Here is a 54,116-nt window from a genome sequence, read left to right on the forward strand (position 1 = left end):
AACAGGATCCCCAAAAGCTCTTATCGGTAGTATCATCTTAATCTTTGTTCTAAAAAATTCTGCAATATAATAGTTGCACTTACTTTATCTATTAATCCTTTTTCCTGTCTCTTTTTCTTATTTTTCCCACTTTGGGAGATAAAAAATGAGGCCATTTTGGAAGTAAATCTTTCATCAAAACGATGGACTGCAATATCCGAAAATTCTTTTTTAAATTCTTCAATGAATTTCAAAATATCAGTTTCCACTTCTGAAATATTTCCTTTCAAATCTGTGGGAAGCCCAATCACTACTTCATCCACCTTATTTTCGCTAAAATATTTTTTCAAAAATTCTATTAAAAAACGGGTCTCAACAGTCTCCAGCGCACTGGCTATAATCTGCATATCATCCGTCACAGCGATGCCACAACGGGCTTTTCCGTAGTCTATTGCAAGGATTTGTCCCATAAGTCTGCAAATTTAGTAAAATTTACTGATTTTATTCATAACGCAGTTTTTTTATATAAATCATGTTTTATTCCATTATTTTTTTTATAATTTTAATCTTCCAAAAAACAGATATATGAAGAGACTCATCCTCGTAAGACATGCAAAAAGCGACTGGCCGGAAGAAACGGACGACTTTGACAGACCCTTGGCAGACAAAGGTTTGGAGGATGCTATGAACATGTCCAGATTCTTAAAAAACAATAATATTTCCATCGATCATTTCGTATCGAGCCCGGCAGTACGTGCCCTGAATACCTGTAAAATTTTTAATCAGGCCTATCAGCTGAACTGTTCTACGGATCAAAAACTGTATAATCCGTCGGAAAGAAGTTTTGAATCTGTAATCTATGACCTGGATGACAATCTGAGTTCGGTTGCTTTCTTCTCACACAATAATGGAATCTCCAATTTTGCCAATTCTATTTCTGAAGATATTTTTCATTTCCCAACCTGCGGAGTCGCCGGTTTTGAAGTAGACTGCGAATCCTGGTCTGAATTTGACGGTGCCAAAAAGAAACTCCTATTCTTTTATGAGCCGGGGAAAATATAATTTTGGACCTTTATTTTTTTGCTTCACAATTTTCATATTTCTTTTTTCATGCCAGAAGAAAGAGAAAACTTATTTTGAAACCATTGCCTTAAATGACATCAAACTGTCCTCTCCCAAACCTGGAAGCTGGCGGTATAATCATGATGAACATTTCCAGACGTTTGAAGATTTTCAAAAAACAAAAAAGATAACACCTGCACCCGGAAAAAATACGATCTACCTGCAGCCCATCGGACAGTTTGATGAGCTTCAGAAAAAAGAAATAGCCCTTACAAAAGAATATTTAAAAATATATTTCCAGCTGGAAACAAAAATACTTCCTACTCTACCCAATAGTATTTTTCCTAAAAACGTAAAAAGAATTTTTAAAGATGGACAGGAGCAGATTCTGGCGAGCTATGTATTGGACAGTATTTTAATCAAACGAAAACCTCAGGATGCAGTAGCTCTGATGGGAATCACAGAAAGAGATCTTTTTCCCAGACCTGACTGGAACTATGTATTCGGACTTGCTTCCTACGAAAATGGTGTGGGAGTAAGCTCAATATACAGGTTTGCTGACGGGCATCTGACAACGTCTAATTTTAACGAGAGCCTTCTAAGATTGATGAAGATCAGTTCTCATGAAATCGGACATATGTTTGGAATTACCCATTGTCTGAATGCCAACTGCGTCATGAACGGAACCAATAGCCTCACGGAAACGGATTATCATGTTGCAAGAGCCTGCTCACTCTGCCAGCAAAAACTGAATGCAAACATTCACTATGACAATAGAAAACGTCTGCTTGAATTAAAAAACTTCTTTGAAAAACAACACCTGAATACTGAATTTTCTTTATCACAACAAGATCTAAATCTTCTCAAGTAAACCCTTTATCTTTTACATACCATACATTCCCCTCCTCCGGAGGGGTGGCAAAAAATTTATTTTTTGACGGGGTGGTTAATTGCGTATATAAAAAGAACGAGCCTAAGCCCCTTCCTATTGAATTATATTATAAAAAATATCATTACTCATAAAATCTGCGTTATCAGATAAATCTACGAGAAAACAATTGTGTTAGAAACAAAAAAACGAGCCTAAGCCCGTTCATGTTGAATATATTTTACGATTTCGCCTTTTTACCTTTTAGCCTTTTCGCTCTTACTTCCTCTTCAAATCCAGATCATCAAAATCAAAACTGAAATCCGTCACATCAGAAATTGCTTTCAGTCTTGCTGATTGTGCTCTCCCTGTTTCATCATAATCAAAAATCATATAAGCGTCTGCATCATAACTTCTGTCGTCCCATTTTATAATGAAAGAATTGTTGGAGTACGGAAGAAGTTCTCCTTTTAGTCTTGGAGAATTTTTACAGGTAATTCTGTAAGTATTTCCTTGCTGGGCAATCTCTACATCTCCGAACCAGACATCATTGTAAGTTCCGGTAAACTGATCTGCTTTGGGTTGAAGTGATTTTTCTTTTTTAAATGCTTCTGATTTGGCAAAAGCCTCTTTCTTTTGTTTATTATATTCAGCTTCTACTTTAGACATTCTATCTCCATATGTTTTCAGCCAGTTTCTGTCTGCCACTCCAAGATAAGAATCTTTCACCGTATTGGTAATGGTATTGAATGCTGCTCCGGACTGCTGATTCGTCAATACAACGATTCCCAGTTTAAGATCAGGGATCAGGGTAAACTGGGTAACAGTTCCGATCAGACCTCCTGTATGCTGTACTTGTTTGTGCCCTTTAACGTCACTTAAAAACCAGCCTAAGCCATATCCATAAAAACTGGTATCATATGGATTTTTTGCGGCTACTCTATCAGGAATCTGTAAACTCCAAAGCTGCTGTACATTTTTATCTGACACTAATTTTTTACCATCCTTAGTCGTGAAGTTATTCAATAAACATTCTGCCCAGGTCGTCATGTCTTTAACATTACTCATGATTCCGCCTGCTGCATTACCCGTTTCGTTCCAATCGTGAGGAACAGCAATGGCTTTTCCATCTACAGGAGCGTGAGCATCAATTTTATTAGTTGCTGCTTTTGCTCTGTTGTAGCTTCCAAAGCTGGAAGTCATTCCCACAGGTTTCATAATTCTCTGTTCGATAAACTCGGCCCAGCTCAATCCGGAAATTCTGTGAATCACTTCTCCTGCTACAATGAACATGATGTTGTTATAATCCAGTTTTGTTCTGAAAGGGTTTTCCGGTTTCAGGTATCTTACATTGTGTATAATATCGTTCACCGTTAGGCTTCCTCCTTCCGGAAAAAACATCAGATCTCCCTGTCCGAGACCTAATCCTGCTCTATGTGTAATCAGATCTTTCACCGTCACATTTTGGGAAACATAAGGATCATACATCTGAAATTCAGGGATATATTTTGAAACTTTATCATCCCAGTTCAATTTTCCTTCATCAGCTAAAATGGCTAATGCCACACATGTAAAACCTTTAGAATTGGAAGCAATCCCTACCAATGTATTGTCATCCATAGGCTGCTTCGTGGTAAGAGAACGAACTCCAAAGCCTTTGGAATAGGTTACTTTACCATCTTTTACAATTCCTACCGACATTCCCGGAACATCAAAGGTCTTCAGCGTATTTTGGATCAGTTCGTCCAGCTTTTTTTCTTCAACCTGTGCATTCGCCAATCCTACGGTCAAAAGAAAAATGAAAAAAGAAAGTTTCTGTTTCATTGTTTTTTTTAATTTTCCCAAATTTAGTAAATATGATGCTAACTTTGCAGCGTTAAAATTTTTGTTATTCCCATTAATCAGCCATCATCCTATGAGAAAATTCGTCTGTACCTTTTTTGTCTCTTTTTTTGCCGTTTGTCGTATTAAAAGTCAGGATAGGACTTCCGATCCACAGCTTCTTCAAACATGGAATCTGAAAAGTATGGATACTTATATTTATACTTATGAAAATCAAAAAGCTTTTGAGAAAAAAAGACAGGGGCTCAGGTTTCAGAAAAGCGGAAAAATTACTGGAAATCTGGAAAGTTCTCCTTACAGATACAATACACAGGAAGATATTATCCCTAAAAATATAAGATTTGATCTTTATATAGGAACATGGAAAAAAGCATCTGACACCACAGTCACCCTTTTATTTCCCTCCAATGCCAATATGAATGGTACTTTTGTCATTTCAAAGCTTACAGAACATGAACTGAAACTGAGAAAGGTTTTTGATGCAGCAACAGAAAAGAAACTAGACTCTATACGCAGGACAAAAGATATTTCTTATCAATAACAGAGCGTGGACAATTTTTTATATTTGCAGTCTTAAAACTATTAAAAATGGCAGTCAAAAGATTATTAACGTTCTTCATCGTAATGATAAGCTGTAATGTATACTTTTCTCAGGAAGTCACCATCAAAGACGATAAAGTTTTGCTGGATGGAAAACAGATCCTGAAAGCAGAAAAGATCAATGTAGCTCAATATTCATTTTTCTCGATGAAAGATGATGAGGAAGTTCTTCTTTACCGATATATGGATAATGAAACACCAAGATATGTAAATGATGATTATTTTATCCTGAATTTCCTGACTGAGAAAACAAAAGTGGAATCTACGGATATGACTAAAATCTCCAACTTCATGAATTCTAAAAAAGGTATGGAAAAACTGATAAAATGGCTGCTGAAGGAAAGAGTAATCAATCATGACGGAGAACTGAATGCTGACCGTGTAGCGGTTTTTAAAGATAAATACCACGAAAATATTACAGAAAGAACCCTTAGATAATGACAAAGATCCTACTCCTTTCCGATTCCCATTCTTATATTGATGACCGAATCTTAGAATATGCTTCTCAGGCGGATGAAGTATGGCATTGCGGAGATTTCGGAAGTCTGGAGGTGATTGAGCAGCTTGAAAAAATAAAGCCTCTGAAGGGAGTGTACGGAAATATTGACAATGCTAAAATTCAGGCTGAGTTTCCGGAAGTCAATCGTTTCTTTTGTGAAAAACTGGAGGTACTGATGATCCATATCGGTGGCTATCCCGGAAAATATACTCCCTTAACTAAAAAGGAAATTGCAGAAAAGGCTCCGAAGTTATTTATTTCCGGCCATTCACATATTTTAAAAGCCATGTATGATGAAAAAAACAACCTGCTGCATCTGAATCCCGGTGCCTGCGGAAAACAGGGCTGGCACAAGGTGAGAACAATGATGCGCTTTGTAGTGGATGGTGAGGAGATCAAAGATCTGGAAGTGATTGAACTGGGACCGCGAGTGTAGTGAGTGAGAGGGTTTGAGGGTTTGAGAATAAAGGAGTTTGCCTTCTATACATTTTACTTTTTACCTTTGCACAAATAATGGGTTCAGACAATTCTAAAAAAATATGAAGATCGGCGATAAGGTTTCGGTAGTAGATGAAGATTTAAGCGGGGTAATTACTTCCGTGAAGGGAAATATTGTGGTTTTCAAAGATGAATATGGTTTTACCCACCAATATCCAAAAGAAAAGTTAGTCCCCAAAAATGCTGATCTGTACGAAAATATAAAAGTGGTAAGAAAGGCAGAACCCAGGAAGATTATTTCTAAAAAACATCAGAAAAGCCATTTGGTTTTAGACCTGCATTTTCATAACTTGGTAAAGAATCCCAGTGACTATGACAGCTTTGAAAGATTGTTTATCCAAAAGGAAAAACTCATAGAAGTGATTGAGTTTTGCAGAAAGAATAATCTCAAGAGACTGGAAATCGTTCACGGCATTGGTGACGGAACTTTGCAAAGGATGGTTCGGGATGTATTGGAAAGCCTCGTGAATGTTGATTTTTATAATAAGGAAATACTTCACCATCAATCAGGTGCGGTAATGGTAGAATTTCACTAAATTTGCAGGAATTGAAATATGAACGTACTTAATTTACTTTTTACCAAAGACGGATTGATTTACCAGATTGTGAAAAACAAAAGCATTCTGGAAGAAAAGTCTTATTTCGTTACAGAAGAGACTCCAGCCAATCTTATTGAAGAAAAACTTGATGAAGTTCTTATCAAACAGCGTTTTGATGAAATTCAGGTAATTTCAGCATTGAATCATTTTACTCTGATGCCTGAAGGTTTTTCCCAGCATGAAGTAGGCTTTGATCTGATTGCCTTCAATGCGCCTGCTGATAGAGAAAAAGAAGAGTTGATGCTTTCTATCAACAAAAAATACGGACTTCAGTTTTATTACACCTTCCCGAAGAATTATTATAAAAAAATAAAGGAGCTGGCAGTACCGGTTCATTTCAATTTTTCCGGTGAAAGGTTTCTGAGCGCTATCCAAAATAAAAACAATAAGGAGATCCACATCAATCTTTACCACAATCAGTGCGAGTTTTTCGCCATTGACAATAAAAAGATCATTCTTTACAACAACCTGGATGTAAACTCAGAAGTTGATTTCCTTTATTTCGTAATGTTTACTTTAAGCAAAATAGGATTTGGCATCAATGAAACCAGCTTCTACGCTTACGGTGAAACTACAGAGAACGAAACGTTTATTTCCGAGCTTCAGAAATTTGTCAAAAACCTGAAAATCGTGTTTGACAATATTCCTAATAAGAATTTTATACTTAACTAGGTTGCAGGCCGCAGGGATTAGGGATTAGTTCCCAGACACAGTCACCTGCTACCTATAATCTACCACCTAAACCCTAACAAAAAACATGTTCAGAATAATATCAGGCAAATGGAAAGCCAAAAAAATTGCCGCTCCCAAAAACTTTGAAGTCAGACCTACCACTGATTTCGCCAAAGAAGCTCTATTCAGTATTCTGGAAAACAAATATGATATGCAGTCTATTGCTGTCCTTGATCTGTTTGCCGGAATTGGCTCTATTACCCTGGAATTCGCTTCCAGAGGTTGCCAGAATATCACTTCTGTAGAGATGAATCCGAAACATACCGCTTTTATCAACTCTACCGCATCGGAACTTGATATGGCTCTGCAAATCAACGTGCAGAGAGGAGATGTTTTCGACTGGCTGAAAAAGTTCAGAAATAAAAAAGATTTTGAGATTGTTTTCTCGGATGCTCCTTTTGAAATGGAAGAGAAAAAATACTACGAGCTGATCTCTCTGGTTCTGAACAATAAATATTTAAAAGAAAACGGAGTTCTGATCGTAGAGCACCAAAGCCGTATGAAGCTTGAACATCCTAATCTGATCGATACCAGAAAATACGGAAACGTAAGTTTCAGTTTTTTTGAACCTAATAAAGAAGATAATCAGGAACTTTAATTCCTGATTATTTTTTTTGATTTTTCCGGGGCTGTTTTCCCCCAATTTGTAATTACTTCTAATACCGGAAGCAGGGTTTTCCCAAACTCAGTCAATTCGTATTCCACCACCAAAGGAGGTTTCTCTGTAAAAACTTTTCGGTCCACAATCCCATCATCTTCCAGTTGTTTAAGCTGTAAACTTAAAGTTCTTTCCGTAATGGTAGGAATCGATTTTCTTATTTCATTATATCTTTTGGCCCCTTCAATCAGGTGATATAAAATCACAGCCTTCCATTTTCCTCCTATAAACCGCATTGTCACGCTGGTACAGCAAGGGTATTTTTTATTATCAATCGTATACATTTTTATACTATCCTTTTTAACCGTTATTGCAAAGTTATTAAACTTAAATTAATTTTGTAACTATAAAAATGATAGTATAAAATTATGAACTTTTTAACCCAAATGAAAAACAGGTATACTGTGAAAAAGTATAACCCGGCAGCAAAAATCAGTGAAGAGCAAATTTCAGAATTAAAAGAAATTTTAAACCTTAGCCCTTCTTCCATCAACAGCCAGCCATGGAACTTTATTTTTGTCCATGATCAGGAGCTTAAAAAACAATTGGCAGAAGTTTCATTCATCAACAAAGAAAAAGTATTGGACTGCAGCCACCTGATCATCTTCCAGGTGCTGAAAAATACGGAAGATTTTGAGCAACAAATTGAAGAGCATCTTCCTGAAGGGAATGTAAATTACTACAAAACCAGAGTAAAAACTAAAGGTGAAGAAGCGGTAAAATCATGGTTGGGCCATCAGGTTTATTTATCATTAGGAGTGCTGCTTTCTGCATGTGCTTCAATGGGAATCGATTCTACTCCAATGGAAGGTATAGAGCCGGATCTGTACGATGGTATCCTTAACAATGAAAGATATGAAACCCTTTTTGCCGTAGCAATTGGCGAAAAGGATGAAGCAGATACCAATCAGCCAAAATTCAATCCGAAAACAAGGCTGAAAGTGGAAAAAGTAATTGTAGAAGCATAATTTTTAAACCGTTTCCTATGGAAAAAAGAAAAGCTGTTTCATCTGAAACAGCTTTTTGTGTTATAAAACTTTCAATTCCAAATCGATCGTTTTACCAAAGAACTTCTTGGAGATTTTCTCAAAATTCTTGGTAAGATCCGAAAGGTAGAAGTGATAATTCGGTTTTGGATTATGTTCGTTCAGAAGATTATACTTATCCAGAATAATCTTCAGATGATTGGCAACAATATTAGGGGAATCGATGACACGAACTCTGTTTCCATAATACTGTTTGATCTCATCAATCAGAAGAGGATAATGGGTACAGCCCAAAATCAGCGTTTCAATATTCTTCAGCTTACTATTGCTCAGATAATTGTAAATAATTGCATGGGTAATAGGATGATTCTTGAATCCTTCCTCAATCGCAGGAACCAGTAGCGGAGTCGCCAATTCGTCCACTTTAATCCATTTGTTATGCTTTCTGATACTTTTTTTGTACAATCCTGAATTCACGGTTGCTTTGGTAGCAATCACTCCTACATTGTTATGTATTTCGTAAGATACTTTTTCAGCAACGGGATTGATCACATCTATTACAGGAACTTTACCTCCTACAGACTGCATGACTTCATTCAACGCATTGGCTGTTGCCGTATTACAGGCAATGACAATCGCTTTACAGTTCTGCTCCAGCAGAAAATTGGTAATCTTAGTAGAATATTCAATAATGGCTTCCTTGGATTTTTCACCATAAGGAAGGTGCTTCGTATCTCCGAAATAAATAAGATCTTCGTTAGGAAGAAGTCTCTTGATTTCTTTGGCAACGGTAAGTCCTCCTACCCCGCTATCGAAAATACCAATAGGCTGACTGGGTGAAAGGTGTGAATAATCTTGTTTCTTTGTTTTCAAATGAAGTGAAATTTTATACAAAAATAGTGAATTTTATGCACCATTGTATGATATGCAACGTCTAAACAATAAACAAATCCGAAGCAATTCCGTCTGCCATGAACCAATGTTTCTCAGGGATCTTTAAATGTTCATTTTCAATGATTAAAATTCCCTCTTCTATTTTAGGTTTAATTTCCGACTGAAAATGTTCTAAAAACCGATCATTAAACTTGTTTTTCAGACTTGTAAGATCTACGCCCCAAATGGTCCGAAGCCCAATCATAATCATTTCATTGAACTGATCTTCTTGGGAAAGGATTTCTTCTTCTTTCGCCAGAAGTTTGTCATTCAGTTTTTTGATGTACTGCTGGTTGTTGGCTATATTCCAGCTTCTCACATCGAATCCGTTATAAGAATGTGCTGAAGGTCCTATTCCAAGGTATTCATGGTATTTCCAATAGGCAGAATTGTGGCGGGAGTAAAAGCCTGGTTTAGCAAAGTTTGAGACTTCGTAATGTTCAAAGCCATTGTCCTTCAAAAAGTCTGACAGGTAATAGAATTCTCTGTTCTGTTCTTCTTCTTTCGGGCTTTTTACCTTCCCTTTTGAGATCCAGTTTTCCAGAGCGGTTTTAGGTTCTACGGTCAGAGCATAGGACGAAATATGAGGAACTTCCAATGCGATTGTTTTATTCAGGTTTTCTTTCCATATCTCAAGATTGGAGGTAGGAGAACCGTAAATTAAATCAATACTCAGGTTCTCAAATCCGAAATCCTGGGCACGTTTGATAGAACCTTCTGCCTCAGACGCCGTGTGGGCACGGTTCATCAGTTTTAAATCTTCTTCAAAAAAGCTTTGTGTCCCAATAGAAAGTCTGTTCACAGGTGTTCCGTCCAGCTGCTTCAAAAAGTTTTTATCCAAATCATCCGGATTGGCTTCCAGAGTAATCTCAATATCTTTTTCAAAACTGAAATATCTTAAAACTTCGTCTATTAAAGAATTGATCTCGCCCACCGAAAGAATTGAAGGCGTTCCCCCTCCGAAGTAGAGTGATTTCAAAGCTTTATTCTGTAATTCATCTTTCCGCAACATGATTTCAGTTTTCATGGCACGCAGCATTTCATCCTTAAAATTCAGAGATGTTGAAAAATGGAAATTGCAGTAACTGCACTTTTGTTTACAGAAAGGAATGTGAATATATATCATAAAAAAAGCTCTGAAAAAATCAGAGCTCAAATTTATTTAAATTAAATTGATTAATATCTAAATCCTCTAACATTAATAAAGTTATCGAAGTTATAACCAAGACCGATCATGAAGCTGTTTCCTCCATAAGTCTGAATATCAGAGATTCCAAGGTTATAAGTAGCTCCGATCATAAATTTGTTGAATCTTACTTTTACAATTGGAGAAATACTCAGGTTCTGGTTATCGAATCTGTTCTGAACGGTTCTGTAACTTACCCCGAAAGAGAATGCGTTAATATCATTAGAGAATGTTGCCATAAGGTTCCAGTCGATCATTCTCGTTGAGTTTGTATTCAGGTTGATCAAAGCAGAAGGTGCTAAAGTAATATTATCAGCAATATTCCAGTTGTACCCTAAGTTTAAGAAGAATTTAATTGGTGAAGGCTCGTAGTTGTTTACGATAGATGCATCGTTACTTAATGCAATATCATTCACGGAAACACCCCCGAATAAACCTCTGTAGGTAGCAGCCAAACCGAAGTTGGCATACACCATAAAGATGTTACTTTCTTCTCCTCTCAAAAGTGGATCACCTCCTTCTTCAGTATTGATTTTTGAATAGTCAAAATTCATGTTATAAAAGTTAACACTTGTACCGAAAGAGAACTGGTCTTTTCTGTCTCCTTCACTGCTTAAAGGAATAAAGTAAGAAGCACCAGCTGTAATACCTCCGGCAGAAATAGGCCCATTGCTGTCTCTGAATACAGAAATACCGGCACCTACTCTATCAAAAATATTCGCATTCATCCCGATTGACTGTACATTCGGAGAATTGCTGAATTTGGAAAATTGTTGTTGATAATTGGCGTTGAGCTGTACGTAATCTGTTTTTCCGTATTGAGCTGGGTTGAACAGGAACTCACCATCCAAAAGATATTGCTGATAGTATGGTAGTGATTCTTGTGCTTTGTATGCATTTGACAAAAGAGCTAAACATACGATAGCATATAGTTTTCTCATAACAAATCTTGATTTCAATTCAACAAATATAAAAAAATTCTCAATATATTTTTAGTTTTCCAAATAATTTCTCCATTTTTTTACAGCATCCGCCATATCTTTGGGCATTGGGCTCTCAAAATATAATTCCTTTTTCGTAGTTGGGTGTATAAATCCCAGGGTGTGCGCATGGAGAGCATGTCTTGGCAGAATCTCGAAAACATTTTTGATGAATTGTTTATATTTAGGAAGATTGACTCCTCTCAAAGGCGTGTGGCCTTCGTATCTTTCGTCATTAAACAGAGTATGGCCTATGTGCTTGAAATGCGCTCTGATCTGATGCGTTCTTCCGGTTTCAAGTTTACATTCTACCCATGTCATATATTTGAAACGTTCCAGGACTTTATAATGCGTCACAGCGTGTTTTCCCTGGCTGCCATCCTCATAAACAGACATCTGCATTCTGTTTTTAGGATGCCTTCCGATATGCCCTCTGATGGTACCTTCTTCATCCTGAAGATTTCCCCATACAAAAGCCCAATACAATCTTTTTGTAGTTCTGTTAAAGAATTGTTTTGCCAGAAAGCTTAAAGCGTACTCATTCTTGGCAATAACCAAAAGCCCTGAAGTATCTTTATCAATTCTATGTACAAGACCTACCCTGTCCAGATCAGCCTTTTGACCATTCTTTTCAAAATGATAGGCCAGCGCGTTCACCAGTGTGCCATCCCAGTTTCCATGTCCCGGATGCACTACCATTCCGGCTTCTTTATCCACAACAACAAGATCATCATCTTCGTATACGATATTGACAGGAATATCCTGCGGAATAATAACGTTTTCCCTTGGCGGATGGGTAAGCAATACCGAAATCTGATCTCCCGGCTTCACGCGGTAATTCTGCTTTACGGCAGTACCATTCACAATAACGTTTCCAGCCCTGCAGGTCTGCGAAATTTTGTTTCTCGAAGAATTCTGTCTGTAGATCAAAAGGAATTTATCGATTCTTAAAGGTTCCTGCTTAGGGTCAACAGTGATATTAAGATGCTCATATAATCCTTTATTTTCCTCGTCAATATCGATGTTCTCAATACTGTTGGAATCTAATAATTCTTCATCTAAAAAATCTTCGTTATCTTCTGACATTGTTTTATATTTTTTACACAAAAGGCTTCAACATTTTGCAGTTGAAGCCAGTATTTTTTGATATTAATCTGATTTTATTCTACGACTACTTTCTTAGCTTTTGGCTTTTGAGCAGGCGGTTGTGTTGTTCCTGTAGCAGCAGCCGGTTTAGCTGTACTTCCTGTAGCAGGGCTGCTGGTAGAAGTCTTAGGCTTCTCTGATCCTGAAACTGCCGGTTTAGGAGTTGTCGCCTGAACTTTAGGTGTTTCAGTTTTTGGTGCTTCAGCTTTAGGAGTTTCTTTCTTAGGAGCTGGTGCAGGTACAACCGGTGCTTCATAGGTTGGCTCATGATGAACTTCCTCATATCGTACCGGTGGCAGAGACGTATCTACTTTCATACGGTAGATAGAATTCAACTGCTCTACTTTAGCCCTGAGTTCTGCCGGAGTTTTTTTACTGGCCCAAAGGTCAATCTGCATTCCTTGGTCACGGACATCTCCTGAAGCTGGGTCCTGATAGTAAATAATATCAGATTCATCTTTTCCACCATCTTCAAATTCGATCAATCCCACTTCAAACATACTCTTGGTAATAACCGCTCTTGCTTCTTTTACCGAAAGTCCTACCACATTAGGGATAGAGATATTTCTCATAGGTCCTGAACCCACCACTACATCAATAATGGAGAATCTAGGGATCTTGGTACCCGGATTCACTGCATTTCCTTTATATAAAATTCTTAAAAGGGCATCTTTCTGAATACTCGGTTCATAGATGGTATCTCCGATTTTAAGACCTACCTGATCCAATCTCTGGAACGCCAGCCCTGAATATTTGTTGATCACATCCGGAACTACAATAGGAGCCCATGTTCTAGGATTTACTCTAAGACGTACTGTTCTTCCGTCCTTTACACGGGAACCCGGTGCAGGATAGATCTGAAGAACCTGAAATGGTCTGTATTTAGGATCATAATTGGCACTGTCTACTTCATACTCCAATCCGGTATCATCTAAAATTTTAACAGCGTCATGTACGGATTTATTAACAACATTGGGAACAGGAATTTCCTGTCCATGGTTCGTATGGTATTCCAACCAGCGAAATGTGAGCCATACCAACCCCACAAAAACACCGATGGCTATTACTAAATTCAGTAAAACTTTCCAATTGAAAAGTGATTTAAGCATACTTAAAAATACTTTAATTATAACCGCAAATATAGCTAATAATTTTAGAATGGACTTTTTATTTAACACAATTCATTTTTGATTTTAAAATTTCCCGATTTCCCGTATTGCATTACATAAAATCATTAAATTTGCCTTAATTGATACTATATGGTTATGAACAAAAAAAGTGTTGCCGTAGTAATGGGAGGCTATTCTGATGAATATGTGGTTTCTTTAAAAAGCGGACAGCTGATCTATGATTCTTTAGACAGAAATCTGTATGATGTATATAAGGTAGTAGTCCTTAAAGACGAATGGTATTTTTTAAGTGAAAATGATAAGAAATACGAGATCAACAGAGGAGATTTTTCTGTGACTTTAGATAATGGTGAAAAATTGAAATTTGATGCATGCTTCAATATCATCCACGGAACTCCGGGTGAAAACGGTATTCTGCAGGCGTACTGGGATGCCATCGGCCAGAAATATACCGGCTGTGATTTTTACCAGAGTGCCCTTACTTTCAATAAAAAGGATACCCTTGCCGTATTATCAAAATATGGAATCCCTTCTGCTAAAAGTATTTATTTAAGAAAAGGAGAAGCCATCAACGTAGATGAAATCGTTGCCGAACTGAACCTTCCTCTTTTTGTAAAGCCTAACCAATCCGGATCTTCACTGGGAATTTCAAAAGTAAAAGAAAAATCTGAACTGATTGCCGCTACTGAAATTGCGTTCAAAGAAGATGACGAAATCCTTATTGAAAGTTTCTTAGACGGAATGGAAGTTTCCGTAGGTGTTATCGATTTCAAAGGAGAAACTATTGTGTTGGGAATTACAGAAATTGTTCCTACCAATGAATTTTTCGATTATGAGGCTAAATATGAAGGCGCTTCTGAAGAGATTACCCCTGCAAGAATTGACGAAGAAACGACAAAAAGAGTGGAAGAAATTGCCAAAAAAGCTTACAATTCATTAGGTATGAGCGGCTTTTCAAGAAGTGAATATATCCTGATGAACGGAATTCCTTATATGCTTGAAATGAATACCAATCCTGGATTCTCTCCAGCCAGTATCCTTCCTCAACAGGCAAGACACTATGGAATTTCCATTATGGATCTTTGTGGAAATGAAGTTGAAAAAGCACTTAATAAATAAAATAGAAGTTAGAAACTATAGGTTAGAAGTTAGAGATAAAATAAACAGATAGCTTTTAACAGATAATTTATAATTCAAAATCATAACTCGTACAACATGAAAATTGCTGTTTTCCCGGGATCTTTTGATCCTATTACTCTGGGACATTACGATATTATAGAAAGGGCAGCTCCGCTATTTGATAAATTAATTATTGCCATCGGACAGAATTCCCAAAAAAAATACATGTTCCCTCTTGAAAAAAGAATGGAATTTATTCAAAACTCAGTAGCAGAATTCCCCAATGTAGAGGTGGACTCATTTGAAGGCTTAACGGTAGACTACTGTTTTGAAAAGAATGCTCAGTACATCATCAGAGGGCTCAGAAATCCTGCCGATTTCGAATTCGAAAAAGCGATCGCCCATACCAACAGAACATTAGCCCACAAAAAACTCGAAACCGTATTCTTACTGACCTCTTCAGGAAAATCATTCATCAGCAGCAGCATCGTAAGGGAAATTATTACCCACGGTGGCGAATATGAACTGATGGTACCGGACTCGGTGAGAGTAGAGAGGTAGCGATATGATTAATGAGTAATGAGTAATTTTGATAGGCATGGATTTTAATCAAATTTTTCGGGAGAGAATTAAAAAACTCTATAAAAATGTGCATAGTCGTCGAAGAAATTGATGAAACACAATTTTGGCTCGAAATTGTTGAAGAATTAGAATATTTAAGTCCGGAAAAAATTTTACATTTAAAAACAGAATGTGAAGAACTTGTAAAAGTTATGACTACTTATAAATTTAAATTGTCTCAAATTTAAATGGCATAATTTTTATTACTGATTGCTCATTACTCATTACCTATATAATATATGCACGAACAGTTCAATTTTGCCATAGAAGTCCTCGGAACCATTGCGTTTTCCATGTCCGGAAGTTTTGCAGCGATGCAGAAACGTCTTGATCCGTTTGGGGTACTTATTATTGCCTTTGTAACTTCTGTGGGTGGAGGAACTGTAAGAGATCTTCTTCTCGATATTCCTGTTTTCTGGATGCATGATCTGCTCATGTGCGGTCTTATCCTGGCAACCAGTATTTTTTCGATGGTTTTTAAATCTCTTGAAAAAAACTTTAAAGTAACTCTGTTTATTTTCGATAGCTTCGGACTTGGTCTGTTTACCATCATCGGTGTTCAGAAAGGCTTGAATGCAGGAATCCATCCTATGATCTGTATTGCATTAGGAACCATTACGGGGTGCTTTGGGGGAATTATCCGGGATATATTACTCAACAGAATTCCACTGATCTTCAGAAAGGAAATCTATGCTACAGCCTGTATTGTAGGGGGTGCAGCATTCCTGCTAATGACTAAATATACTCCGCTTTCCTATACTTTTGTACAGGTTTTTACCATCCTATTGATCGTAGCCATCAGAACTTTTGCGGTAAAATACCATTGGCAGATGCCTAAATTCTATGGGTATGACCAAAATTCGGAAATGTAGTCTTATAAGGATTCTTGCTTCCATTATCTTAACATTTTCCTTATGCTCTTGCCACCATGAAAGTAAGTTTGATCTGGATAAGGATTTGTACCAATTTTCAGAAAAAATGGAGAACGGAGATACCTTAAAAATAAAAACTGACCTTTCCCAATGTACATTCTTCGCCTTTGAAGAATATACCTTTATAAAGCAAAATGATTCTTTGTATGTAGAAAAATATTCTGAGGAAGGTTCGGGAAGAAAACAGACATTACCCAAAATCCTTTATAAGATCAAAGCAGATCATCCTTTATCTTTTGAAAATTATTTTAAATATCTCAAAAAATCTGATACCATTGAGGAAAAAGACAACTGGCCTTACGTTTCTATCACTTATAAAAAGCAACGAAAATTTTTCTACAAGACTGATCTTAGAGACAGTTTTGAAAAAATGGACAGCCTTCAACCCGTCAGAAAAGACATTTATCCAAAAGATACGTTTTTACAGCTAGGTCCTCCGCCAACATCTTCATTGTAAAAAATAAGGCCCTGAAAAATCAGAGCCTTTATATTGATTGTATGTTGAATATTTATTAGAAGAATTTCCCTCTATTTCTCATATTAGGATTGTGCATATGCTTCTGCATAGTTGGCATTTTCAACTGATCTTTCATCATTTTGATCTGATCGGTCATCATTCCTGCACTGTCTAATCTCTTCGCTTCTTCAAGAAGTTTTTGTCCTTCCTGCTTTCTTCCTTTAGAAATAGCGGCAGCGGCAAGATTTAAAGTAGCCATTGCTCTGTCGTGTTTCATATTCAAACCGTATTCCAGTGCTTTTTTCATCAAAGGCTCTACTTTCGTAGGGTGATCCTGAGCCTGTGTCAATCCTAGAAGATAGTGGAAATATCCGTACTGAGATTTATGAAGCTGTCCCTGATAATCTGTGATTTTAGATAACCATTCTGCAGCTTTTTCCATATTTTGTTTTCTCAATTGCCAGAATGCCAAAAGGATATATTCATTTTTAAAGAATAGCAGGATCGGAAATGCGGCAAGAAGAAAAACAACTATTCCCCAACCAAGATTTCTTGTGAAGATCATCATATAAAGTCCCAATAAAATAAGGACTGCTGCTACTGCAATTTTTATGTATTTATTCATTATTAAATTTTAGAAGTGCAAAGATAATAAATTTAAGGCTTAAAGTTCAAAAAGTCAATGGTGAATGGTCAATCTGCTACACGAATTAGATGTTTATATCAGTCGGAAATTCACAATTCACTTTGCAACGCAAAAATTGACTATTGACAATCAGACTTCTTTCTTAATTCTTTCAAACGTCTGAAAACAGAAATCGTAACCGTTTTTCTCATCTTTCTCATGGCAGGTTTCATTGGTCTTTTTCCAGATTTTAACATCTATTTTCGGAAAGAAAGTATCCGCTTCCAGATCAGCCTTTACCAAAGTAACCTCCAGTTTATCCACAATATCCATTGTTTGTTCATAGATATTTCCGCCGCCGATGATGAAAACTTCCTCATCGATTTTTTTAGCAAACTTTATGGCTTCTTTCAAACTTCCTACAATCAGAATTCCCTCTTCAAACCAGTCTTTCTTTCTTGACACAACAATATTTGTACGGTTAGGAAGAGCCTTTCCGATGCTTTCATACGTTTTTCTTCCCATGATCACCGGATGACCTGAAGTAATATCTTTAAAATGTTTTAAATCTTTAGGAAGATGCCAAAGCAATTGGTTTTCAAAACCAATCTCATTCTTCTCTCCCATTGCCACCACTATTGTTGTCATTCAAATATAATTTTCTACAAAATTAGCACATAATTTGTATATTTGATTAGCACAAAAAAATTAAAAAAATAAACTATGAAAAATAAAGGATGTCTGGGCGCAGGAACCATTGGTATAGCCCTCCTTATTATTGTTGCCGTTCTTTTCTTCTGGGGAAGAAGCGGATATAACAGCTTTGTAGACAAAGAACAGACTGTCAACGCAAAATGGTCTAATGTAGAGACCGTATATCAGAAAAGAGCCAATCTTATCCCTAATCTGGAAAGAACAGTAAAATCGTATTCAAAATTTGAGCAGGAAACATTGACTCAGGTAGTGGAAGCCCGTTCTAAAGCGACTTCTATCAACGTCGATCCTACAAACATGACGGATGCCGATATTGCAAAATTCCAGGCAGCACAGGGAGAATTATCAGGTGCATTAAGCCGTTTAATGGCTGTGGTAGAGTCTTATCCTAACTTAAAAGCTGACCAGCAGTATATCAACTTCCAGAGAGAATACACTGCTATCGAAAACAGCATCAGAACTGAAACTGTCTATTATAACGATGCAGCAAAGGATTACAATACCTCTATCAAGACATTCCCTAATAATATTCTGGCGAATTTCACCAACTTTAAAGAGAAACCTTACTTCAAAGCTGAAGCAGGAGCTCAGAAAGCCCCTGAAGTATTCAAATAATAATGGGTAATTTCCTTACAAATCAACAGATCGCTTCCCTTGTGGAAGCGATTCAGTCAGCGGAAGATCATTCTACAGGCGAGATCAGAGTGCATATTGACTCTACGACGGAAAACCGCGATGCCAAGACCGCATTTGAAGTTTTCAAAGAACTCTGTATGGATAAAACTACTGATAGGAATGCTGTGCTTTTTCATGTCAATTTTGAACAGAAATACCTGACGATCATTGGAGATGTCGGGATTCATGATAAAGTAAACCAGTCTTATTGGGATCATCTGCATGACTATATTACAGCTGAATTTGCCAAAGGAAATTATTATCAGGCGCTGAAAAGTGCCATTTTGGAAACCGGCATTGAACTCAAAAAATATTTTCCTGTAGAAGGAGAAAACCCAAACCAACTCCCGAATGAAATTACGTTCTCTTAAAATAGTATTTTCATTTTTACTGATCTGCTTTTACACTTTTGTATCAGCACAATATACCCTTCCTCCAAAACCAGCGATTCTATATCCTGTCTTTGATGAAGCCGGACTTCTTTCGAAACAGGAAACAGATGCACTTAATAATAAACTGATCAAGTTTGCAGATTCTACCTCAACGGAAATTGAAGTAGTCATCATCAAGTCTACCAAAGGCGAAGATGTCAACTTTCTTGCAACGATGTTCGGAGAGCAATGGAAGATCGGAAAAAAAGGAGTGGACAACGGAGTGGTTTTCCTTATTGCTACGGAAGACAGAACAATGTCTATCCAACAGGGAAGAGCTGTAGAACAGTATCTCACAGCTTCAGTTGCAGGCCAGATTCTGGATTATATCGTTACTCCCAACTTCAAAAAAGGGCAATGGTATGATGGGATCAACGGTGGTACCTCAGCGATTATGGAAGCGGTACAGGGCAAATTCAAGCCAGTAGCTACAACCTCTCCATCCGGAAACGGAAGTGCTTTAAAAGTAGTAATCATCGCATTTGTTATTTTTATCATCATTGCTATTCTCTTTGGTAACAGAGGTGGTGGACGCGGCGGTGGCGGAAATTACGATGACGACGATGATGTAATCATCACCCGCAGAGGACGCAGAAACTATCCTGGCGGCTTCTTCCCATTCCCTGGTGGTTTTGGAGGCGGTGGCTTTGGTGGTGGAAGTTCCGGCGGCGGTGGCGGTGGCTTTGGAGGCTTCGGTGGCGGCGGAAGTTTCGGAGGTGGTGGTGCATCCGGAGGATGGTAATCGCTGTATTATAAAGTAATTTCGATAAGTATAAAGAATGGGAAAAGAAATTTTCAACAATTTATTCTATTCATTCCTATTTTCACTTGGATTATCTTTACTCATTCTTTTATTCATATCGGGAAATTCCGGAGGATCTGAAGCGAAGCAGGCTACAGGGATAATGATTTTTTACATTCTTTTCATTCTGGTGAGCTGCTTTGTATCTTCGATGACTGCATTCTTCAACTTAATACCGGAGGTAAGAGGAAATTTTTCCCTAAGCATTCTTTCGTTTTTTGCATTGCCTTTAGCCGTTCATATTTTTATAATCCTACAAAATACTGAAGGAGATTTTTCTTTATTACTTCTATTGTTTTACGCCCCTTCTTCACTTTATCTTTTAGCACTTGTTTATCATTTTTATCTGTTTAGAAAAAATAATAAAAGTTATCAGAAGCCCAATAATAATTGATACTGACTAAAAAACTTTTTATCTAAACTGTAAAAATACACCCTTTATTTCTTCGATTTTAACATTAAATTTAATTTTATATATTAAAAAATTAATAAAAGTGTTAAAAAACCTCCTTTTATTCAATATTTTTTCACTATATTTACTGAAAACAGGATTATGAAGAAGACGCTGGTAGTATTTGCACACCCTTATCTGGAGCACTCCAATTCGAATGTAGAGCTCATCAATTTCTACGTTCGCCACCAGCATTATACCTTAAGAGATCTTTACGAAGAGTATCCTGATTTTCATATTGCCGCTTTCAGAGAAAGAAAACGCCTCAAAAACTATGACCGCTTTATTTTTCAGTTTCCCCTGATATGGTTTGGCATGCCTCCCCTGCTCAGATTATGGATTGATGAAGTTTTCGACAGAGACTGGCTGAAAGAAGGTGAATACAACCCATTGGAAGGAAAAGAAGTTTACATCCTTGTCACTACCGGCGGGAAAGAAAGATCTTTCAGCAAAACAGGAACCTATCAATACTCGATTGATGAACTCATCAGCGGACTGATTGTTTCGTTAAAGGTTTTCAAGGCAGACATCAGACACATCAAAATTGTATACGAAGCCAATAAGCTTTCTAAAAAACAAATTATTTTACATAAAAAAGAATTTACAGAACTCCTCAATCAATAGCATATGGAATCCAGCTTAGCGATGAACACATTAATTTTCCTGGGAGTAGCCATCATTATGGTGCCATTAGCCAGGAAATTTGGATTGAGTTCTGTGATCGGTTATATTTTAGGAGGGATCATCATTGGGCCCTATGTCCTCAGACTTACTGGAAATAATGTAAATGACATTATGCACGCCAGTGAATTTGGGGTGATTATGCTTTTGTTTATTGTAGGTCTTGAACTGGAACCAAGGAAGTTCTGGGATATGCGAAAGAAAATAATGGGTCTGGGACTCTCACAGATGCTGCTCACTATTTCTTTGTTGTTCATAGTCTTTATCAGTGTAGGATGGCGGGTAGATAAGGCAATTGCTGTTGCAATGTGTTTTGCATTGTCTTCCACAGCCGTAGTTCTTCAGACCTTACAGGAAAAAAACAATCTCAAAACAACCGCAGGAGAAGCCTCTTTCTCTACCTTGCTGTTTCAGGATATTTCGGTGATTCCCATTTTGGCAATCCTTCCTATTGTAGCGAACTATAAAGCCAAGCACCATGATAATGAAATTCAGATTCTGATTCAGAAACTTCCAGAATGGCTTCAGGCAAGCACGGTAATTTTGGGAGTGGTCCTCCTGATTCTATTAGGCAGATATGTATTTGTTCCTTTTCTACGCTATGTCTCAAAATCAGGGATGACAGAGCTTTTGACAGCCTCTTCTCTATTTTTGGTTATTGGAGTTTCTGAGCTAATGGTCGTTATCGGACTTTCCCCTGCATTGGGAGCTTTTCTTGCCGGGGTAATGCTTGCCAACAGTGAATTCCGACATGAGCTGGAAGCACAGATCAATCCTTTTAAAGGGTTACTGTTGGCCGTATTCTTCGTGAGTGTAGGTTCAACGATCAACTTTAATATTATTCAGAATGATCCTTTGTTTATTTTCAGTACTGTTTTTGCGGTATTGGCTGTAAAGTTTATGGTTTTATATGCTATCGGAAAGTTCTTCAGAATAGATACCCCACAGAGTCTTTTTTATGCTTTTGCCCTTTCGCAGGTGGGAGAATTCGCCTTTGTATTGATTAATTATGCTTCGGATCTTTATCTTCTGAGCCCGGAACTGAATGCGCAATTGATGGCCGTAACTGCTATTACCATGTGCATCACCCCTATCCTTCTAATCATTAACGATCGGTTTATCACTCCGAAATTCATTAAGGAAGTTCCTGAAGAAGATCATGATTTCAATATCCTGGACAGTGATGTGAGTCAAAAAAAGATTATCATCGTTGGATTTGGGCATTTCGGCAGTACGGTGGGACGTCTTTTAAAAGCCAATAAAATATCAGCGACTGTCTTGGACAGGGATTCTGACCGTGTAAAGCTGTTGAGAAGTTATGGTTTTAAGGTATATTATGGGGATGCCATCAGAATTCCTATTCTAAGAGCTGCAGGCATTGAGGATGCAGAAATTCTGGTTCTGTGTCTGGATGATCCTGATGATAATAAATTTATTGCAGAACTGGTGCGTGAACATTACCCTGATGTGAAAATATTTGTAAGGGCTAAAAACAGAATAGATGCCTATGATTACCTCAACAACGGGATCAATCATATTTATCGTGAAACATTAGGAACAGCAGTAGACATGGCTGTTGACGTTCTTCATGAAACAGGAATGAGAAAGTATGCCGCAAGACGCATGGGGCAGAGATTTATGGCTATTGATAAAGCTTCCATCAGAAAACTTTCCAAAATGAAAGAGGAGGATGATATTGCCCTGTTTACTACAAAAGAAATCCTCCAACGAGAGGAGGAATTATTGGCTTATGATAATCTTAATTTTGATAACCGGAACTGGGAAGGTTCCTCATCTACCGAAGAGGAAGACGAGGAAGAATCCCAAGATTGATTTATTGAATGTTTACGCTTCCGCCGCTACTTTCTTCTTTGCTTACACTTTTAAGTTCGCCTTTTTTCGAGATGTCAACACTTCCACCGGAAGAAGCTCCTGCCTTCACGGAAGAAACAGCACTGATCTCAATACTGGCTCCACTGGATGCATCTGCTTCTACATTGTCCGCAATCACTTCTTTTGCAGAGATACTGCTGCCTGAAGAAGCACTGATGTCCGCTTTTTTCGCTTTCCCAGAAATATCAAGAGATGATCCTGATGAAGATTCTACATCCAGATTCACTGCCCATATTTTACCACTGAAATTACTGCTGCTGCTGATATTAATATCCATATCATTCGCTTCCAAATTTCCGGAAATACTTCCTGCACTCGATGCTTCAATATCTGTTTTTTCCTGAGTAAATTTGTCTTTTACATCAATTTTTGCCGCCGAATCAGCAACTAGCTTTTTAAAATCTCTGGCGTAGATCTTCGCAGTAACCTTATGAATATTCATCACTCTGATTCCTGGTTTATAATGAATATGCAGTTTTCCTCCTTCATTCTCCACAAGAATTTCATTAATGATATTTTGAGGAGCAGAAATTTCCACTTTCTCTGTTTCTGACTTGATGATTTCCGCTTCTATCGCCTGGGAAACCTGAATTTCGTCAAAATCTCCATTGAATTCTTTATGCTGTATTGGCCCTACTTCTTTATTTACGACCTTTTCTACCCAATTATTTCCCCCTTTGTTATTTCTATCATGTTTTTCATTACATGATGCTAAAGCGACTAAGGCTGAAACAATAAAAAGATTCCTTGTTTTCATATTTATTCTGTTTTTTTCAATTATTTTTTTGATCTACTATTTAAATGACAACTAATGTATGAAAAATATTACATTACCTGTGAAAATACGATAAGTCTCCACAATATGCACTTTAAGAAATGATACTCTGCTTATTGACGACAATTGATCCTTCCGATGAAACCCGCTTCACAGAAATACATTTCCCAAAATAGGCTTCATAAAGTAAGTTTTTAATATCTTTATACTTTAATAACAACTATATTTATGAAGAATATTTCATCGGTATTATTAATTTCTGCCTTGGCGTTCAATCAATCTTGTACTACAATGAAACAGACCGATATTCAACAGGAACTTCCTGCTCCTGATCCCTCTTTATCTTCAAATCCTTTTATGAAGAAGAGCAAGCTTCAGTACGAAGCTCCGGAATTTGACAAAATCAAAAATGAGCATTTCAAACCTGCCTTTGATTTTGGATTAAAACAACATGAAGCTGAAATCGTAAAAATTGCCAATAACCCGGCAGCTCCTACTTTTGAAAATACTATTGTTGCATTGGAAAAAAGTGGCGAGGTACTGAGAAGAGCACAAATTGTATTCTCTAATCTTACCAGTGCCAATACCAATCCTACACTACAGGCTTTAGATGAAGAATATGCTCCTATTTTTGCGGCCCATTCTGATAAATTGTTCCTGAATGAAAATCTTTATAAAAGAATAAAGTCCATTAAAGAAGACGGCTTAGACTCTGAAAGTAAAAGACTTGTTCAGTTTTATAAGCAAAACTTTGAAATTGCAGGAGCTAATCTTTCTGCAGCTGACAAAGAAAAACTAAAGCAGATCAATCAGGAACTGGCTTCTCTTTCTACTCAATATGCCAATAAATTACTGGAAGCAAGAAAACAAGGTGGTGTATTCTTTTCTGATGCAAAAGAACTGGACGGACTTTCTGCAGATGAAATTGCCGCAGCAGCAGCTGATGCCAAAACAGCAGGACAACCTGGGAAATATCTTTTGGCATTACAAAATACTACTCAGCAGCCTCTTTTACAAAATTTAAAAAACAGAGCTACCAGAGAAAAACTTTTCAAAGCATCATGGACAAGAGCTGAAAAAGGAGATGCTAACGATACGAGAGAAACCATTGAAAAACTGGCTAAACTAAGACTAAAGAAAGCTCAGACCCTTGGTAAAAAGAATTTTGCTGAATGGAAACTTCAGGATCAGATGGCAAAAACGCCTGAGGCAGCTACCAAACTGATGAATCAGATTGCTACTCCTGCAGTGGAAACCGCAAAACGTGAAGCAAAAGATATTCAGGATCTTATCGATCAACAGAAAGGAGGTTTCAAGGTAGAGCCTTGGGACTGGAATTTCTATGCAGAGCAGGTAAGAAAAGCAAAATATGATCTTGATGAAAGTGAAATAAAACCTTATTTTGAAATCACAACGGTTTTGGAAAAAGGAGTTTTCTTTGCTGCTGAAAAATTCTACGGACTGACTTTCAAAAAGAGAACCGATCTTCCGGTTTACCATCCTGATGTAGTAACCTATGAAGTTTTCGACCACGATGGAAAATCTATTGCAATCTATTACCTGGATTTCTATACAAGAGATTCTAAAAACGGTGGAGCATGGATGAGTAATTTTGTTGAGCAGTCTTATTTATTGGGAACAAAACCGGTAATCGTTAACTGCTACAATTATCAGAAACCGGCTCCGGGAAAGCCATCTTTGATCAGTTATGATGATGTTTCAACGATCTTCCATGAATTCGGACACTCTATCCATGGAATGTTTGCCAGCCAAAAATATCCTTCTCTTTCAGGAACCAATGTACCGAGAGACTTTGTGGAGTTCCCTTCACAGATCAATGAGCACTGGGCTTTAGATCCTGTTGTTCTGAAGAATTATGCTGTTCATTATCAGACAAAACAACCTATTCCACAGGCTTTGGTAGAAAAAATTAAAAAAGCATCTACTTTCAACCAGGGTTATATGACCACAGAATTGGTTTCTGCTGCAGAGCTTGATATGGATTGGCATACAGTTACTAACGAGAGCCAGTTTATTCCGGTTTTAGATTTTGAAAAGCAATCTTTGGCAAGCCACGGATTCACCTTAGCAACTGTTCCGCCAAGATACCATACTCCTTATTTTGCTCATATTTGGGGTGGTGGATATTCAGCAGGATATTATGCTTACTTATGGTCTGAGACATTGGATAATGATGCATGGGAATGGATCAAAAATAATGGTGGACTGACCAGAGAGAATGGTGACCGTTTCAGAAAATATATTCTTTCGGTGGGTAATTCTGTAGACCTGAATCAGGCATTCAGAGATTTTACAGGACACGATCCGGATATTAAACCTTTATTGAGAAACAGAGGGTTTATTAAATAATACAACGAAAAAGCATTCTTTATAAGAGTGCTTTTTTTATTTGCCACTAATGCACTAATGATTTTTATTTGCGAGCCTATATATGGTAAAAAGCATTTTTATATTTCGGCTGAAGCCGGTGGAAATGTTTGCTTATTTTTTTAACGGGCTAAAGCCCGTTTCTATTGATATTCCTTATTTTTGTGGTTCAAAATTTAAAATATATGGATTGTCCCTGCTGTTCAGGAAAAACCTATGAAGAATGCTGTAAGCCTTATCATACCGGAGAAAAACATGCTCCTACTGCTGAAGCATTGATGCGTTCCCGATTTTCGGCTTTTGCCATTCCGAATGGAGAATATTTAATGGAGACTACTCTTCCTGGAAAAAGAAAATACCATAATAAGGCAGATCTTCAGGAATGGGGAGAGATCAACCAATGGACAAAACTGGAAATCATTCAGACTCCTGCTTTGAATCATGTAGAATTTAAAGCGTACTATACAGATCAGGATGGGCATCCGCAAATCCACCATGAGTTTTCTGTTTTTCAGAAAATGCATGACCGCTGGTATTATGTTTCAGGTGAATTTTTAGATTAATCAGATGAAGAAGAATTTTATATACACATTAATGTTACTGATTTGCAGCATCAGTTTTTTCAATGCTCAGACCACTGAAGACAAAAAAGAGGTTTCTGTAGCAGTAACCGATATTTTAAAAGGTTTCCAGACCAAAAATGGGGACATGATGAACAAATATGTAAACGAAACCTATGGGGTTGGCGTCCTTTTTAAAAGTGGCGGTAATCTGGGATTTGTTTTAAATGAGGATGTTGATTTCAGTATGCCGTTAGGATATATTAAAAAAGCATGGAACATCAGAAATCAGTTTCCGATACAGCCTGATAAGACTTATGAATATGATTTGAAAAATAAAAAGTGGGCAAAAGAAGGATTATTTGTTCAGTTCAATTCTAATGCAGTCAATGAGTATGCTGATCAATTCTCGGACCTATATGCTGTAAAAGATCAGCCTGTATTCAAGATCAATTCTGATCCTAAAAATGTAGTTTTTGTGACGCTTGCTGAGAATTCTAAGGAAAAGGCTCCAGTGAATGGGTTCCGATTTGTTATGACGAAAATTGAAGGAAAGTGGTTCCTGACCTTTATTGATGTTACGGAATATGATGCGGAGTAATGAGGGGTGTGGGTAAACCACCCCGTCAAATCTTTCATTTGACACCCCTCCAGAGGAGGGGAATGCCAAGCACAATACTTATTTCTATCTATAAAATAAAAAGACAGGTTCCTTTATGAATCTGTCTTTTTTATTTTCCGGATCATATTATTTTTTCAGCAGATTTCCAGACTTTTAAGTCATAAAAAACTGATCAGTCTGCCAGAGACTGGATACATTCAAAATAACGTTTATCACAAAAAAATGTCCGGAAAAACCGGACATTTATAATATTTTTTAGTGAGCGTCTGTTCCGTCAACTCCGTGAGCATGACCGTGTGCCAACTCCTCTTCTGTAGCAGGACGTGTGTTTAAAACTTCCACCTGGAAATCCAACACTTTCCCAGCCATTGGGTGGTTAAGATCTGCTACTACAACTTCAGGAGTAATTTCTACCACAAATGCCTGGAAATTATTTCCCTGATTGTCAGATAATGGTAAAATAGCTCCTACTGGAGGTAATCCTGATTCGTTGAACATTTCAACCGGTAATTGTGCGATAGCATCCGGCTGTCTTTCTCCATAAGCTTCTTCAGGCTGAATAACAAAAGCTGCTTTATCACCAGCTTTCAAACCAAGAATATTTTGCTCAAATTTTGGAATCATCATTCCCACACCATACAAAAATGTAAGTGGATTTTCTGTTGTTGTTTCTTCTACAAGAGTTTTGCTTCCATCTTCTCCGATGGTGTGAAGGATGTACTTTACAGATACAACGTGATTGTTTTCAATTGTCATATTTTTCTTTTTTTTCGCGAATTCTCATCACGATTAATAGCACAAATATACTGTTTTTGAAATAATTGTTTAGAGAAGAGCAGCTAAAAAGCAATGTCCTGCTTTCTATTTTCCATGTTTTGCTTCATCCCGCTTTTTCTGTCTCAGTACAAAGAGATACAAACTCTCTACCTTAGTTCTTGCCCAGGGTGTCTTTCTTAGAAACTTCAGAGAAGAGCTGATGCTTGGATTGTCTGTAAAACACTTTATATTGATCTGCTCACCCAGCTTCTCAAATCCCTGATAGTATTCTACCAATTCTTCCAGGATAGCGTCAAGTCTTTTTCCGTGTAAGGGATCTTTTGATTTTTCTTCCATAACATGGTAAAATTAAAATATTTTATCAGACTTTACCAGTAAAATTGTTTCAACTCTGAATCTTTAGTATTTTTGATGAAGCTATTTCTTACCCATAAAATTATTCGTTACAGAAAATATGAGCAAAAATAACGAAGCCAACAGGAAAAAAAATAAGAAGAAAATTGATCAGAAAAAACGTAAAATACAAAATGCAGAGGCAGAAAGAAAGGCCCGTTTAAAGCAAATCCGGGAAGATTTTAAAGCAAGAGAAGCCGATAATAACCTATAAAAATCGTTTATTATACATCTTGTGGGATCTAAAAAACCCCATTGGATTTAAGTCTTGTTCTGTATTTTAATATTCTCTATTCAAATTTTAATTCAGTACATCTGAATTATACCATTACATTTCATATTTTCTCCTTATAAACAATGATAAATTTTTTATGAAAATTCTGCATACTGCCGACTGGCATTTAGGAAAACGACTGGACCGCTTTTCCCGTCTGGAAGAGCAAATCCTTGTCATGGAAGAGATCACAAAGATTGCTGATGATGAAGATATAAACCTTGTTCTGGTGGCAGGGGATCTTTTTGACAATTTTAATCCGGGGGTGGATGCTGTTGAACTTTTTTATAAAACCTTAAAACGTTTATCATTGAACGGCAGACGTCCAGTGATTGCAATTTCCGGGAATCATGATTCTCCAAGTTTAATCAATGCTCCTGATCCGCTGGCCAGAGAATGTGGAATCATTTTAATAGGCCATCCTAAAGCTGAGATCAGCCCTTTTGGTACAGAACATTTTAAGATCACGAAATCAAAAGCCGGTTTTATAGAGCTGGCCATTGAAAATATAGATTTCCCTGTAAGAATTCTACATACACCTTATGCCAACGAAATCCGTCTGAAAGAATATTTCGGAGAAAATAAAGAAGAGGAGATCAATAAGGTTCTTTCACAGACCTGGAAAGAGCTGGCGGATGAATATTGTGATAAATCCGGAGTTAATCTTCTGACCGCCCACCTGTACATGAATAAAAGAGGTGCAGAAATTCTGGAAGAGCCTGAAGGTGAAAAACCTATTAAAATCGGAAATGCAGATCTGATCTTTTCGGATACGATTCCGGAACAGATTCAGTATACAGCTTTGGGGCATCTGCATGGTTACCAGAATATTGGGACAAAAGAAAAACCTGTGATCTATTCTTCTTCCCCTCTATGCTATAGCTTTAGTGAGGCCGGGCAGACCAAGTATGTTTCCATTATTGATATTGAACCCGGAAAAGCAGTATCTTACGAAAAGAAAGCCTTACAAAGCGGCAGAACTTTAGTAAGAAAAACGTTCACATCCGTTGAAAATGCTGTTGAATGGCTTACCGGAAATCCTAATACTTTTATTGAACTGACTCTGGAAAGTGAAACTTTTTTAACGGCTGATGAAAGAAGGCTGATCTATCAGTCTCATAACGGAATTGTTCACCTCATCCCAAAGGTCAAAAACCGTGAACTTGCAAAACAGGAAAGCCATGAGGTGAATTTGAACCAGAATATAGAGATCCTGTTCAAAGATTATTTTAAATCTAAAAACGGCGGGCAGGAAGCCAATGAAGAATTGATGAATTTGTTTAACGAAATTTTAAATGCCTAAGCTATGATCCCTGTTCAATTGACTATCGAAGGTCTATACTCTTATCAGGAGCGTCAGATTATTGATTTTAAAAACCTTACCGATGCCGGGCTGTTTGGTATTTTCGGGGCTGTGGGCTCTGGAAAATCATCGGTACTGGAAGCGATTTCATTTGCTTTATATGGCGAAACGGAACGTCTGAATATGCGCGATAAAAGGGCTTATAATATGATGAACCTGAAATCGAACAATTCTTATATTGAGTTTGATTTCATCAACTATGAAAATAAACTGTTCCGTGCTACCAGAGATTTCAGGCGAAATTCGAAGAAATTCGAAGATGTAAAACCGAATAATGTTACTTTTTATCAGCATATTGATAATAAATGGATACCTCTGGACCATTCGAATGCGGAAGCAATCATTGGTTTAAGTTACTCCAACTTTAAGAGAACGATTATTATTCCACAGGGCCAATTCAAAGAATTCCTGGAATTGGGTGCTGCGGAAAGAACCAATATGATGAAGGAGATCTTCAACCTTCAACGCTTTGATCTTCAAAATAATGTTTCAGGGCTTCATGTCAGAAACAGGTCTGAACTGGACCAGCTTGAAGGACAACTGAAAGGCTTTGAAGACATCAGTGAGGAAAAGATTCAGAACCAGAAGACACTTTTAACGGAGGAACAAAAAAAACTGGCTGAAGCGAATGAAAAACTGGAAAAAATTTCAACTACTTATCAACGGCTAAAAAGTTTAAAAAGTGATTTTGAAAGTTTACAGCTGAATAAGGAAAAGTTCGGAAAACTCTCTGAGCAAAAACCAGGAATTGATGCATTGGAAAAGCAAACCAATCTGTATGACCGAATCTTCAGGCTCTTCAACCCTTTGATCACTGAGAAAAATAAACTTTCGAAAGAAATTGCAGGAAAACGGAATGAAAAGGAAGCACAGATCAAAACTTTGCAGGAAACTGAAAAGGCTTTTCAAATTGTAAAAGATCAACTTTCTGCTCTTGAACCTCAGTTTAAGGCTTTGGATCAATCCCGAATTCAGGAAAATGATCTTGATCTGATCATTAAGATCCTTACGTTTTATGATGAAATCAAAACTTTAAAGGAAAGAACTCAAAAGGGTTCTGAAAAGGTAAAGGAGGTGACTCTCAATAAAGAGAAGATTCAAAATAAAATTGATGTACTTTCTGCGCAGGTCAAAGCTTTAAAAGATCAAAAATTTGACTCGGCATTGCTTTCTGAAGTGGGAAACTGGTTTATCCAGCATAAAAACTTAAAAAAATCTTTGCAGGATCAAACTGAAAAAATTGAAAAATATCAGATCCAGATCCGGCAAATTACAGAGGAACTTAAGCCTTTCGACTATCAGGAAAATTTTAAAGAAGATTTTAAATCCAAAAAAGAAACATTAGAAACCCGGAAAAAGGAACTTTCCCATAAACTGGATCATCTGAAGATTCAACAAGAACTTTCCCGTTTTGCCAGCGAACTTCATGATGGGGAAAACTGCCCGCTCTGCGGCTCTAAAGACCATCCGCATATTGTGGAAATTCAGGATGTGAATGCTGAACTGAAGGGAATTCAGGAAAATATAACAGCTCTTGAACAGGAAATTATCAGCATCCAAAAACAGGAAACTGAAATTGATAAGATCCTGGAGCGTAAAAAAATCTTTGGGGAACAGCTTATTACGGAGCAAAAAGTCTCTCTAAATATTCAAAGAGATATTGAAAAACATCTTCAGCAATTTACATGGAAGCCTTTCTCCCCAGATCACGAAGATGAGTTTGAGAAAAAGCGCTCTGATTCTTTTGCTTTGGAAAAAAAGATTGAGGAGACGGAACAAAATATCGTTTTGGAACGGGAAACTTTTGAAAAGGAAAATCTGCTTCTGGAAAAATACAGAACGGCACTGGAAGATTTTAAAAGTAAGGAGCTCAGCAAAGAAGAACAAATCAATATCAGCCGCTCTGCTCTAAAAATACTTACCTGGAATCTGTATGAACAAAAAACAATAGCAGAGGTAGAAGAATCTTATCAGAAATTGGTTTTATCCAATAAAGAAACGGAAGAAAGCTATCAGAAATCTTTACAGGAAGAGAAAGTTCTTGCTCCCAAACTGGCAGAGCAAAAGACAATTGTAAGCCAGACGGAAAAACAGATTTCGGAACTTGATAAGGAAATCTCAGAGAATGAGGATCATATTGCTAAAGCTTTAACAGCACAAAATTTCACTGATTTTAAAGAGGCAGAAAATATTTTGCTTCAGGAAATCAATATTGAGCAAAACAGAAACGAAATTCAGAAGTTCAACATTGATTTTGAAGCACTGAAGAAATTCATCAGCGAGCTGGAAATCAAACTGAAAGACCTTTCATTTAATGATGAACAGTTCTCTCTGGCTGAAAAGCAATTCAATGAAACTCAAAGTGAGCAAAAGCAGATCAGCGACTCTGTGGTAACAAAAACCGCAGAAATAGACCGTCTGGAAAAGGAATATGTGAAAAAGGAATCTCTCCTGAAAGAACTTACAAAGCTTCAGAAACGTTCTGAAAACTTAAAGCTGATGATGAACCTCTTTAAAGGCGCAGGTTTCGTACAATATGTTTCTTCTATTTATCTGAGACAGCTTTGTGACCATGCCAATGTACGGTTTCACAGAATGACGAGAAATCAACTGAGTCTGCAGCTTAATGAAAATAATGATTTTGAAATTGTCGATTACCTCAACGAAGGCAGAAGCAGAAGTGTCAAAACGCTTTCCGGCGGACAGGCATTTCAGGTCTCTCTGAGTCTTGCACTAGCACTGGCAGAGAGTGTTCAGGCCAATGCGCAGGCTGATAAGAATTTCTTTTTCATTGATGAAGGTTTTGGGACCCAGGATACGGAATCAGTCAATATTGTATTTGAAACACTGACCAACCTGATGAAAGAAAACAGAATTGTAGGGATTATTTCGCACGTCGAAGAGCTGAAAGAGAAGATTCCTACGGCACTCAATATTGTCAAAGACGAGGAAAGAGGCAGTCTGATTGAGATTGTGTAAATACCTTTTTTAAACGAAAAAAGTCACAAAAGTTTTATTTTAAAATACTTTAGTTCACTTAAGTAAGTTAACAATTGAGCTGCATAAAAAGTACACATGAGTTGAAAATCAAAGATTTTCATAAAACTAAAGTGAACTCCATCTGCATAAAGCCTGAAACTTAAAAAACTAAAGTGTTTAAAAACTTTTGTGACTTTTGGGGTTAAACCATCTCCATTATTACAATCCCTGAATAACAGGTTTCACTTCATTTCCGAACAGTTCTATAGATTTCATCATCAGATCATGAGCCGGATCTCCAATATCCATATGCCCGATAAATCTTGTAATCCCGAAAATCTCTTTCATATAAGCAATTTTATCTGCTACCTCTGCTGAACTCCCGATGAATAAGGCTCCATCTTTACTTCTTCCGCCATCATACTGCATTTTGGTATAAGGCGCCCAACCTCTGGAAGCTCCTATCCTATCCATTTGAGATTTGTAGGTATGGAAATACCCATCTACCACAGCCTGATCATCACTCACAAAAGTATGTGAATGAATGGCAATCTGCATTTTGGAAACATCATGCCCTGCTTTTTGGTATTCCTGCTTATAGAATTCGATCAGATTTTTAAACTGAATAGGCATTCCACCGATAATGGCTACCACCAAAGGCATTCCCAGCTGAGCAGCACTCAATACAGATTGTGGAGTCCCTCCTACGGCTCTCCAGATTGAAAGCTTACCATCATTTTTGGCTCTTGGATAAACGGTCTGGTTTTGCATCGGTGCGCGAAGTTTTCCTGACCAGCTTACATTCTCTTCAGAATTAATTTTCAGTAAAAGTTCAAGTTTTTCATCGAAAAGGGCTTCATAATCATTCAATGAGTAGCCATATAGCGGAAAAGATTCAATGAAACTTCCACGTCCTACGAATATTTCAGCTCTTCCGTCTGAGATCAGATCTAATGTTGAAAAGTCTTCATATACTTTTACCGGTTCCGAAGAGCTCAAAACAGTCACTCCACTCGCCAGTTTTATATTTTTTGTAATGCTTGCCGCCGCAGCCAATACCATCTCCGGAGAGGAAACCGCATAGTCCGGACGATGATGTTCCCCCATAGCGAAGACATCAATGCCAACCTCATCCATGAATTTTACCTGTTCCAGTATTTCACGGATCTTCATTCCCGCATCACGATATTTCCCGGTTGACTGGTCAAAGGCCAGATCCCCGAACATTCCTATTCCTAATTCCATATTGTTGATTTTAGTACTACAAAATTACGGTAATCAAATATCAGAAGCATTGATGTTTGTTAAGATCGAATAACGATTGATATTCTAAAATTTATACACGCAAAGTTTTATCTTATTTATGTTACATTTTTAAGGGAGCTAAGAATAGGCGGCTTCGCCGCTGATGAAGCAATGTGGCTATGCATACGCTTCGTAAGAATCAATGTATTGATTCCGTCTTTGCTCCCTCGAAATATGGAAGTATCAAAATAAAAACTTTGCGTTTATAAAAAACTCTAATTTTTTTTGCCACTGATGTAAGAATTTCTTTGGATAATAAGAATTAGCAAATGAAGATAATTTTACAGCTAATCTAATACTTTCAACCTCAAATTTTCCTCACTTATACTTTTCATTTTCTTCTTCTTAAATCAGGTTAATCATATAAACTTATTATATTTGAAAGCTATAACGTTATGAAAATGAAACATACTCTGATCCTTTTCTTCATCCTTTTCACAGGTTTTTACTTTTCGCAAAACAAAACAGAAATCTATGTGATCGGAAATATACACAACAGTGTTCCCAATTATCATCCAAAAATTTTGTTTGACATTCTTAACAAAATACAACCTGACATTATCCTCCACGAAGTAGACGCTCAGGGAATGAAGGAATACGAAACAGATAAAAGCCTTAAGGGAAATGAGATCACGGCAAGCAATCTATACCTTAAAAAATTTTCCGGAACACTAAGGCTGCCTTTTGATTTTGAAAACAGAAATCAATATAGAAAAGATAAAGGAATGGTACCTGCTGATAATTTGTCTGTAAAACTGATCGACAGTTTATATAAAGTAAAAAAGCTATCACAAGCTGAGACCAAACTTTATGAAGGCTTTCAGAACACCACCAAAGAATTGATGAAAATAGCCGAATTACCACCGAAACAATTTAATAATAAGACAACAGACAAAATTTCTGAAAGAAGGCAGAATGCTCAATATTCAGATTTAACAAAAATCACAGATAACAGGAAAGAGTTTGCCGAACGGTTTGTTACTAAACTTGATGGTAAAAAAATAAGCTATAGAGAGGGTTTTAAACTGATGTCAGGTTTCTGGGATCTGAGAAACCAAACTATGGCTCAGAATATTTATAATACAGCAGTAAAATATCCTCATAAAAAGATTGTGGTTCTGACTGGATTTTTGCACCGATATTATCTGTTGAAAGAGCTTAACAGACTAAATAAAGGGAATTATGTAGTGAAAGAGTTTTATGAGTAACTGTGTTGGAAAACGTTAAAGCTCAAAGTGATTAAAAATGATGTTATTTTTAAGGCGTAAGAAAATCAAAGTTTTTCAGTGAGGATTCCAACAGGTTTTGTTTGCCACGAATACCTTTAGATTTGCAATTTAGAAGCAAATTCGTATTAACCTGCTTTTGAGTCTTTGTGATGTTCAACAAAGGTATAAACAAAAAATCCAGCTTTATAGGCTGGATTTTGTTATTATTTCTTCAGATACTGATCAAAGTAATCTGTGATTTTCTGCATCAGGTGAACTCTGTCTTTTCCGATCACGTTATGCGGGTGTCCCGGATAAGCAAAGTAGTCTAACTGAACTCCGTTATCAACCGCAGACTTGATGAATTTGATGGAATGCTGCCATACCACTACATCATCCTGCGCTCCGTGAATCATCAGTAGTTTTCCTTTCAGATTCTGAACTTTATCTAACAGGTTAGCTGTAGCATACCCCTGTGGATTTTCCTGTGGCGTGTCCATATATCTTTCTCCATACATAATTTCGTACATACTCCAGTCGATTACCGGTCCACCTGCGACTCCTACTTTGAAGACATCCGGTTTACGAAGCATAAAGCTTGTCGTCATAAACCCACCGAAGCTCCAGCCGTGGATTCCCATTTTTTCAGCATCTACATAAGGTAGAGATTTCAGATAATCTACTCCTTTCATCTGGTCATTCATCTCTGTGGTTCCCAGGTTTCTGAAAACAGCCTGCTCGAATTTAAGACCACGGTTAGAAGATCCTCTTCCGTCCATGGTGAAGATGATGTATCCGTTCTGAGCCATATATTCGTACCAAAGGTTTCCGGATGCCGGGAATGTATTGGTAACCAACTGCAGGTGAGGTCCGTTATATAAATAAACGATGGTAGGGTATTTTTTGTTCGGATCAAAGTTCGTTGGAAGGATTATTTTTCCGTACAAAGGAGTTCCGTCATCTGCCTTTAATTCTACGTTTTTAATTTCCGGTCTCTGATAGTTCTTTAATGGGTTTTCAGAGGTAAGGATATTGGTTGATTTTAAAGTAGAGGTATTAATGATGTTCCCCACTCTTGGAGTATTGGCGTTGCTGTATGCATCATACAAATAGTTTCCGTCACTGCTTAGGGTTCCGATATGTATTCCTTCTGCAGTATCCAGTCTCTGCATTTTGAAATTCGTCCAATTGATCTTATACAGGTGTCTTTCTAAAGGAGTTTCTTTTGTAGAAGTGAAATAGATCTCCTTTTTCTTTTCATTGAATCCTAAAATATCAGTTACCAGCCAGTCTCCTTTTGTGATCTGTGCTACCAATCCTTTCTCCAGACTATAGTGGTACAGGTGGTTATATCCGGTTCTCTGACTCTGCCAGATAAAATCTGTATTGGAATTCGGGAAGAAGGTAAGCGGACGCTGTGGCTCTACATATTTGGAATCTGTTTCTTCAAATAATGTTTTCACCAATGTTCCGGTAGCCGCATCATATTGGTTCATCTTCATATGATTCTGTCCTCTGTTCAGCACAGCGACAAAGATATATTTTGAATCCGGGCTCCAGGTAACGGCTGTAAGATACTGATCTTTTTCTCCATCAACTTTCAGGAAAGTGGTTGCCTGGGTTTTGATATTGAAAACTCCTAAGGTTACCTGATGGGAAGTCTGGCCAGCCATCGGATATTTGATGTTATGATTGACGGCTGGGGTTACTGACCAGTCAATGATCGGGTAATCTGCCACCATGCTCTGATCCATTCTGTAGAACGCCACACTCTCTGAATTCGGAGCAGGGAAAATTCCGGTATCAATCCCGAATTCGTTTCTGTGAACGGCCTGCCCACTGATGATATTCTCATTAGCTTCATTGCTTACGGCAATGGTTTTTCCGTTTCTGTTGACAAATAGATTATTCTTTGCCGTAAAAGCAAAAGTCTGTCCGTCGCCAAACATTTTTACATTGGCAGCATCCTTATCTATGGTAGCGGTATTTTTTACTTTCCAGTCGCTTCCTGATTTTTCGATCCAGGACATTTTACCGCCTGTATTGAAATACCCTTGTGATGCACGGGTAAATTTAATAGGTGGAACAGCTTTCAGCTTATCCCCTGAAGACTGTCTGTTCAGTTGAGTCAGAGATACCAATGTATCCTGCTTATTGGTTTTCAGATCTGTGATCAGATATCCACCTTTTACGGACTGGATATATGATTTTCCGTCTGCAGCCCATGAAAACTGTGAGATATTTTTCACAGCCAGGTTTGTTCTCATCCCATTTACAGCCTCCGCCATGGTGAACTTCTGAGTCTGGGCCCATGCTGAACCTCCCAAAACCAGCATCAATAAAGAAAATCTATGTAATTTCATTGTATAAAATTGAATCCATCAAAAATAAGAAATAAAAATCATCCGTTAAGAAGTGTTAAATTAAAACATTGATAAAACACAATTAATGAATTGAAGAAAATTATTTCTTAACTTAATGGTAGAATTTGGTAAGGGATGTTGGAAAATTACAGAAACCTAGAATTATTTTAAAAAACTGTGATTCAAGAGGAGTAAAAAGACCCTAGCCCTGATAGTAACGGTTACCCCGCAGCTTGAAATGGAATGTATGGGGATCGGATGATGGAATGTGTGGAGCGAGGAGTATGAGTGGATAGCAGGAAAAAGCTCCTTTAAAAAGAGAAAATGAAAGGTGAAAAATAAGAACTGATTGTACGGTAAAAGATTCATTATTTACAGTATCATGCATTTCTTATCCTATATCAATGATTTGTATAGGTCCTCTGGTCTAAATTTGCATCATTAATCATAACAAATACAAAATACAATGGCAACAAAATGGAACCTAGACCCAACGCATAGTGAAATTACTTTCAAAGTAAAACACATGATGATCTCTAATGTAAAAGGAAGTTTCAGAAACTTCACTGCTGAAATTGAATCTGAAGATGAATTTTTTGCGAATGCAAAAACTACAGCTACCATCCAGACAGATTCTGTATTCACGAATAACACTGACAGAGATAACCACCTAAAGTCTGCCGAGTTCTTCAATGCTGAAGTACACCCTACTATTACTTTCGAATCTCAAAAAATGAACGATCAGGTGGTTGGAAATCTTACCATCAACGGAATTACCAAGCCTGTAACTCTTGATGTAGACTTCGGAGGAATCAATGTAGACCCATGGGGAAATACAAAAGCAGGTTTCTCTTTCGAAGGGAAAATCAGCAGAAAAGATTTTGGACTTAACTGGAATGCCGCTCTTGAAGCTGGAGGGGTAATGGTAAGTGATGATGTAAAAATTGCCGGTGAACTACAGTTTGTAAAGCAAGTATAATTTTTTAGCATACATAATAAAAGGTTCAGGGATTTTTACTAAAAACCTTGAACCTTTTTGTTTTTTCGACCTATATATTTTAATCTTCAATATTTTATGAACCTTAACGATCTTCAACACATAAGTGAAGGCTTCAAAAACACTCAAAGAATGCCTGTTCTGTTTCTAGGACACGGCTCTCCAATGAATGCTATTGAAGAAAATCAGTTTGTACAGGGTTTCCGAAAGGCAGCCAGAGAAATCCCCAAACCTAATGCGGTCCTTTGTATCTCTGCCCATTGGTATACTCCGGGAACTTTTGTAACCGCCATGGAAATGCCTAAAACGATTCACGATTTTTACGGCTTCCCCAAAGAGCTTTTTGAAGTGCAATATCCTGCCCCGGGAAGTCCGGAACTGGCAAAAGAAACCGCCGAGCTTCTACTTCCCGTTGAGGTGGAAGAAGACCACAGCTGGGGATTAGATCATGGGGCGTGGTCTGTAATCAGACATATGTATCCTGATGCAGATATTCCGGTAATACAACTGAGCATTGACTATACGAAACCTCCACAGTATCATTATGATCTTGCCAAAAGGCTGAATAAGCTTCGTGAAAAAGGAATTCTGATCATCGGAAGCGGAAATATTGTGCATAACCTCCGCATGATCGACTGGAAAAACATCAATACGGTAGGTGCCGGATGGGACTGGGCTGTGGAAGCCAGAGAAAAAACCAACAACTGGCTTCTGGATGGAAATTTCCAGAATATTATCGATTATCAGAGACAGGGAACATCTCTGCAATATGCTGTGCCTACTCCCGATCATTATCTTCCCCTCCTCTATACTTTAGGATTGAAAGATCAGTCTGAAGAACTGTCTTTATTCAATGACGAGCTGATTGGCGGATCTTTGAGTATGACCAGTGTGAGGATTGGGTAAGAAGAGGTAAAGGAAGGAAGGAAGGAAGCTGGAAGTTATTGTTCGTCTATTGAGTACTGACTGTTGGCTTTATTTCAGAATTTTTTGAATAGATATTGCAAAACGATCAGCCAATTAAGAAACTATTTTGAGATCTGAAATAAAAAGGAAACAGCCCAACTGAGCTATTTCCTTTTTTTATAATGGAATGAATGTATCTATTGTTATTGTACAGCTTTTAAAACATTAATATTTCCGTAGCCATAACTTGAATTGGCCGTTGGATAGTAAGTCGCAGACTGTCTCATTTTATTCAACACCTGATCTCTGGTCCACGATGGATTTTTAGCCCATACTAAAGCTGCAATCCCCGCTGTAGCCGCTGTAGCTACTGAAGATCCACCTACGTAATCAGCCTGTCCGTTGTAATAGCTTAGAACCGGAACCGTATTTCCTGAAGCTCTTTCCATCTGGAACGTAAAATCGATCTGACTTCCGGAATGGCAAACGTCGCATTTCTGGTTGGAAGTTCCTTCTTTTACGCCCGTGATCGCCTGTGTCTCCGGCATTGATGCAGGGAAAATCACACCTACAAAATTGGTAAAGCTGGTAGAAGTTCCGCCTGCACAGAAGATCAGTTTTCCTCTGGCATAAGCATATTTTACTCCATCTTCAATTTTTCCTACTGAAAAGATATGCCCCATTGACATAGAAATGATCTTCACAGCCGTATTATTCCCCAGTTCAGTAAAAGCAGTTTTCACAGCCGTCTGCTCACTGGAAGTTTCCAATACCACATTCTCCGCAGCCCTGTAAGCAATAAGATTGGCATTATAAGCTACTCCTACAGGTAATCCAGCATTGTTTCTTGGTGCAGCAAGTACTGAAGCCATTTTGGTTCCGTGCCCACACTGATCGCCTGAGCCATCTGAATTGTACACTCCAAATTTGCTGATCGTTCTTCCCGAAGACGCTCCGTTATTAAAGCTCGCTCCCAGTAAAGATTGTTCCGGAGAAACTCCTGTATCGATCAATCCAACAGTAACTCCAGCTCCTGTACTGTAATTCCAGGCATCAGGAATGCTGTGCTTGGTAAACGCCCACGGAACTTTTGCACTTGGAGTGGTTAAAGTATAATCTGCCGCATTTAATGTCGCTGTTGAAAACCCACATCCTGAAGAACCACTTCCTGAAGATTTTGCTGCGGTATTGTATTGTGCTTCGTTTTCAAAATAATGATAATCTGCCGGTTCTACATATCGGATCGTTTTCATCTGCCTAAGAGCAGCAATGGTTTCTTCTTTTTCAATAACGACATCCATCTGGTTGAGATACTGATCAGAAAGCAAAACAAAATTTCTTTCGTCTTTCCCTTCATATTTTTTGATCAAGGCCAAAAGCTCTCTTTCCATCTCACTACTGTTCGGAGATTTGCTTCGGTCAAAATCATCCTTTGAAGAACCGAACCCGATAGATACCTGTCTGTTTCCACGGAAAATGGCACTCCACAGAAAATGATCCGATTCGTTTTTCCAATTGAATGTTCCGTCTGTTTTGATAGCCTGATTGATCCTTTCATTGATCTGCTTTGCTGTCAGAGGATCTTTCTGGGCTATTTCTGTTTTTGCGTTTTCAGTCTGAAGTTCATCTCTGGTACACGAGTTTAAAGCAAAGAATATTGCTAAGAGGAATACAGTTTTTTTCATATGTTATTATTTTGATTGGTAGCACAATATAACACTTTATCGGGAATTACAAACTTTAAGGAAGTGAATTTAGCATTGCATGAATATTAATTTAAAATGAAAAACTGAATGTTATCCACAATTTCTTTGCAGGATATTGAGAATATTTTTCTTAGCCACTAATGCACGAATACAATACTCCATGGATTCTTGTTGTAATAAAAAGATGAAATCTTCTGGACGTTCATACCACTTATTTTTGTACAACTTTTATATATGCACAAAGAAAAAATTCGTGCATTAGTGGCAAAAAGCTTAGTGTCACATGAATATTAATTTGAAATGAGAACCCGAGTGTTATCCACAATTTCTTTGCAGGATATTGAGAATATTTTTCTTAGCCACTAATGCACGAATACAATACTCCATGGGGTTTTTGTTGTAATAAAAAGATGAAATCTTCTGGACATTCATACCACTTATTTTGTACAACTCTTACATATGCACAAGTAAAAAAATCGTGCATTAGTGGCAAAAAAGAAAATAAGAGGTGAAAATATCTGTCACCTCACAGACTTTAGTGTGTCTGCTTGGCTTATAAAACTTTTTCGAAGCAAACACTAGTATCTACGCCGATATATTGTCCGTAATTGGGAATCTTATAAAATCCGTTTTTCTCATAAACAGAAATCGCCTGAGTAAGGTCCTGAGAAGTTTCCAAAACCGCCTTTTTAAACCCCAGTTCTTTTGCCCAATTTTCAAGTTCTGTTACAATGGCTGATCCTAATCCTTTTTTTCTGAATTCAGGATCTGTAAACATTCTTTTAATCTCTACCGTATCTTCTGAAAATGGTTTGAACGCCCCACATGCTGCCGGCATATCATCAACATAGGCTACAATACAGTTTTTAATAGCATCAATAGTATTGAACTGAGCAAAGAAATCATCTGCATCCCCATTATGTTCTGCCAGTGTGGCATCAAGGGATTTTACAAGATTACGGAAATCAGGATGAGCAGAATCTGTTCTGAGTAAATGCATATTTATTGGGTTTATAAACTTAACGGTTAAAAGATAGTGAAAAATAAAAAAGCTCCCTTTTCGGAAGCTTTTGTTGTATATTTTAGTTGACAACGAACTTTCTTTCGTTGATCAGTTCTGCAATCGCCAGCATATCTTTACCGATCAGTCTGTCGTCTTCAAGTTTAGCTACTTTTGAACGAAGGATCGTAAAGTTTTCTTCAATGACTTTGGAACATTTGGAAGGTCTTCTGAATTCCAGTCCCTGAGCAGCAAACATAAGCTCTACAGATAGGATATTCACAAGGTTTCCAAGAACCTGATTGAATTTTCTTCCTGAGATACTTCCCATAGAAACATGATCTTCCTGTCCTAAACTTGTAGGAATAGAGTCAGCCGATGCCGGGAAACATAAGGTTTTATTTTCTGTAACCAAAGCTGCAGAAGTATATTGTGGAATCATAAACCCTGAATTCAGCCCTGAGCTTTCAGTAAGCAATCTTGGAAGTCCGTATTTTCCTTCTAACAGTAAATAACTTCTTCTGTCGGAAATATTACCTAATTCTGCAGCAGCCAGTGTAGCATAGTCTAAAGGTAATGCCATCAGCTGTCCGTGGAAGTTTCCTCCTGAAATAGATTCTTCAGCGCTTAATACAATAGGGTTATCTGTCACAGAATTCAATTCTGTTTCTGCCATACTTCTAAGGTGCTCAAAAGCATTTCTGCTCGCTCCGTGAACTTGTGGCACGCATCTCATAGAATAAGGGTCCTGAACTCTCTCACAGTCTTCATGAGCTTTCATGTTTTCTGAACCTTTTAAGAATTTAAGCATTCTGGCCGCTACTTTTTTGCTTCCTTCAAAAGGTCTGATCTCATGCAGTTCCTTTTTGAATGGGCTTGCAGAACCTCTGTATGCTTCAATACTCATTGCAGCTGTCATGTCTGCAAGATCAAGCAGGTACTCAAATTTCTCTAACCCTTTGATGGCATGTGCCAGAATAAACTGTGTTCCGTTGATCAGCCCCAATCCTTCTTTAGGCCCTAAAGCTAAAGGCTCAAGACTGTGTTTCTCCAGAACTTCCAGAGTATCGGATACTTTATCTCCTTCCCATACCTGTCCCAATCCCAGTAAAGGCAATACAAGATGTGCCAATGGAGCAAGGTCACCTGAAGCTCCTACAGATCCCTGTTCAGGCACTACAGGTATAATATCTTTCTCCAGCATCAGGATCATTCTCTCGATCACCTCCAGAGAAACTCCTGAAAATCCTTTTGACAAAGCATGAACTTTAGCAATCATCATGATCTTGGAAAGTTCTTTATCAATTGGCTTTCCTACTCCTACTGCATGGGAAATAATCAGATTATACTGTAGCTGTGCTGTTTCGTCAGCTGATATTTTGGTATCACAAAGGGGTCCGAATCCGGTATTGATTCCGTATACACATCTATCGGACTCTACTATTTTCTGTACGTTTTTCTGAGATTTTAAGATCTGTTCTTTTGCTGCTTTATTCAGCTTGGCTTTATTAGGTTTTTTACATATTTCCAGAACATCATGGAAAGTAAAAACGTCTACTCCGTATATCATTTCTAAAAAATTTCCTTAAAATTACGCATTTAACAATAATTGGAGAAACTAAATTTCACCCTTCTATATTTTTATCAAAAGAAGTGAATTAATTTATTATTTTTACCCCCGAAAATTAAAAACCATAAACATGAGACTGAAATCTTTACTGCTTGCGCTATGCATTGCCGGTACTACCACTTTCGCACAGAAAGTAAAATATTCTAAGGAAGACATCAAAAAAATGGAGACCTACCTTTTCAATGAGGGCTTTAACACTCCATCACCCAAGAAAACATCTACGATCATTTTAAAGGATGGAACCACTTACAAAGGGTTTTGTAATAAAATCGAAACGAAAAAAGGACAGATCTATGAGGTCGCTATCAAAGACAGTGTAACCAAAAAGAATGCGACCTTCAATGCTGACCAGATCGATGAAATGTATGTATACCCAAGCAATGCTGAAAAATTTGCAAAAGTTGCCAAGTATATGGGAAACATCAGAAACTATGGAACCAAAAAACTGACAAAGACGACCAATAATGACAGAATTTATTTTGTCAATCAGACGGTTTCTTTAAAGAATAAAAAGGATGAAAAGGAATTCCTGATGCAGGTGATCAACCCTGGATTTGATGATATTATTGCAGTATACCATGACCCGAGAGCTAAAGAGACTACAGGATTTTCTGTGATGGGTTCTCCTCAGCTGGGCGGTGGTGTTATCAAATCTTATTATGTAAAGAAGGGGGATAAAGTAATGTGGCTTCATAAAGATGACTTTGAAGACAATTATGACTTTCTTTTCGGAGACAACAAGGAATTCATGAAAAAGTATCCTAAAAACTCCGTGGAGTGGGATTATTTCAGTTTCCTTGTGAATGAATATACTTCAATGACCAACGGATAATATGATTCCATAATATATTATAGGCCTGTAGAGATTCTACGGGCTTTTGTATTATAAAATCTTATTTTTGTATTAAACTAAGAATCTATGAAGCTTCATTTCAACACCCTACTCGTTTTTTGTTTATTATTTTGGGGAGCTTTGGGAAAGATTTTCAGAGGCTGTTCAAAAGCTGATGATCTGGCTCATGCGGGAAGTCTGGTGAAAACCATTGAACATACTCCCTATCAGCTAAGTTCCAAAAGTCTCAGCCGCTACATCAGCGCAGAAGCCTCTGTACTTAGAAATCCTGCAGCCTTACGAAGACACCTGGACATTACAGAAGCCGTAGACAGAAGGGTTCTTGAGGATCTGGCAATAAGTAATAGCGAGGTGAAGGCCCAACTTAAAAGCATCGACGAAAATCTTCTTCCTTCTGAAAAGATGAAGGAATACGGCGACATGATTGATAAATACGGAAAGAACATCAATTTCGAAAGTTATAAAAGCCTATTCGAGACTCTTGATTTTGCTTCCACAGTCAAAGATTTTTATGAACTCGATGGAAATATGAATAATAGCCCATTTAAGGAGCTCACTCAGAATGTTACTATCAATCAAAACGGTTTTACCGTACCCATTCCTGATCACTTTTATAAGGTAACTTCTCTGACCCACCCGCTGATCAGTGACCTTTGGATCAATGATAAGGCGGCGATAATGATATATTCGTTTAAAAATAATTATCAGAAATCGCTTGAAGAATGGAAACAGGCCAAGGCGGAGGATCATAAGTATCTCAATATTTTTGCAGAACAGGAAAATCTTATTACATTTTCAGTATCGGACAGAAAAGATCAGCTCTTCGGCTGTGTAAAAGTTTTAAAGAAAGGGAAAAAGGTCCTTTTTATAGAAATGGCTTTTAAAAATCAGGTTGAATTCCTGAATCAATACAAAACGTTAATTGCTAAAATATAAATCTATTTTTTTAACAGTATTGTGTTCGTAAGAATGCAAGCAAAATTCCGTAATTTTGTTTTATGAATCCTTCTTTAGAATTACAGCTCAAAACCTTACCATCGGAACCCGGCGTTTATCGTTATTATGATAAAAACGAACAACTTTTGTATGTAGGCAAAGCTAAAAATTTAAAAAAGAGGGTACTCTCCTACTTCAACAAAAACCTTTCAGGATACAGGATCAAAATCATGGTGAGCAAGATCCAGCGTCTGGAAACCACCATTGTAAACAGCGAATATGATGCGCTTTTGTTAGAAAATAACCTGATCAAAGAACATCAGCCGTTTTATAATGTCATGCTGAAAGATGACAAGACCTATCCGTGGATCTGCATTAAAAACGAAGATTTTCCAAGAATTTTCCTGACCAGAAATGTGATCAAGGATGGTTCGGAATATTACGGTCCCTATGCAAAAGTTCGTCCTGCAAAGATCTTACTGGATACCATCAAGCATATTTATAAGCTCAGAACCTGCAACCTGAATCTTGATCCGGCTAAAATAGCAGAAGGAAAGTATAAGGTATGTCTGGAATATCACATCAAAAACTGTGAGGGCCCTTGTGAAGATCTGGAATCGAAAGAGGAATATGACGAAAAAATAGATGCTATCCGCGGAATCATCAAAGGGGACTTCCGGAAAGCTAAAGATTATCTGGTGAATCAGATGATGAAACTGGCCTCTAATCTTCAGTTTGAAGAAGCCCAGATTATTAAGGAAAGACTTGATATTCTCGAAGATTATCAGGCGAAAAATACCGTTGTAAATCCTAATATCGATGATGTAGATGTCTTCGGTATGACCAGTGATGAAACTGCTGCGTATGTCAATTTCTTTAAGATCAGAAATGGAAATATCATCCAGAGTTTCACTACGGAAATCAAAAAAATACTGGAGGAAACCGATGAAGATATTCTGGAAGAAGCGCTGATCGAAATCCGGCAGAAGTTTTCTTCCGATTCCAAAGAAGTACTCCTTCCTTTCCATTTGTCTGTAGAAATCCCGAATGTAAAGCTGATTGTTCCTAAAGTAGGCGACAAGAAAAGAATTGTAGAGCTTTCTGAAAAAAATGCCAAGGAATATCGTTTGGAAAAGCTGAAACAGGTTCAGATCATAGACCCTGAAAGACATACAAACAGGATTATGGCTGAAATGCAGAAATTACTCAGAATGCCTGTAGAACCAAGACATATTGAAGGTTTTGATAACTCGAATATCCAGGGGACAAATCCTGTTTCTGCCTGTGTGGTTTTTAAAGATGGAAAGCCCAGCAAAGCAGATTACAGAATCTTCCATCCTAAAACCGTGGAAGGTCCCAATGACTTCGCCACGATGGAAGAGGTCATCTACCGCCGTTACAAAAGAATGCTGGACGAAGGGGAAAGTCTTCCTCAACTGATCCTTATCGATGGAGGAAAAGGACAATTATCATCAGCTGTAAAGAGCTTAAGACTATTAGGACTTTACGGGAAAATTACTATTGTAGGGATTGCGAAAAGACTTGAAGAGATCTTCTTCCCGGAGGACCCTATTCCTTTATATCTGGATAAAAAATCTGAAACGCTAAAAATCTTACAGCGTGTGCGGGATGAAGCTCACCGCTTTGGGGTAAAGCATCACAGAACCAGAAGAAAGAATTCTACGATAAAATCGGAATTGGAGGAAATTCCAGGGGTGGGAGAAAAAACGATCGAACTGCTGCTTTCCAAGCTAAAATCCGTTAAACGCATTAAAGAGTCGAATCTGGAAACGCTGGAAGAAATTCTGGGTAAGAGTAAGGCTAAAGTAATTTGGGAGTTTTTCAACGCTCAATAATCATCTGTTTCATCCTATTGGGTATTCACCAATAAAACAAAGGTTTTATAGGAACTTCGGATATTATTTTAATTCAAACAAAAGAGATAAAAAATCAATAAGGCAAGGGATTAAAAGAAAAAATCACAATAAAATACATTAATAAATAAATATTTTAAAAAATAATATTATTATTTATATTTTTTTCATAAATTAGTATTATTAACTAATACCAATAATACTATGAATTTTTTTCTATTTACATAACCTTCTCTATCCATTTTTTCTTATATAAATGGATCTATCCCTCCATCACAACTGTATCATCAAAATATATTTTCAAAATACCCGAAATGAAAAACACATCAGCATATATACCATAAAAGGCTCTTTTTTCAAGAGCCTTTTATATTGTATGATGGATATTGCAGTTTATTTTCCTGCAAAAACTTCTTTAGAATATCTTCCATCCCCAAGTGGCATATCGATAACAATATTTCCATTTTCAAAGTAACCGATGGTTGTATTTCCATCTGCTAATTTTACTAGGAAAACATCTTTTTTAGAAGTGGTTTTAAAAACAGCAAATGGAACAGAGCTTCCTGATTTTGCTAAAATAAACTGATTGGCATCAACCTGTATCTTCTGCAGATCTGATTTTCCATTCGAATAAGCATTGGCTGCCGGAGCCGCTGAAGAAGTTGAAGACTCTGCGGTCGTATTGTGAACCACAGTCTGAGCAGCATCTGGAGTTCTGGATGGCAACATTTCCACCGGGCTGGAAACCCCAACTTTCGTTAATGCCTCCTTCAAAGCATCAGCGAACCCTTCCTCAAATTCTTTTATATCCGAACGTCCTTTTGATTCAAAAATGACTTTCTTGTTACAATCTTTAAACTGTAAGATCACTTTATTGGTAAACAGGTTTTTGTCATTCACTACTTCTGCAGTGACAACATTACATGAATTGTTTCTTGCTACTGTAGGCCATTTGTCCATAGCTTCCGGTAAAATTTCATATTTTTTACCTTGTAATGCTTTCGCTAAAGAAGCTTCCAGTCCATAGCTATTTTTAAAGGTCTGAAACTTCTCCGGGATCATTACATATTTATAATCTGAAACTTTTTGTGCAAAAGCTATTGTTGAGCAAACTGCCAACACAAACATTGAAATCTTTTTCATTTTTACCGATTTAATCATTTCTGAATGCTCCCATATCCAGCTTCAGCGAGAAGAAATTAGAATAGAAATTAGAACCACCTATCCCTGAATTCGTAATTGCATAATCCAGTGTAAGTCCTCTATATCTGATTCCGATCCCTGCACTAGGCTGGAAAGAAACTTTTCTTTTAAGGTCTTCTATATCTGTAATCGATTGGAACCTGTTGATCCCCAATCTCACAAAGATCATTTTCTGATAGCCTAGTTCTGCCCCTGCATAAGGACTGATACTGGCAAAATCTGTTGAAATCAAAGAAGCAGTTTTCGCGAAATCAACATTGATTCCGGCTTCCGGCAATACGTATACACTGCTGTTGATTTCAAATAATTTACTGGCTCCCACGTTCAGCTTAGGCATCGTAAGTTCCATTTTATCTTTTGGTGCCGGGTTGAATTCCTCACCGTTTACCACTGTAGAAAGTTCTTTCTGGTTGATACTCCAGAAATTGACCGTAGTAGTAATATCACGAATCATCCCCCCGAACTTCCATCCGTTGTCAGCTTTATAGATAGCCCCTACATCAAAACCGAAACCATATCCATTGGCAAACTTACCTACATTTCTATAGACAATCTTAGCATTCACCCCTACATCCAGCTTCGGATTTCCTCCTGGACGGAATGCATATGAAAGGATAGCCGCATAATCAGATTGGGAGAATTTTGTAATTTTATCATAATCAATATTCCCTTCAGAGTCGATCATCTGAGTCGTATTCAGGATATTATCTACCCCAAGTCTCACGACTGAAACTCCAAAAACCCCTTCTTCCATTACTTTAGCATAAGCCAAATAATCGTATTTTGCTATCGATTCAAAGTATTCAGCGTGCATAGCTGCTCCCTGCCAATCTCTTTCGATAGACATCAAACCTGCAGGGTTCCACATAGGGGCATAGACGTCATCCTGGTTTGTGATTACAGCCCCACCCATTGCCAGTCCTCTGGCTCCGGCTCCAATGTTTAAGAATTCATTGGAATATTTCCTGACAATCTGAGACTGGGACAACCCAAACAGTAGTGAAAATGCAAGTAAAAAATATTTTTTCATCATATAAATTTGATGCTTAGTTTAAGTTTTTAGTTTTTCTGGCTTTAATTAATCCGTTCGCAATGATTGCCAGTATCATAACACCCGAGGCAATATAAAATATAGGGCTCATATGTTCTGATTCCCCAAAGATAAAAAAAGCTAGTATAATTCCGTAGACAGGTTCCAAATTAACTGTTAAAATTAAAGTAAAAGGTGAGATATACTTCATTAAATTCACCGATTCCAGCATTGGAAAAGCGGTGAAAACACTGGCTAACAAGCATATTAACGCCAAATCTCTGTAGTTTATTTCATTCATCTGAAAAATTTGACCTGAAAGCAGATAGAAAATCATTAAAATGAACCATCCACAGAAAATTTCGTAAAAAATAATGTTTCCGGAGCTTGTTTTACCAAACATTTTACCATTAAATACCGAGAAAATAGTTCCGAAAACCGCACATAAAATTCCGTAGATAATCCCTTCTTTAAAATGGAATTCTGTTTTAAAGATCAATAAAATACAGGCTACAATTACTGTCCCCATTACCACCTCCGAAATATCAACCTTTCTTTTGAAAATAATAGGTTCTAAAATTGAAGCAAAAAGTGTTGACAGGGAAAGACAGCTTAAAGCAATCGAAACATTGGAAACCTTTATAGAATAAAAGAAGCAATACCAATGAAGTGCCATTGTAAAACCGATAGCCGCCAACTGAAAGAATATCTTTTTTGAAACCTTTATACTTTCTTTTTTAAAAACTCGGATGAATACAAAAAGAAAAATGGAAGCAAACAACATTCTGTAAAATACCAGAATCTGTGCATTGGCCTGAATCAATTTTCCCAAAATTGCAGTGAACCCCCACAAAAATACTATTAAGTGCAACCTGAAAAGCGCCAATTTATGCATAACCTATCTCCTTTTTATTTTAACGTGCAAATTTACAAATACGCTTTTATAAATCTTGCAAAAAAACATAAATTTACATTCGTAAAAAGATAATAAATAAAGTTTTTAATAGCTTTACTCTTAATTCAGAACGTTTTTTATTAATTTAATAAAAAGACCAATCAACTAACTATGATATTAAGCCCGAGCATTAAAATCAAAACAAAACACCTGACTTTAAGTCCTGTTGAAGACTTACACATTGATGATATTTTGGAACATTTTACAAATGAGGTGACCAGATACATGCCTTTTAACCCACAAGGGAATAGACAGGATATAATCACTTTTGTGAATGAGTCAAAAAGAACTTTATTACAAAACACAGATCTTGTAATGGTGGCTCTTGACTCTAATGGGGATTTTACAGGATGCTGCGGTATCCATAATATTACAGAAGAATCTGCTGAACTTGGCTTATGGCTAAAAAAAGGTTCTCAGGGAAAAGGATTAGGAACTGAGATCATAACGACCCTCATAGAATTTCTGGAAAAGAATTTTACTTTTGAGTATATTTTATATCCTGTAGATGAAGACAATATAGCCAGCAGAAAAATTCCGGAAAAACTTGGCTTTACTCCTGCTAAAAAATATAAAAAGCATAAGAATCATCTTACCGACCTGAATATTATAGAATATAGAAAATATTACTCACAACCACACGCATTACTAAAAAAACCCTGAAAATGTGTTAAACTTTCAGGGCCTTCAAATAATAAACTATTAAAAAAATAAACTAGGAACAGAGTAATTTTCAGAGGTTATCACCCTCCATTACTCTTATGTAAAGTTAGAAAAAATCTCAATTATTTAAAAATATTTTTTAGTTAAAAATTTCACAATTTACTAAAAACCAAATAATTAAACATCTGTTTTACTTCCAATTCATATTCCTCATAAAAATAGTATCTTTAAGCGTAAAAAATTGAAAATTTTATGGACATCGAATTCAATAAACGAGAAGATCAGAACAGATTAAAATTATCTGAAATAAATCGCTTACTCACTGAGATCAAAAAAGGAGGTGGTGAGAAGAGGCTTCAAAAGCTCCGTGATGAAGGAAAAATGACAGCAAGAGAAAGAATAGATTATCTTCTCGATAAAGATTCAGATTCCATAGAAGTAGGAGCATTTGCAGGATATGAAATGTACCCCGAACATGGAGGCTGCCCTAGTGGGGGAGTTGTAGTGGTTATTGGCTACGTTTCCGGAAGACAGTGTATCGTTGTTGCAAATGATGCGTCTGTAAAAGCGGGTGCATGGTTTCCCATCACAGGAAAGAAAAACCTGAGAGCACAGGAAATAGCCATGGAAAACAAACTACCTATTATATATCTGGTAGATTCTGCTGGCGTTTATCTTCCTATGCAGGACGAGATTTTCCCGGATAAAGAGCATTTTGGAAGAATTTTCAGAAATAATGCTAAAATGAGCTCAATGGGAATCATCCAGATTTCTGCCGTTATGGGCAGCTGTGTAGCTGGAGGAGCCTACCTGCCTATCATGAGCGATGAAGCTATGATTGTGGATAAAACAGGTTCTATTTTCCTTGCCGGAAGTTATTTGGTAAAGGCAGCGATCGGAGAAAGCATAGATAATGAAACATTAGGTGGAGCTACTACACACTGCTCTATTTCAGGAGTAACAGATTATAAAGCGAAAGATGATAAAGATGCTCTGAATAGAATCAAAACCATCATGAAATCTATCGGAAGTACTGAAAAAGCAGGCTTCGACAGAATTGAAAGTTTCCCACCAAAAGAAAACCCGGAAAATATCTTTGGAATCATGCCGGTTTCCAGAGCTGAGCAATATGATACTTACGAAATCATCAAATGTATTGTAGATAACTCTGAATATGAAGAATACAAACCAGATTACGGTAAAAGTATTATCTGCGCAACAGCAAGAGTTGATGGCTGGTCTGTAGGAATTGTAGCCAATCAGAGAAAACTGGTTAAAAGTGGAAAAGGAGAAATGCAGTTCGGTGGAGTGATCTATTCTGATTCCGCAGATAAAGCAACCCGTTTCATTGCAAACTGCAACCAGAGAAAAATTCCGTTGATCTTCTTACAGGATGTTACCGGCTTCATGGTAGGTTCAAAATCAGAACACGGAGGTATTATCAAAGACGGAGCAAAGATGGTGAATGCTGTTTCTAATTCTGTTGTTCCTAAATTTACCATTATTACTGGAAATTCATACGGAGCAGGAAATTATGCAATGTGTGGTAAAGCTTATGATCCAAGACTTATCGTAGCATGGCCATGGGCAGATCTAGCAGTAATGGGTGGAGCTCAGGCAGCAAAAGTATTGGCTCAGATCCAGGAATCTACCCTGAAGAAACAAGGTAAAGAGATCTCTGAAGAAGAACATAATGAGATTCTGGATACCATTTCAAAGAAATATCAGAAACAAACCGAATCCACGTATGCTGCAGCAAGATTATGGACAGATGCGATCATCAATCCTGCGGATACCAGAAAATGGATCTCCATGGGAATTGAAGCGGCTAATCATGCCCCTATTACTGAGAAATTTAATCTGGGAGTGATTCAGGTATAAATAATCATACAAACGATCATAAAAGACGTCTCAATGGGTAATTGAGGCGTTTTTTTATGATGAATACTAAGAGGGAGCGAATTGAATTTCCAAACCTAACAGGTTAAAAGAATGAATTGTGGATAAGTAGTGGGATCCCTCCGGGATGAAAAAGTGCAGGGGAATAGACATACTGGTCTTACAGGGAAGATTATTATCCAAAGAAAAGAAAACAAGAGAACAATCGATTCAGAACAAAGAACAAAGAATAAAGAGTAAAGAGGGGTAAATCCTGAGAGTAGGCTTAAGTATAAAGCAAAAAAAATCCTCTATCTTTCGATAAAGGATTTTTTAAAAATAAAATAAAAACTGGCGGCGGCCTACTCTCCCGCGTTAG

Annotated in this window: 55 protein-coding genes (1 of these 55 running past the window's edge); 33 read left to right on the forward strand and 22 right to left on the reverse strand. The window is 37.3% G+C overall.

Features of this window, described 5'->3' with window-relative positions:
• Positions 1-36 carry the beginning of a peptide deformylase gene (def, locus tag AC106K_RS18495; RefSeq protein WP_482446916.1) on the reverse strand. 537 nt of this gene lie to the left of the window's left edge, so only the first 36 of its 573 coding nucleotides appear in the window; its start codon is at positions 34-36; its stop codon lies off the left edge, out of view.
• Positions 33-449 carry a Holliday junction resolvase RuvX gene (gene ruvX / locus AC106K_RS18500; protein WP_482446918.1) on the reverse strand — a complete coding sequence of 139 codons (417 nt, stop codon included), beginning with the start codon at positions 447-449 and terminating at the stop codon, positions 33-35. Before ruvX ends, def begins: the two co-directional genes overlap by 4 nt.
• A 115-nt stretch (positions 450-564) precedes the next feature.
• On the opposite strand from ruvX, the gene AC106K_RS18505 reads away from it, so the two are divergent.
• Positions 565-1,041, forward strand: a complete 477-nt coding sequence (locus AC106K_RS18505) for a histidine phosphatase family protein (RefSeq protein WP_047098886.1) — start codon at positions 565-567, stop codon at positions 1,039-1,041.
• Positions 1,022-1,912 (forward strand): Zn-dependent protease, encoded by an 891-nt coding sequence (locus AC106K_RS18510; protein ID WP_482446919.1) that lies wholly within the window; start codon positions 1,022-1,024, stop codon positions 1,910-1,912. Before AC106K_RS18505 ends, AC106K_RS18510 begins: the two co-directional genes overlap by 20 nt.
• 276 nt (positions 1,913-2,188) lie before the next feature.
• Here AC106K_RS18510 and AC106K_RS18515 read toward each other — a convergent pair whose 3' ends face one another.
• On the reverse strand, positions 2,189-3,733 hold the full coding sequence (locus AC106K_RS18515) for a serine hydrolase (protein WP_482446920.1): 1,545 nt from the start codon (positions 3,731-3,733) through the stop codon (positions 2,189-2,191).
• A 202-nt stretch (positions 3,734-3,935) separates the two neighbouring features.
• Between AC106K_RS18515 and AC106K_RS18520 the strand changes: the two genes are divergently transcribed.
• From AC106K_RS18520 to AC106K_RS18545, 6 genes are all read left to right on the forward strand, one after another.
• Positions 3,936-4,292, forward strand: coding sequence for a hypothetical protein (locus tag AC106K_RS18520; RefSeq protein WP_185290902.1), 357 nt, complete (start codon positions 3,936-3,938; stop codon positions 4,290-4,292).
• 47 nt (positions 4,293-4,339) lie between these two features.
• On the forward strand, positions 4,340-4,789 hold the full coding sequence (locus AC106K_RS18525) for a hypothetical protein (RefSeq protein WP_482446921.1): 450 nt from the start codon (positions 4,340-4,342) through the stop codon (positions 4,787-4,789).
• Positions 4,789-5,286, forward strand: a complete 498-nt coding sequence (locus AC106K_RS18530) for a metallophosphoesterase family protein (RefSeq protein ID WP_047098882.1) — start codon at positions 4,789-4,791, stop codon at positions 5,284-5,286. Before AC106K_RS18525 ends, AC106K_RS18530 begins: the two co-directional genes overlap by 1 nt.
• Positions 5,287-5,389: 103 nt before the next feature.
• The gene (locus tag AC106K_RS18535; RefSeq protein WP_482446922.1) at positions 5,390-5,884 is read left to right on the forward strand and encodes a Smr/MutS family protein; all 495 of its coding nucleotides are present in this window, start codon (positions 5,390-5,392) and stop codon (positions 5,882-5,884) included.
• Positions 5,885-5,902: 18 nt separating this feature from the next.
• Positions 5,903-6,619, forward strand: coding sequence for a DUF3822 family protein (locus AC106K_RS18540; protein ID WP_482446923.1), 717 nt, complete (start codon positions 5,903-5,905; stop codon positions 6,617-6,619).
• 85 nt (positions 6,620-6,704) lie between these two features.
• On the forward strand, positions 6,705-7,277 hold the full coding sequence (locus tag AC106K_RS18545) for an RsmD family RNA methyltransferase (RefSeq protein ID WP_482446924.1): 573 nt from the start codon (positions 6,705-6,707) through the stop codon (positions 7,275-7,277).
• On the opposite strand, the gene AC106K_RS18550 is transcribed toward AC106K_RS18545, so the two are convergent.
• Positions 7,274-7,621, reverse strand: a complete 348-nt coding sequence (locus tag AC106K_RS18550; protein WP_482446925.1) for a winged helix-turn-helix transcriptional regulator — start codon at positions 7,619-7,621, stop codon at positions 7,274-7,276. The genes AC106K_RS18545 and AC106K_RS18550 overlap by 4 nt on opposite strands.
• An 84-nt stretch (positions 7,622-7,705) precedes the next feature.
• On the opposite strand from AC106K_RS18550, the gene AC106K_RS18555 reads away from it, so the two are divergent.
• Entirely contained in the window at positions 7,706-8,305 is a 600-nt protein-coding gene (locus AC106K_RS18555; protein ID WP_482446926.1) for an NAD(P)H-dependent oxidoreductase, read from the forward strand.
• A gap of 60 nt (positions 8,306-8,365) precedes the next feature.
• Here the strand turns inward: AC106K_RS18555 and murI are convergent, their stop codons facing one another.
• The 5 genes from murI to AC106K_RS18580 form a co-directional block, all read right to left on the reverse strand.
• Positions 8,366-9,196, reverse strand: coding sequence for a glutamate racemase (gene murI / locus AC106K_RS18560; RefSeq protein WP_482446927.1), 831 nt, complete (start codon positions 9,194-9,196; stop codon positions 8,366-8,368).
• A gap of 61 nt (positions 9,197-9,257) precedes the next feature.
• Entirely contained in the window at positions 9,258-10,382 is a 1,125-nt protein-coding gene (gene hemW, locus AC106K_RS18565; RefSeq protein WP_482446928.1) for a radical SAM family heme chaperone HemW, read from the reverse strand.
• 50 nt (positions 10,383-10,432) lie between these two features.
• A complete protein-coding gene (locus tag AC106K_RS18570; protein WP_047098874.1) occupies positions 10,433-11,383 on the reverse strand; it encodes a PorP/SprF family type IX secretion system membrane protein in 951 nt (316 codons plus the stop codon).
• Positions 11,384-11,434: 51 nt separating this feature from the next.
• A complete protein-coding gene (locus tag AC106K_RS18575) occupies positions 11,435-12,508 on the reverse strand; it encodes an RluA family pseudouridine synthase (RefSeq protein WP_482446929.1) in 1,074 nt (357 codons plus the stop codon).
• A 74-nt stretch (positions 12,509-12,582) separates the two neighbouring features.
• Positions 12,583-13,677: a PASTA domain-containing protein gene (locus AC106K_RS18580; protein ID WP_482446930.1), complete on the reverse strand. Its 1,095-nt coding sequence runs from the start codon at positions 13,675-13,677 to the stop codon at positions 12,583-12,585.
• Positions 13,678-13,833: 156 nt separating this feature from the next.
• Here AC106K_RS18580 and AC106K_RS18585 point away from each other — a divergent pair, with 156 nt between their 5' ends.
• From AC106K_RS18585 to AC106K_RS18605, 5 genes are all read left to right on the forward strand, one after another.
• The gene (locus AC106K_RS18585) at positions 13,834-14,817 is read left to right on the forward strand and encodes a D-alanine--D-alanine ligase (protein WP_482446931.1); all 984 of its coding nucleotides are present in this window, start codon (positions 13,834-13,836) and stop codon (positions 14,815-14,817) included.
• 96 nt (positions 14,818-14,913) lie between these two features.
• On the forward strand, positions 14,914-15,378 hold the full coding sequence (gene coaD / locus AC106K_RS18590) for a pantetheine-phosphate adenylyltransferase (protein ID WP_047098871.1): 465 nt from the start codon (positions 14,914-14,916) through the stop codon (positions 15,376-15,378).
• 86 nt (positions 15,379-15,464) lie between these two features.
• Complete coding sequence (locus AC106K_RS18595) at positions 15,465-15,626, forward strand: four helix bundle protein (protein ID WP_482446933.1); 162 nt, start codon at positions 15,465-15,467, stop codon at positions 15,624-15,626.
• A gap of 51 nt (positions 15,627-15,677) precedes the next feature.
• Positions 15,678-16,310 carry a trimeric intracellular cation channel family protein gene (locus AC106K_RS18600; RefSeq protein WP_482446934.1) on the forward strand — a complete coding sequence of 211 codons (633 nt, stop codon included), beginning with the start codon at positions 15,678-15,680 and terminating at the stop codon, positions 16,308-16,310.
• A gap of 106 nt (positions 16,311-16,416) precedes the next feature.
• Positions 16,417-16,827, forward strand: coding sequence for a hypothetical protein (locus AC106K_RS18605; protein WP_482446936.1), 411 nt, complete (start codon positions 16,417-16,419; stop codon positions 16,825-16,827).
• 55 nt (positions 16,828-16,882) lie between these two features.
• On the opposite strand, the gene AC106K_RS18610 is transcribed toward AC106K_RS18605, so the two are convergent.
• Complete coding sequence (locus AC106K_RS18610) at positions 16,883-17,452, reverse strand: DUF2892 domain-containing protein (protein ID WP_482446937.1); 570 nt, start codon at positions 17,450-17,452, stop codon at positions 16,883-16,885.
• Between the two features lie 150 nt (positions 17,453-17,602).
• Positions 17,603-18,100, reverse strand: a complete 498-nt coding sequence (locus AC106K_RS18615; RefSeq protein ID WP_482446938.1) for a dihydrofolate reductase — start codon at positions 18,098-18,100, stop codon at positions 17,603-17,605.
• Between the two features lie 75 nt (positions 18,101-18,175).
• Between AC106K_RS18615 and AC106K_RS18620 the strand changes: the two genes are divergently transcribed.
• The 5 genes from AC106K_RS18620 to AC106K_RS18640 all read left to right on the forward strand — a co-directional run bounded on the left by AC106K_RS18620 (position 18,176) and on the right by AC106K_RS18640 (position 23,039).
• Entirely contained in the window at positions 18,176-18,781 is a 606-nt protein-coding gene (locus tag AC106K_RS18620) for a LemA family protein (RefSeq protein WP_482446940.1), read from the forward strand.
• Between the two features lie 2 nt (positions 18,782-18,783).
• Positions 18,784-19,212, forward strand: coding sequence for a TPM domain-containing protein (locus AC106K_RS18625; protein WP_047098866.1), 429 nt, complete (start codon positions 18,784-18,786; stop codon positions 19,210-19,212).
• A complete protein-coding gene (locus tag AC106K_RS18630; RefSeq protein WP_482446942.1) occupies positions 19,193-20,014 on the forward strand; it encodes a TPM domain-containing protein in 822 nt (273 codons plus the stop codon). Before AC106K_RS18625 ends, AC106K_RS18630 begins: the two co-directional genes overlap by 20 nt.
• Before the next feature lie 613 nt (positions 20,015-20,627).
• On the forward strand, positions 20,628-21,149 hold the full coding sequence (locus AC106K_RS18635) for an NAD(P)H-dependent oxidoreductase (protein ID WP_482446943.1): 522 nt from the start codon (positions 20,628-20,630) through the stop codon (positions 21,147-21,149).
• 3 nt (positions 21,150-21,152) lie between these two features.
• Positions 21,153-23,039: a monovalent cation:proton antiporter-2 (CPA2) family protein gene (locus tag AC106K_RS18640; RefSeq protein WP_482446944.1), complete on the forward strand. Its 1,887-nt coding sequence runs from the start codon at positions 21,153-21,155 to the stop codon at positions 23,037-23,039.
• Between the two features lies 1 nt (position 23,040).
• On the opposite strand, the gene AC106K_RS18645 is transcribed toward AC106K_RS18640, so the two are convergent.
• Positions 23,041-23,856 carry a GIN domain-containing protein gene (locus AC106K_RS18645; RefSeq protein ID WP_482446945.1) on the reverse strand — a complete coding sequence of 272 codons (816 nt, stop codon included), beginning with the start codon at positions 23,854-23,856 and terminating at the stop codon, positions 23,041-23,043.
• Positions 23,857-24,102: 246 nt separating this feature from the next.
• Here AC106K_RS18645 and AC106K_RS18650 point away from each other — a divergent pair, with 246 nt between their 5' ends.
• The 3 genes from AC106K_RS18650 to AC106K_RS18660 all read left to right on the forward strand — a co-directional run bounded on the left by AC106K_RS18650 (position 24,103) and on the right by AC106K_RS18660 (position 27,423).
• Positions 24,103-26,244 (forward strand): M3 family metallopeptidase, encoded by a 2,142-nt coding sequence (locus AC106K_RS18650; protein ID WP_482446946.1) that lies wholly within the window; start codon positions 24,103-24,105, stop codon positions 26,242-26,244.
• 203 nt (positions 26,245-26,447) lie between these two features.
• Positions 26,448-26,825 carry a YchJ family protein gene (locus AC106K_RS18655; RefSeq protein ID WP_482446947.1) on the forward strand — a complete coding sequence of 126 codons (378 nt, stop codon included), beginning with the start codon at positions 26,448-26,450 and terminating at the stop codon, positions 26,823-26,825.
• 31 nt (positions 26,826-26,856) lie between these two features.
• The gene (locus tag AC106K_RS18660; protein WP_482446948.1) at positions 26,857-27,423 is read left to right on the forward strand and encodes a hypothetical protein; all 567 of its coding nucleotides are present in this window, start codon (positions 26,857-26,859) and stop codon (positions 27,421-27,423) included.
• Between the two features lie 276 nt (positions 27,424-27,699).
• On the opposite strand, the gene AC106K_RS18665 is transcribed toward AC106K_RS18660, so the two are convergent.
• Both AC106K_RS18665 and AC106K_RS18670 read right to left on the reverse strand, forming a co-directional pair.
• Positions 27,700-28,200, reverse strand: coding sequence for an FKBP-type peptidyl-prolyl cis-trans isomerase (locus tag AC106K_RS18665; RefSeq protein WP_482446949.1), 501 nt, complete (start codon positions 28,198-28,200; stop codon positions 27,700-27,702).
• A 105-nt stretch (positions 28,201-28,305) separates the two neighbouring features.
• A complete protein-coding gene (locus AC106K_RS18670) occupies positions 28,306-28,557 on the reverse strand; it encodes a VF530 family protein (RefSeq protein ID WP_482446950.1) in 252 nt (83 codons plus the stop codon).
• Between the two features lie 118 nt (positions 28,558-28,675).
• On the opposite strand from AC106K_RS18670, the gene AC106K_RS18675 reads away from it, so the two are divergent.
• The 3 genes from AC106K_RS18675 to AC106K_RS18685 all read left to right on the forward strand — a co-directional run bounded on the left by AC106K_RS18675 (position 28,676) and on the right by AC106K_RS18685 (position 33,230).
• Complete coding sequence (locus tag AC106K_RS18675) at positions 28,676-28,828, forward strand: hypothetical protein (RefSeq protein WP_482446951.1); 153 nt, start codon at positions 28,676-28,678, stop codon at positions 28,826-28,828.
• A gap of 157 nt (positions 28,829-28,985) precedes the next feature.
• A complete protein-coding gene (locus tag AC106K_RS18680) occupies positions 28,986-30,191 on the forward strand; it encodes a metallophosphoesterase family protein (RefSeq protein WP_482446952.1) in 1,206 nt (401 codons plus the stop codon).
• Between the two features lie 3 nt (positions 30,192-30,194).
• A complete protein-coding gene (locus AC106K_RS18685; RefSeq protein ID WP_482446953.1) occupies positions 30,195-33,230 on the forward strand; it encodes an AAA family ATPase in 3,036 nt (1,011 codons plus the stop codon).
• A 219-nt stretch (positions 33,231-33,449) separates the two neighbouring features.
• On the opposite strand, the gene AC106K_RS18690 is transcribed toward AC106K_RS18685, so the two are convergent.
• Positions 33,450-34,475: an LLM class flavin-dependent oxidoreductase gene (locus AC106K_RS18690; RefSeq protein ID WP_482446954.1), complete on the reverse strand. Its 1,026-nt coding sequence runs from the start codon at positions 34,473-34,475 to the stop codon at positions 33,450-33,452.
• A gap of 455 nt (positions 34,476-34,930) precedes the next feature.
• Here AC106K_RS18690 and AC106K_RS18695 point away from each other — a divergent pair, with 455 nt between their 5' ends.
• Positions 34,931-35,743 carry a hypothetical protein gene (locus AC106K_RS18695; RefSeq protein WP_482446955.1) on the forward strand — a complete coding sequence of 271 codons (813 nt, stop codon included), beginning with the start codon at positions 34,931-34,933 and terminating at the stop codon, positions 35,741-35,743.
• A 224-nt stretch (positions 35,744-35,967) separates the two neighbouring features.
• On the opposite strand, the gene AC106K_RS18700 is transcribed toward AC106K_RS18695, so the two are convergent.
• Entirely contained in the window at positions 35,968-38,106 is a 2,139-nt protein-coding gene (locus AC106K_RS18700; RefSeq protein ID WP_482446956.1) for a S9 family peptidase, read from the reverse strand.
• Between the two features lie 466 nt (positions 38,107-38,572).
• Between AC106K_RS18700 and AC106K_RS18705 the strand changes: the two genes are divergently transcribed.
• Together AC106K_RS18705 and ygiD are read left to right on the forward strand one after the other, a co-directional pair.
• Positions 38,573-39,085 (forward strand): YceI family protein, encoded by a 513-nt coding sequence (locus AC106K_RS18705; protein WP_047098639.1) that lies wholly within the window; start codon positions 38,573-38,575, stop codon positions 39,083-39,085.
• A 96-nt stretch (positions 39,086-39,181) separates the two neighbouring features.
• Positions 39,182-40,009, forward strand: coding sequence for a 4,5-DOPA-extradiol-dioxygenase (ygiD, locus tag AC106K_RS18710; protein ID WP_482446957.1), 828 nt, complete (start codon positions 39,182-39,184; stop codon positions 40,007-40,009).
• Between the two features lie 203 nt (positions 40,010-40,212).
• On the opposite strand, the gene AC106K_RS18715 is transcribed toward ygiD, so the two are convergent.
• The 3 genes from AC106K_RS18715 to hutH all read right to left on the reverse strand — a co-directional run bounded on the left by AC106K_RS18715 (position 40,213) and on the right by hutH (position 44,285).
• Complete coding sequence (locus AC106K_RS18715; protein ID WP_482446958.1) at positions 40,213-41,694, reverse strand: S8 family peptidase; 1,482 nt, start codon at positions 41,692-41,694, stop codon at positions 40,213-40,215.
• Between the two features lie 574 nt (positions 41,695-42,268).
• Positions 42,269-42,715, reverse strand: coding sequence for a GNAT family N-acetyltransferase (locus tag AC106K_RS18720; protein ID WP_482446959.1), 447 nt, complete (start codon positions 42,713-42,715; stop codon positions 42,269-42,271).
• An 82-nt stretch (positions 42,716-42,797) separates the two neighbouring features.
• A complete protein-coding gene (hutH, locus tag AC106K_RS18725; RefSeq protein WP_482446960.1) occupies positions 42,798-44,285 on the reverse strand; it encodes a histidine ammonia-lyase in 1,488 nt (495 codons plus the stop codon).
• A 130-nt stretch (positions 44,286-44,415) separates the two neighbouring features.
• On the opposite strand from hutH, the gene AC106K_RS18730 reads away from it, so the two are divergent.
• From AC106K_RS18730 to uvrC, 3 genes are all read left to right on the forward strand, one after another.
• Positions 44,416-45,177, forward strand: coding sequence for a hypothetical protein (locus AC106K_RS18730; RefSeq protein ID WP_482446961.1), 762 nt, complete (start codon positions 44,416-44,418; stop codon positions 45,175-45,177).
• A gap of 87 nt (positions 45,178-45,264) precedes the next feature.
• The gene (locus tag AC106K_RS18735) at positions 45,265-46,134 is read left to right on the forward strand and encodes a hypothetical protein (RefSeq protein WP_482446962.1); all 870 of its coding nucleotides are present in this window, start codon (positions 45,265-45,267) and stop codon (positions 46,132-46,134) included.
• A gap of 62 nt (positions 46,135-46,196) precedes the next feature.
• Complete coding sequence (uvrC, locus tag AC106K_RS18740) at positions 46,197-47,990, forward strand: excinuclease ABC subunit UvrC (RefSeq protein ID WP_482446964.1); 1,794 nt, start codon at positions 46,197-46,199, stop codon at positions 47,988-47,990.
• Between the two features lie 411 nt (positions 47,991-48,401).
• On the opposite strand, the gene AC106K_RS18745 is transcribed toward uvrC, so the two are convergent.
• Genes AC106K_RS18745 through AC106K_RS18755 form a run of 3 tightly spaced genes read right to left on the reverse strand, consistent with a single transcriptional unit; the run spans position 48,402 to position 51,136 of the window.
• Entirely contained in the window at positions 48,402-49,151 is a 750-nt protein-coding gene (locus tag AC106K_RS18745) for a hypothetical protein (RefSeq protein ID WP_482446966.1), read from the reverse strand.
• A gap of 10 nt (positions 49,152-49,161) precedes the next feature.
• Positions 49,162-50,244: a putative type IX sorting system protein PorV2 gene (locus tag AC106K_RS18750; RefSeq protein ID WP_047098647.1), complete on the reverse strand. Its 1,083-nt coding sequence runs from the start codon at positions 50,242-50,244 to the stop codon at positions 49,162-49,164.
• Between the two features lie 13 nt (positions 50,245-50,257).
• Positions 50,258-51,136, reverse strand: coding sequence for a DMT family transporter (locus AC106K_RS18755; RefSeq protein ID WP_482446968.1), 879 nt, complete (start codon positions 51,134-51,136; stop codon positions 50,258-50,260).
• Positions 51,137-51,307: 171 nt separating this feature from the next.
• Between AC106K_RS18755 and AC106K_RS18760 the strand changes: the two genes are divergently transcribed.
• Together AC106K_RS18760 and AC106K_RS18765 are read left to right on the forward strand one after the other, a co-directional pair.
• Positions 51,308-51,859, forward strand: coding sequence for a GNAT family N-acetyltransferase (locus AC106K_RS18760; protein ID WP_482446970.1), 552 nt, complete (start codon positions 51,308-51,310; stop codon positions 51,857-51,859).
• A 252-nt stretch (positions 51,860-52,111) separates the two neighbouring features.
• Entirely contained in the window at positions 52,112-53,740 is a 1,629-nt protein-coding gene (locus tag AC106K_RS18765; protein WP_482446971.1) for an acyl-CoA carboxylase subunit beta, read from the forward strand.
• Positions 53,741-54,116: the final 376 nt, after the last annotated feature.

The organism is Chryseobacterium sp. FR048, assembly GCF_056844665.1.

Excerpts from the sequence above, each read along its gene's own strand:
- ruvX (WP_482446918.1), bottom strand. The coding sequence starts at position 449 with ATGGGACAAATCCTTGCAATAGACTACGGAAAAGCCCGTTGTGGCATC.
- AC106K_RS18505 (WP_047098886.1), top strand. The coding sequence starts at position 565 with ATGAAGAGACTCATCCTCGTAAGACATGCAAAAAGCGACTGGCCGGAA.
- AC106K_RS18510 (WP_482446919.1), top strand. The coding sequence starts at position 1,022 with ATGAGCCGGGGAAAATATAATTTTGGACCTTTATTTTTTTGCTTCACA.
- AC106K_RS18515 (WP_482446920.1), bottom strand. The coding sequence starts at position 3,733 with ATGAAACAGAAACTTTCTTTTTTCATTTTTCTTTTGACCGTAGGATTG.
- AC106K_RS18520 (WP_185290902.1), top strand. The coding sequence starts at position 3,936 with ATGGATACTTATATTTATACTTATGAAAATCAAAAAGCTTTTGAGAAA.
- AC106K_RS18525 (WP_482446921.1), top strand. The coding sequence starts at position 4,340 with ATGGCAGTCAAAAGATTATTAACGTTCTTCATCGTAATGATAAGCTGT.
- AC106K_RS18530 (WP_047098882.1), top strand. The coding sequence starts at position 4,789 with ATGACAAAGATCCTACTCCTTTCCGATTCCCATTCTTATATTGATGAC.
- AC106K_RS18535 (WP_482446922.1), top strand. The coding sequence starts at position 5,390 with ATGAAGATCGGCGATAAGGTTTCGGTAGTAGATGAAGATTTAAGCGGG.
- AC106K_RS18540 (WP_482446923.1), top strand. The coding sequence starts at position 5,903 with ATGAACGTACTTAATTTACTTTTTACCAAAGACGGATTGATTTACCAG.
- AC106K_RS18545 (WP_482446924.1), top strand. The coding sequence starts at position 6,705 with ATGTTCAGAATAATATCAGGCAAATGGAAAGCCAAAAAAATTGCCGCT.
- AC106K_RS18550 (WP_482446925.1), bottom strand. The coding sequence starts at position 7,621 with ATGTATACGATTGATAATAAAAAATACCCTTGCTGTACCAGCGTGACA.
- AC106K_RS18555 (WP_482446926.1), top strand. The coding sequence starts at position 7,706 with ATGAACTTTTTAACCCAAATGAAAAACAGGTATACTGTGAAAAAGTAT.
- hemW (WP_482446928.1), bottom strand. The coding sequence starts at position 10,382 with ATGATATATATTCACATTCCTTTCTGTAAACAAAAGTGCAGTTACTGC.
- AC106K_RS18570 (WP_047098874.1), bottom strand. The coding sequence starts at position 11,383 with ATGAGAAAACTATATGCTATCGTATGTTTAGCTCTTTTGTCAAATGCA.
- AC106K_RS18575 (WP_482446929.1), bottom strand. The coding sequence starts at position 12,508 with ATGTCAGAAGATAACGAAGATTTTTTAGATGAAGAATTATTAGATTCC.
- AC106K_RS18580 (WP_482446930.1), bottom strand. The coding sequence starts at position 13,677 with ATGCTTAAATCACTTTTCAATTGGAAAGTTTTACTGAATTTAGTAATA.
- AC106K_RS18585 (WP_482446931.1), top strand. The coding sequence starts at position 13,834 with ATGAACAAAAAAAGTGTTGCCGTAGTAATGGGAGGCTATTCTGATGAA.
- coaD (WP_047098871.1), top strand. The coding sequence starts at position 14,914 with ATGAAAATTGCTGTTTTCCCGGGATCTTTTGATCCTATTACTCTGGGA.
- AC106K_RS18595 (WP_482446933.1), top strand. The coding sequence starts at position 15,465 with ATGTGCATAGTCGTCGAAGAAATTGATGAAACACAATTTTGGCTCGAA.
- AC106K_RS18600 (WP_482446934.1), top strand. The coding sequence starts at position 15,678 with ATGCACGAACAGTTCAATTTTGCCATAGAAGTCCTCGGAACCATTGCG.
- AC106K_RS18605 (WP_482446936.1), top strand. The coding sequence starts at position 16,417 with ATGGAGAACGGAGATACCTTAAAAATAAAAACTGACCTTTCCCAATGT.
- AC106K_RS18610 (WP_482446937.1), bottom strand. The coding sequence starts at position 17,452 with ATGAATAAATACATAAAAATTGCAGTAGCAGCAGTCCTTATTTTATTG.
- AC106K_RS18615 (WP_482446938.1), bottom strand. The coding sequence starts at position 18,100 with ATGACAACAATAGTGGTGGCAATGGGAGAGAAGAATGAGATTGGTTTT.
- AC106K_RS18620 (WP_482446940.1), top strand. The coding sequence starts at position 18,176 with ATGAAAAATAAAGGATGTCTGGGCGCAGGAACCATTGGTATAGCCCTC.
- AC106K_RS18625 (WP_047098866.1), top strand. The coding sequence starts at position 18,784 with ATGGGTAATTTCCTTACAAATCAACAGATCGCTTCCCTTGTGGAAGCG.
- AC106K_RS18630 (WP_482446942.1), top strand. The coding sequence starts at position 19,193 with ATGAAATTACGTTCTCTTAAAATAGTATTTTCATTTTTACTGATCTGC.
- AC106K_RS18635 (WP_482446943.1), top strand. The coding sequence starts at position 20,628 with ATGAAGAAGACGCTGGTAGTATTTGCACACCCTTATCTGGAGCACTCC.
- AC106K_RS18640 (WP_482446944.1), top strand. The coding sequence starts at position 21,153 with ATGGAATCCAGCTTAGCGATGAACACATTAATTTTCCTGGGAGTAGCC.
- AC106K_RS18645 (WP_482446945.1), bottom strand. The coding sequence starts at position 23,856 with ATGAAAACAAGGAATCTTTTTATTGTTTCAGCCTTAGTCGCTTTAGCA.
- AC106K_RS18650 (WP_482446946.1), top strand. The coding sequence starts at position 24,103 with ATGAAGAATATTTCATCGGTATTATTAATTTCTGCCTTGGCGTTCAAT.
- AC106K_RS18655 (WP_482446947.1), top strand. The coding sequence starts at position 26,448 with ATGGATTGTCCCTGCTGTTCAGGAAAAACCTATGAAGAATGCTGTAAG.
- AC106K_RS18660 (WP_482446948.1), top strand. The coding sequence starts at position 26,857 with ATGTTACTGATTTGCAGCATCAGTTTTTTCAATGCTCAGACCACTGAA.
- AC106K_RS18665 (WP_482446949.1), bottom strand. The coding sequence starts at position 28,200 with ATGACAATTGAAAACAATCACGTTGTATCTGTAAAGTACATCCTTCAC.
- AC106K_RS18670 (WP_482446950.1), bottom strand. The coding sequence starts at position 28,557 with ATGGAAGAAAAATCAAAAGATCCCTTACACGGAAAAAGACTTGACGCT.
- AC106K_RS18675 (WP_482446951.1), top strand. The coding sequence starts at position 28,676 with ATGAGCAAAAATAACGAAGCCAACAGGAAAAAAAATAAGAAGAAAATT.
- AC106K_RS18680 (WP_482446952.1), top strand. The coding sequence starts at position 28,986 with ATGAAAATTCTGCATACTGCCGACTGGCATTTAGGAAAACGACTGGAC.
- AC106K_RS18685 (WP_482446953.1), top strand. The coding sequence starts at position 30,195 with ATGATCCCTGTTCAATTGACTATCGAAGGTCTATACTCTTATCAGGAG.
- AC106K_RS18690 (WP_482446954.1), bottom strand. The coding sequence starts at position 34,475 with ATGGAATTAGGAATAGGAATGTTCGGGGATCTGGCCTTTGACCAGTCA.
- AC106K_RS18695 (WP_482446955.1), top strand. The coding sequence starts at position 34,931 with ATGAAAATGAAACATACTCTGATCCTTTTCTTCATCCTTTTCACAGGT.
- AC106K_RS18700 (WP_482446956.1), bottom strand. The coding sequence starts at position 38,106 with ATGAAATTACATAGATTTTCTTTATTGATGCTGGTTTTGGGAGGTTCA.
- AC106K_RS18705 (WP_047098639.1), top strand. The coding sequence starts at position 38,573 with ATGGCAACAAAATGGAACCTAGACCCAACGCATAGTGAAATTACTTTC.
- ygiD (WP_482446957.1), top strand. The coding sequence starts at position 39,182 with ATGAACCTTAACGATCTTCAACACATAAGTGAAGGCTTCAAAAACACT.
- AC106K_RS18715 (WP_482446958.1), bottom strand. The coding sequence starts at position 41,694 with ATGAAAAAAACTGTATTCCTCTTAGCAATATTCTTTGCTTTAAACTCG.
- AC106K_RS18720 (WP_482446959.1), bottom strand. The coding sequence starts at position 42,715 with ATGCATTTACTCAGAACAGATTCTGCTCATCCTGATTTCCGTAATCTT.
- hutH (WP_482446960.1), bottom strand. The coding sequence starts at position 44,285 with ATGATATACGGAGTAGACGTTTTTACTTTCCATGATGTTCTGGAAATA.
- AC106K_RS18730 (WP_482446961.1), top strand. The coding sequence starts at position 44,416 with ATGAGACTGAAATCTTTACTGCTTGCGCTATGCATTGCCGGTACTACC.
- AC106K_RS18735 (WP_482446962.1), top strand. The coding sequence starts at position 45,265 with ATGAAGCTTCATTTCAACACCCTACTCGTTTTTTGTTTATTATTTTGG.
- uvrC (WP_482446964.1), top strand. The coding sequence starts at position 46,197 with ATGAATCCTTCTTTAGAATTACAGCTCAAAACCTTACCATCGGAACCC.
- AC106K_RS18745 (WP_482446966.1), bottom strand. The coding sequence starts at position 49,151 with ATGAAAAAGATTTCAATGTTTGTGTTGGCAGTTTGCTCAACAATAGCT.
- AC106K_RS18750 (WP_047098647.1), bottom strand. The coding sequence starts at position 50,244 with ATGATGAAAAAATATTTTTTACTTGCATTTTCACTACTGTTTGGGTTG.
- AC106K_RS18755 (WP_482446968.1), bottom strand. The coding sequence starts at position 51,136 with ATGCATAAATTGGCGCTTTTCAGGTTGCACTTAATAGTATTTTTGTGG.
- AC106K_RS18760 (WP_482446970.1), top strand. The coding sequence starts at position 51,308 with ATGATATTAAGCCCGAGCATTAAAATCAAAACAAAACACCTGACTTTA.
- AC106K_RS18765 (WP_482446971.1), top strand. The coding sequence starts at position 52,112 with ATGGACATCGAATTCAATAAACGAGAAGATCAGAACAGATTAAAATTA.